Annotated in this window: 71 protein-coding genes and 1 other annotated feature; of the genes, 68 read left to right on the top strand and 3 right to left on the bottom strand. The window is 45.9% G+C overall.

Going from position 1 to position 55078, the window contains the following annotated elements:
* Positions 1-104 precede the first annotated feature (104 nt).
* The 62 genes from radA to rpsI all read left to right on the top strand — a co-directional run bounded on the left by radA (position 105) and on the right by rpsI (position 47080).
* Positions 105-1478 (top strand): DNA repair protein RadA, encoded by a 1374-nt coding sequence (gene radA / locus BAZ21_RS25300; protein WP_068505610.1) that lies wholly within the window; start codon positions 105-107, stop codon positions 1476-1478.
* A gap of 12 nt (positions 1479-1490) precedes the next feature.
* Positions 1491-2567 (top strand): DNA integrity scanning diadenylate cyclase DisA, encoded by a 1077-nt coding sequence (disA, locus tag BAZ21_RS25295; RefSeq protein ID WP_013373290.1) that lies wholly within the window; start codon positions 1491-1493, stop codon positions 2565-2567.
* Between the two features lie 54 nt (positions 2568-2621).
* Positions 2622-3368 (top strand): CDP-diacylglycerol--serine O-phosphatidyltransferase, encoded by a 747-nt coding sequence (gene pssA / locus BAZ21_RS25290; RefSeq protein WP_007432608.1) that lies wholly within the window; start codon positions 2622-2624, stop codon positions 3366-3368.
* 191 nt (positions 3369-3559) lie between these two features.
* The gene (locus tag BAZ21_RS25285; RefSeq protein WP_068505609.1) at positions 3560-4645 is read left to right on the top strand and encodes a PIN/TRAM domain-containing protein; all 1086 of its coding nucleotides are present in this window, start codon (positions 3560-3562) and stop codon (positions 4643-4645) included.
* Positions 4646-4715: 70 nt separating this feature from the next.
* Complete coding sequence (ispD, locus tag BAZ21_RS25280; RefSeq protein ID WP_068505608.1) at positions 4716-5414, top strand: 2-C-methyl-D-erythritol 4-phosphate cytidylyltransferase; 699 nt, start codon at positions 4716-4718, stop codon at positions 5412-5414.
* Entirely contained in the window at positions 5411-5887 is a 477-nt protein-coding gene (gene ispF / locus BAZ21_RS25275; protein ID WP_025715695.1) for a 2-C-methyl-D-erythritol 2,4-cyclodiphosphate synthase, read from the top strand. Before ispD ends, ispF begins: the two co-directional genes overlap by 4 nt.
* Positions 5888-5926: 39 nt before the next feature.
* Entirely contained in the window at positions 5927-7387 is a 1461-nt protein-coding gene (gene gltX, locus BAZ21_RS25270) for a glutamate--tRNA ligase (protein ID WP_068505607.1), read from the top strand.
* Positions 7388-7874: 487 nt separating this feature from the next.
* A complete protein-coding gene (gene cysE, locus BAZ21_RS25265) occupies positions 7875-8546 on the top strand; it encodes a serine O-acetyltransferase (protein ID WP_007432603.1) in 672 nt (223 codons plus the stop codon).
* 33 nt (positions 8547-8579) lie between these two features.
* Complete coding sequence (gene cysS, locus BAZ21_RS25260) at positions 8580-9983, top strand: cysteine--tRNA ligase (protein ID WP_068505606.1); 1404 nt, start codon at positions 8580-8582, stop codon at positions 9981-9983.
* Entirely contained in the window at positions 9980-10438 is a 459-nt protein-coding gene (locus BAZ21_RS25255; protein WP_068505605.1) for a Mini-ribonuclease 3, read from the top strand. Before cysS ends, BAZ21_RS25255 begins: the two co-directional genes overlap by 4 nt.
* A 55-nt stretch (positions 10439-10493) precedes the next feature.
* Complete coding sequence (gene rlmB / locus BAZ21_RS25250; protein WP_068505604.1) at positions 10494-11240, top strand: 23S rRNA (guanosine(2251)-2'-O)-methyltransferase RlmB; 747 nt, start codon at positions 10494-10496, stop codon at positions 11238-11240.
* Between the two features lie 4 nt (positions 11241-11244).
* Positions 11245-11766, top strand: a complete 522-nt coding sequence (locus BAZ21_RS25245) for an NYN domain-containing protein (RefSeq protein WP_007432599.1) — start codon at positions 11245-11247, stop codon at positions 11764-11766.
* A gap of 162 nt (positions 11767-11928) precedes the next feature.
* Entirely contained in the window at positions 11929-12573 is a 645-nt protein-coding gene (gene sigH / locus BAZ21_RS25240; protein ID WP_007432598.1) for an RNA polymerase sporulation sigma factor SigH, read from the top strand.
* Positions 12574-12906: 333 nt separating this feature from the next.
* Positions 12907-13056 (top strand): 50S ribosomal protein L33, encoded by a 150-nt coding sequence (gene rpmG / locus BAZ21_RS28280; RefSeq protein ID WP_081752062.1) that lies wholly within the window; start codon positions 12907-12909, stop codon positions 13054-13056.
* A gap of 20 nt (positions 13057-13076) precedes the next feature.
* Complete coding sequence (secE, locus tag BAZ21_RS25235) at positions 13077-13268, top strand: preprotein translocase subunit SecE (RefSeq protein WP_068505603.1); 192 nt, start codon at positions 13077-13079, stop codon at positions 13266-13268.
* Between the two features lie 22 nt (positions 13269-13290).
* Complete coding sequence (gene nusG, locus BAZ21_RS25230) at positions 13291-13824, top strand: transcription termination/antitermination protein NusG (RefSeq protein WP_007432596.1); 534 nt, start codon at positions 13291-13293, stop codon at positions 13822-13824.
* 73 nt (positions 13825-13897) lie between these two features.
* Complete coding sequence (gene rplK, locus BAZ21_RS25225) at positions 13898-14323, top strand: 50S ribosomal protein L11 (protein WP_007432595.1); 426 nt, start codon at positions 13898-13900, stop codon at positions 14321-14323.
* Positions 14324-14410: 87 nt separating this feature from the next.
* The gene (gene rplA, locus BAZ21_RS25220; RefSeq protein ID WP_007432594.1) at positions 14411-15103 is read left to right on the top strand and encodes a 50S ribosomal protein L1; all 693 of its coding nucleotides are present in this window, start codon (positions 14411-14413) and stop codon (positions 15101-15103) included.
* 68 nt (positions 15104-15171) lie between these two features.
* Positions 15172-15323, top strand: a sequence feature (ribosomal protein L10 leader region).
* 73 nt (positions 15324-15396) lie between these two features.
* Entirely contained in the window at positions 15397-15900 is a 504-nt protein-coding gene (rplJ, locus tag BAZ21_RS25215) for a 50S ribosomal protein L10 (RefSeq protein WP_068505602.1), read from the top strand.
* A gap of 67 nt (positions 15901-15967) precedes the next feature.
* Positions 15968-16333, top strand: coding sequence for a 50S ribosomal protein L7/L12 (gene rplL, locus BAZ21_RS25210; protein ID WP_007432592.1), 366 nt, complete (start codon positions 15968-15970; stop codon positions 16331-16333).
* A 148-nt stretch (positions 16334-16481) separates the two neighbouring features.
* The gene (locus tag BAZ21_RS25205; RefSeq protein ID WP_068505601.1) at positions 16482-17084 is read left to right on the top strand and encodes a class I SAM-dependent methyltransferase; all 603 of its coding nucleotides are present in this window, start codon (positions 16482-16484) and stop codon (positions 17082-17084) included.
* 356 nt (positions 17085-17440) lie between these two features.
* A complete protein-coding gene (rpoB, locus tag BAZ21_RS25200; protein WP_068505600.1) occupies positions 17441-20986 on the top strand; it encodes a DNA-directed RNA polymerase subunit beta in 3546 nt (1181 codons plus the stop codon).
* A gap of 139 nt (positions 20987-21125) precedes the next feature.
* The gene (gene rpoC / locus BAZ21_RS25195; protein WP_068505599.1) at positions 21126-24740 is read left to right on the top strand and encodes a DNA-directed RNA polymerase subunit beta'; all 3615 of its coding nucleotides are present in this window, start codon (positions 21126-21128) and stop codon (positions 24738-24740) included.
* 220 nt (positions 24741-24960) lie between these two features.
* On the top strand, positions 24961-25212 hold the full coding sequence (locus BAZ21_RS25190) for a ribosomal L7Ae/L30e/S12e/Gadd45 family protein (RefSeq protein ID WP_068505598.1): 252 nt from the start codon (positions 24961-24963) through the stop codon (positions 25210-25212).
* Between the two features lie 144 nt (positions 25213-25356).
* Positions 25357-25779, top strand: a complete 423-nt coding sequence (gene rpsL / locus BAZ21_RS25185; protein WP_007432587.1) for a 30S ribosomal protein S12 — start codon at positions 25357-25359, stop codon at positions 25777-25779.
* A gap of 50 nt (positions 25780-25829) precedes the next feature.
* Positions 25830-26300, top strand: a complete 471-nt coding sequence (rpsG, locus tag BAZ21_RS25180; RefSeq protein ID WP_007432586.1) for a 30S ribosomal protein S7 — start codon at positions 25830-25832, stop codon at positions 26298-26300.
* 47 nt (positions 26301-26347) lie between these two features.
* Positions 26348-28426, top strand: coding sequence for an elongation factor G (gene fusA / locus BAZ21_RS25175; RefSeq protein ID WP_068505597.1), 2079 nt, complete (start codon positions 26348-26350; stop codon positions 28424-28426).
* 95 nt (positions 28427-28521) lie between these two features.
* A complete protein-coding gene (tuf, locus tag BAZ21_RS25170; RefSeq protein WP_010348813.1) occupies positions 28522-29712 on the top strand; it encodes an elongation factor Tu in 1191 nt (396 codons plus the stop codon).
* Between the two features lie 339 nt (positions 29713-30051).
* Complete coding sequence (rpsJ, locus tag BAZ21_RS25165) at positions 30052-30360, top strand: 30S ribosomal protein S10 (RefSeq protein WP_006676490.1); 309 nt, start codon at positions 30052-30054, stop codon at positions 30358-30360.
* 32 nt (positions 30361-30392) lie between these two features.
* The gene (gene rplC / locus BAZ21_RS25160) at positions 30393-31016 is read left to right on the top strand and encodes a 50S ribosomal protein L3 (protein WP_068505596.1); all 624 of its coding nucleotides are present in this window, start codon (positions 30393-30395) and stop codon (positions 31014-31016) included.
* Positions 31017-31042: 26 nt separating this feature from the next.
* Positions 31043-31666 (top strand): 50S ribosomal protein L4, encoded by a 624-nt coding sequence (gene rplD / locus BAZ21_RS25155; RefSeq protein ID WP_007432582.1) that lies wholly within the window; start codon positions 31043-31045, stop codon positions 31664-31666.
* Complete coding sequence (gene rplW / locus BAZ21_RS25150) at positions 31666-31956, top strand: 50S ribosomal protein L23 (RefSeq protein ID WP_007432581.1); 291 nt, start codon at positions 31666-31668, stop codon at positions 31954-31956. Before rplD ends, rplW begins: the two co-directional genes overlap by 1 nt.
* A gap of 30 nt (positions 31957-31986) precedes the next feature.
* Entirely contained in the window at positions 31987-32817 is an 831-nt protein-coding gene (gene rplB / locus BAZ21_RS25145; protein WP_010348809.1) for a 50S ribosomal protein L2, read from the top strand.
* A gap of 72 nt (positions 32818-32889) precedes the next feature.
* The gene (rpsS, locus tag BAZ21_RS25140) at positions 32890-33168 is read left to right on the top strand and encodes a 30S ribosomal protein S19 (protein WP_007432579.1); all 279 of its coding nucleotides are present in this window, start codon (positions 32890-32892) and stop codon (positions 33166-33168) included.
* Between the two features lie 35 nt (positions 33169-33203).
* Positions 33204-33536, top strand: a complete 333-nt coding sequence (gene rplV, locus BAZ21_RS25135; protein WP_007432578.1) for a 50S ribosomal protein L22 — start codon at positions 33204-33206, stop codon at positions 33534-33536.
* Between the two features lie 13 nt (positions 33537-33549).
* Positions 33550-34215 (top strand): 30S ribosomal protein S3, encoded by a 666-nt coding sequence (gene rpsC / locus BAZ21_RS25130; RefSeq protein ID WP_007432577.1) that lies wholly within the window; start codon positions 33550-33552, stop codon positions 34213-34215.
* Positions 34216-34217: 2 nt separating this feature from the next.
* On the top strand, positions 34218-34652 hold the full coding sequence (rplP, locus tag BAZ21_RS25125) for a 50S ribosomal protein L16 (protein WP_007432576.1): 435 nt from the start codon (positions 34218-34220) through the stop codon (positions 34650-34652).
* Positions 34642-34839, top strand: coding sequence for a 50S ribosomal protein L29 (gene rpmC, locus BAZ21_RS25120; RefSeq protein WP_007432575.1), 198 nt, complete (start codon positions 34642-34644; stop codon positions 34837-34839). The genes rplP and rpmC overlap by 11 nt, the downstream gene beginning before the upstream one ends.
* A gap of 50 nt (positions 34840-34889) precedes the next feature.
* Positions 34890-35153, top strand: a complete 264-nt coding sequence (gene rpsQ, locus BAZ21_RS25115) for a 30S ribosomal protein S17 (protein WP_068505595.1) — start codon at positions 34890-34892, stop codon at positions 35151-35153.
* A 34-nt stretch (positions 35154-35187) separates the two neighbouring features.
* On the top strand, positions 35188-35556 hold the full coding sequence (gene rplN, locus BAZ21_RS25110; protein ID WP_007432573.1) for a 50S ribosomal protein L14: 369 nt from the start codon (positions 35188-35190) through the stop codon (positions 35554-35556).
* A 36-nt stretch (positions 35557-35592) separates the two neighbouring features.
* Positions 35593-35946 carry a 50S ribosomal protein L24 gene (gene rplX, locus BAZ21_RS25105; protein ID WP_007432572.1) on the top strand — a complete coding sequence of 118 codons (354 nt, stop codon included), beginning with the start codon at positions 35593-35595 and terminating at the stop codon, positions 35944-35946.
* Positions 35947-35977: 31 nt separating this feature from the next.
* The gene (gene rplE, locus BAZ21_RS25100) at positions 35978-36523 is read left to right on the top strand and encodes a 50S ribosomal protein L5 (RefSeq protein ID WP_007432571.1); all 546 of its coding nucleotides are present in this window, start codon (positions 35978-35980) and stop codon (positions 36521-36523) included.
* 75 nt (positions 36524-36598) lie between these two features.
* Positions 36599-36784, top strand: coding sequence for a type Z 30S ribosomal protein S14 (locus BAZ21_RS28275; protein ID WP_013312154.1), 186 nt, complete (start codon positions 36599-36601; stop codon positions 36782-36784).
* A 32-nt stretch (positions 36785-36816) separates the two neighbouring features.
* Entirely contained in the window at positions 36817-37215 is a 399-nt protein-coding gene (rpsH, locus tag BAZ21_RS25095) for a 30S ribosomal protein S8 (protein WP_007432570.1), read from the top strand.
* A gap of 33 nt (positions 37216-37248) precedes the next feature.
* Positions 37249-37791 carry a 50S ribosomal protein L6 gene (gene rplF / locus BAZ21_RS25090; RefSeq protein ID WP_068505594.1) on the top strand — a complete coding sequence of 181 codons (543 nt, stop codon included), beginning with the start codon at positions 37249-37251 and terminating at the stop codon, positions 37789-37791.
* A 115-nt stretch (positions 37792-37906) separates the two neighbouring features.
* Positions 37907-38275 carry a 50S ribosomal protein L18 gene (gene rplR, locus BAZ21_RS25085; protein ID WP_007432568.1) on the top strand — a complete coding sequence of 123 codons (369 nt, stop codon included), beginning with the start codon at positions 37907-37909 and terminating at the stop codon, positions 38273-38275.
* Between the two features lie 27 nt (positions 38276-38302).
* The gene (gene rpsE, locus BAZ21_RS25080) at positions 38303-38800 is read left to right on the top strand and encodes a 30S ribosomal protein S5 (RefSeq protein ID WP_007432567.1); all 498 of its coding nucleotides are present in this window, start codon (positions 38303-38305) and stop codon (positions 38798-38800) included.
* A gap of 12 nt (positions 38801-38812) precedes the next feature.
* On the top strand, positions 38813-38998 hold the full coding sequence (gene rpmD, locus BAZ21_RS25075; protein ID WP_007432566.1) for a 50S ribosomal protein L30: 186 nt from the start codon (positions 38813-38815) through the stop codon (positions 38996-38998).
* 43 nt (positions 38999-39041) lie between these two features.
* The gene (gene rplO, locus BAZ21_RS25070) at positions 39042-39482 is read left to right on the top strand and encodes a 50S ribosomal protein L15 (protein WP_007432565.1); all 441 of its coding nucleotides are present in this window, start codon (positions 39042-39044) and stop codon (positions 39480-39482) included.
* The gene (gene secY / locus BAZ21_RS25065; protein ID WP_068505593.1) at positions 39482-40780 is read left to right on the top strand and encodes a preprotein translocase subunit SecY; all 1299 of its coding nucleotides are present in this window, start codon (positions 39482-39484) and stop codon (positions 40778-40780) included. The genes rplO and secY overlap by 1 nt, the downstream gene beginning before the upstream one ends.
* An 89-nt stretch (positions 40781-40869) precedes the next feature.
* Positions 40870-41514 (top strand): adenylate kinase, encoded by a 645-nt coding sequence (locus BAZ21_RS25060; protein WP_068505592.1) that lies wholly within the window; start codon positions 40870-40872, stop codon positions 41512-41514.
* 5 nt (positions 41515-41519) lie between these two features.
* A complete protein-coding gene (locus tag BAZ21_RS25055; protein WP_068505591.1) occupies positions 41520-42059 on the top strand; it encodes a M24 family metallopeptidase in 540 nt (179 codons plus the stop codon).
* A 9-nt stretch (positions 42060-42068) separates the two neighbouring features.
* The gene (locus BAZ21_RS25050; protein ID WP_068505590.1) at positions 42069-42377 is read left to right on the top strand and encodes a KOW domain-containing RNA-binding protein; all 309 of its coding nucleotides are present in this window, start codon (positions 42069-42071) and stop codon (positions 42375-42377) included.
* Between the two features lie 2 nt (positions 42378-42379).
* Entirely contained in the window at positions 42380-42595 is a 216-nt protein-coding gene (gene infA / locus BAZ21_RS25045; protein ID WP_006212898.1) for a translation initiation factor IF-1, read from the top strand.
* Positions 42596-42713: 118 nt separating this feature from the next.
* Positions 42714-42827, top strand: a complete 114-nt coding sequence (gene rpmJ, locus BAZ21_RS25040; protein ID WP_003322638.1) for a 50S ribosomal protein L36 — start codon at positions 42714-42716, stop codon at positions 42825-42827.
* A 21-nt stretch (positions 42828-42848) separates the two neighbouring features.
* The gene (rpsM, locus tag BAZ21_RS25035) at positions 42849-43217 is read left to right on the top strand and encodes a 30S ribosomal protein S13 (RefSeq protein ID WP_007432560.1); all 369 of its coding nucleotides are present in this window, start codon (positions 42849-42851) and stop codon (positions 43215-43217) included.
* A gap of 19 nt (positions 43218-43236) precedes the next feature.
* Positions 43237-43632 carry a 30S ribosomal protein S11 gene (gene rpsK / locus BAZ21_RS25030; protein ID WP_007432559.1) on the top strand — a complete coding sequence of 132 codons (396 nt, stop codon included), beginning with the start codon at positions 43237-43239 and terminating at the stop codon, positions 43630-43632.
* 135 nt (positions 43633-43767) lie between these two features.
* Positions 43768-44712, top strand: coding sequence for a DNA-directed RNA polymerase subunit alpha (locus BAZ21_RS25025; protein ID WP_007432558.1), 945 nt, complete (start codon positions 43768-43770; stop codon positions 44710-44712).
* A 33-nt stretch (positions 44713-44745) separates the two neighbouring features.
* Positions 44746-45111 (top strand): 50S ribosomal protein L17, encoded by a 366-nt coding sequence (gene rplQ, locus BAZ21_RS25020; protein WP_007432557.1) that lies wholly within the window; start codon positions 44746-44748, stop codon positions 45109-45111.
* 150 nt (positions 45112-45261) lie between these two features.
* Positions 45262-46047: a tRNA pseudouridine(38-40) synthase TruA gene (gene truA / locus BAZ21_RS25015; RefSeq protein ID WP_025715672.1), complete on the top strand. Its 786-nt coding sequence runs from the start codon at positions 45262-45264 to the stop codon at positions 46045-46047.
* Between the two features lie 183 nt (positions 46048-46230).
* Positions 46231-46668 carry a 50S ribosomal protein L13 gene (rplM, locus tag BAZ21_RS25010; RefSeq protein WP_068505589.1) on the top strand — a complete coding sequence of 146 codons (438 nt, stop codon included), beginning with the start codon at positions 46231-46233 and terminating at the stop codon, positions 46666-46668.
* 19 nt (positions 46669-46687) lie between these two features.
* Positions 46688-47080 (top strand): 30S ribosomal protein S9, encoded by a 393-nt coding sequence (gene rpsI / locus BAZ21_RS25005; protein ID WP_007432554.1) that lies wholly within the window; start codon positions 46688-46690, stop codon positions 47078-47080.
* 10 nt (positions 47081-47090) lie between these two features.
* Here rpsI and BAZ21_RS29210 read toward each other — a convergent pair whose 3' ends face one another.
* A complete protein-coding gene (locus tag BAZ21_RS29210; protein ID WP_176718216.1) occupies positions 47091-47240 on the bottom strand; it encodes a hypothetical protein in 150 nt (49 codons plus the stop codon).
* Between the two features lie 760 nt (positions 47241-48000).
* Between BAZ21_RS29210 and BAZ21_RS25000 the strand changes: the two genes are divergently transcribed.
* From BAZ21_RS25000 to BAZ21_RS24985, 4 genes are all read left to right on the top strand, one after another.
* Positions 48001-48693, top strand: a complete 693-nt coding sequence (locus BAZ21_RS25000) for a phosphoadenylyl-sulfate reductase (protein ID WP_068505588.1) — start codon at positions 48001-48003, stop codon at positions 48691-48693.
* 52 nt (positions 48694-48745) lie between these two features.
* Positions 48746-49915 (top strand): sulfate adenylyltransferase, encoded by a 1170-nt coding sequence (gene sat, locus BAZ21_RS24995; protein ID WP_068505587.1) that lies wholly within the window; start codon positions 48746-48748, stop codon positions 49913-49915.
* A gap of 68 nt (positions 49916-49983) precedes the next feature.
* Positions 49984-50760 (top strand): N-acetylmuramoyl-L-alanine amidase CwlD, encoded by a 777-nt coding sequence (gene cwlD, locus BAZ21_RS24990; RefSeq protein ID WP_068505586.1) that lies wholly within the window; start codon positions 49984-49986, stop codon positions 50758-50760.
* A 60-nt stretch (positions 50761-50820) separates the two neighbouring features.
* Positions 50821-51927: an Mrp/NBP35 family ATP-binding protein gene (locus BAZ21_RS24985; RefSeq protein WP_068505585.1), complete on the top strand. Its 1107-nt coding sequence runs from the start codon at positions 50821-50823 to the stop codon at positions 51925-51927.
* Between the two features lie 34 nt (positions 51928-51961).
* Here the strand turns inward: BAZ21_RS24985 and gerD are convergent, their stop codons facing one another.
* Both gerD and pdaB read right to left on the bottom strand, forming a co-directional pair.
* Positions 51962-52726 carry a spore germination lipoprotein GerD gene (gene gerD / locus BAZ21_RS24980; RefSeq protein ID WP_068505584.1) on the bottom strand — a complete coding sequence of 255 codons (765 nt, stop codon included), beginning with the start codon at positions 52724-52726 and terminating at the stop codon, positions 51962-51964.
* Positions 52727-52832: 106 nt separating this feature from the next.
* On the bottom strand, positions 52833-53612 hold the full coding sequence (gene pdaB, locus BAZ21_RS24975; RefSeq protein WP_068505583.1) for a polysaccharide deacetylase family sporulation protein PdaB: 780 nt from the start codon (positions 53610-53612) through the stop codon (positions 52833-52835).
* Positions 53613-53712: 100 nt separating this feature from the next.
* Here pdaB and BAZ21_RS24970 point away from each other — a divergent pair, with 100 nt between their 5' ends.
* Positions 53713-54327, top strand: a complete 615-nt coding sequence (locus BAZ21_RS24970) for a stage II sporulation protein M (RefSeq protein ID WP_068505582.1) — start codon at positions 53713-53715, stop codon at positions 54325-54327.
* Positions 54328-54521: 194 nt separating this feature from the next.
* Positions 54522-54752, top strand: a complete 231-nt coding sequence (locus BAZ21_RS24965; protein WP_068505581.1) for a hypothetical protein — start codon at positions 54522-54524, stop codon at positions 54750-54752.
* Positions 54753-55078: the final 326 nt, after the last annotated feature.

The following is a 55078-nucleotide window of genomic DNA, read 5'->3' as shown; positions in this document are numbered from 1 at the left end:
TCCGCCAAGCTTCAATGGTAAACTTTTATTGTTACAGCTCTTTCCGGGCTGTAAAAGATAAATTTGACATCATTCGTCGTCAATAAGGAGCCAGGGATCAAAGTATGGCTAAAGTGAAAACTAAATTTTCCTGTACCGAATGCGGGTATGAATCACCCAAATGGTACGGAAAATGTCCTGGATGCCAGGCATGGAATTCCATGGTGGAAGAAACGGAAAGCGTTGTAAAAACTCAAGGAATGGGTTCTTCCCTTCTTACTCATAGCACAAAAGATAAGCCGCTCCCCATAATTGAGGTAGAGAGTGGCAAAGAAGCACGAATTTTGACGGGAATTGGCGAATTGAATCGTGTACTCGGCGGAGGCGTAGTGCCGGGGTCCCTTGTTCTGGTAGGCGGTGATCCGGGAATTGGCAAATCTACGCTTATGCTTCAAACATCTAATGAGCTCGCTTTAACCGGTTTAAAGGTGCTGTACGTGTCTGGTGAGGAGTCGGTTCGTCAAACGAAGCTGCGTGCAGACCGTCTGGGCGCTTTGTCTCCCAATTTATACGTATTATGTGAGACAAATTTGGAGACGATTGAAGAAGCAGTGGACAGCTTGAAGCCCGAGTTTTTGGTGATCGACTCTATTCAGACCGTATATTTGCCTGAGGTGACAAGTGCACCGGGGAGTGTTGCCCAGGTGCGGGAGTGTACCTCACGCTTTATGCGAATTGCCAAGGGACTAGGTATTGCTACGGTACTGGTAGGACATGTGACCAAGGAAGGGGCAATTGCAGGCCCACGTCTGTTGGAGCATATGGTCGATTGCGTACTTTATTTTGAAGGAGAACGTCATCATACTTATCGGCTGCTGCGTGCAGTTAAGAACCGTTTCGGTTCTACGAATGAAATTGGTATTTTTGAAATGGCTGAAAGTGGTTTGCGTGAGGTGGCGAATCCTTCGGAGCTTTTCCTTTCCGAACGGCCACTGGGGGTGGCTGGTTCCACTGTCGTAGCCAGTGTGGAAGGAACCCGACCTGTGCTGGTTGAACTGCAGGCACTGATTGCATCCACACATTTCCCTTCTCCACGCCGAATGGGTACAGGAATTGATCATCATCGGATGGGCTTAATTATCGCCGTGCTGGAAAAGCGGATGGGCATGTTTTTGCAAAACCAGGACGCCTATCTCAATGTAGCCGGAGGTGTGAAGCTCGATGAGCCCGCAGTGGATTTGGCTATAGCGGTAAGCATTGCTTCCAGCTTTCGGGATGCCCCTACCAAGCCGTACGATGTAATTTTTGGTGAAGTGGGGCTGACAGGTGAGGTGCGGGCTGTATCCCGAGCAGAGCAGCGAGTGCGGGAAGCGGAAAAGCTGGGTTTCAAACGGGTGATCATGCCGGAGAAAAGCTTGAAGGGCTGGACACATCCGAAAGGGATACAAATTATAGGAGTAGCAACGGTGGCAGATGCACTGGCAGCCGCATTAGATTAGGGGGCAATGAGAATGAAAGAAGCGAGCCAACTGGATAAAATGAACGATTTGCTGCGGCTTGTGGCACCGGGAACTCCCTTTCGCGACGGATTGGAAAACGTTTTACGTGCTAAGACGGGTGCTCTTCTGGTCGTTGGCTATAGCCCGGAAGTAATGGAAGTCGTGGATGGTGGTTTCTCTATTAACTGTGATTTTTCGCCGAACTATTTGTATGAATTGGCTAAAATGGACGGCGCAATCATATTGAGCGAAGATTTAAAACGGATTTTATATGCAAATACGCAATTGATTCCTGACTCTTCTATTTCGTCGATTGAAACAGGAATTCGACACCGGACAGCAGAACGAGTTGCAAAGCAGACAGGCAAGCTAGTTGTGTCCATTTCCCAGCGGCGTAATATTATCACGTTGTATCAGGGAACGCTGCGCTATGCGCTCAAGGAAATCGGGGTCATCTTAACGAAAGCCAATCAGGCGATACAGACGCTGGAAAAATATAGATCCGTGCTGGGGCAAGCCTCAACGAATTTGACAGCATCTGAATTCGAAGAGCTGGTTACCATGCCGGAGGTCGTTAATGTCATCCAACGGATTGAAATGGTACTGCGCATTAAAATGGAAATCAAACGATTTATTAACGAGCTTGGAAATGAAGGCCGACTCATTAGCATGCAGATGGAGGAGCTTGTCAGCAATATAGAGGAAGAAGCTTGGTTGTTGTACAAGGATTATGCTAAAGACGACAGCGACGAGAAAATCCGTGAAATTATACTTGGGCTCAAGCGATCTACGGACGACGAGTTACTGGATGTGAATCATATTGTACGTTTACTTGGTTATCCGTCTTCGGCTGCGACGTCAGAGGAGTATATTGCTGCACGCGGCTATCGGGTGCTGAACAAGATACCGCGTCTGCCGAATGTGATTATTCATAATCTGGTAGAGCGGTTTGGACGTTTTCCGCATGTCATGACAGCCACGATTGAAGAGCTGGATGAAGTGGATGGTATAGGAGAGGTTCGTGCGCGTACCATTAAAGAAGGTCTTAAACGGTTGCAGGAGCAAGTTTTCATTGACAGGCAAATGTAAATGTAATACAGTGAAAGGATTATAATGGAACAATTCATACATCGAGGTGAAGAGATGATTACCAAATCAATTCCGAACATGTTTACCTTGGGTAACTTGTTTCTCGGAATGATCGCCATTTTATTGGCCGTAGACGGAAAATACAGTCTTGCCGCTATTATGGTCATTGTCGCCATGTTGTTGGACGGATTGGACGGAAGAATGGCCCGGGCGCTGAATGCCCAGAGCGAATTCGGTAAAGAACTGGACTCCTTATCAGATATGATATCTTTTGGTGTAGCTCCCGCAGTTATTATGTACATGGTTGCATTTCATGATGCTAATTCGGCTTTAGCTTGGACAGTTACGGCCATTTTTCCGATGTGCGGAGCGTTACGTTTGGCTCGATTTAATGTACGTCCCGGTGTGCCAGGTTATTTTACAGGCTTGCCGATTCCGGCAGCAGGGGGCGTATTAGCCACTTTGTCCTTATTCCATAACGATATTTCATTGTTATACATGTCGATTGCCATGTTGCTGGTCTCTTATTTGATGGTTAGCTCCATGAGATATCCTAATTTCAAAAAGGTCGGCCTGCCGAAAAAAACGATCTGGATTGCTCCTTGGGTCGTGATTGCAGCGGTAGTGCTGGCTGTTAAATTTCCCGATCAGCTATCGAAGCTGATTTTTGTTCCATTGGTACTGTACGCACTATATGGGATGAAACTGAACATCCGTAAGCTTTCACGCAGACGTGGACGTGATCGGGAGCGTTCCAATCAGGAAGAACAGGACGATCAATACCGTCATTCGCAACGCTAGCATCAGGCAAGAAACAAATGAGCATTTATTTCCTTGAATCATCTCAGGGAGATAAATGCTTTTTTGTTGCACAAAAAAATAAAAATACAGGGTTAGTTGGGCGAAAATTGGATCATACTGGTAAGGAAAATAGTGTATATCCAATAAATAGCAGGATGTATGAAAACAAATAAAGGAGGTATAGAGACTCGATGTGGAGAAAGGCTATTTTAACTTTTACAGGATTGTGCGGAGCATGGTTTGGCTATACGTTGTACTATCGGGTAGGAGGTATCGTATCATGGATGCCGCAGTGGTTGAATGATGGTACTTTACCGGGAATGGCCGTTTGGATGATTGCGGGAGCGGTGCTGTTTATGGCTGGTTGCTCATTCGCAGGGGCATCGGTGGCGAATCGGCTACAACAGGGTATTGAAGGCTTGGTACGGATACCTATGAATGAGTTGCTGTCAGGTGTAATTGGACTAGCGGTGGGATTGATACTTTCCTTGGCAGTATACCCGCTCTTATCATGGTTGGGAGCACCCGGTCAACTGATTCAGACAGCCGTTACCATCGTATGCGGATATGTGGGTTTGATGGTCGGTCTGGAAAAGCGGGACGAGCTGTCATCCTTTTGGAGCTCTGGCTTTTTTGGCCGGGGGACAGGCGTAGAAGAACGCAAGCTGGAGGAACATAAAATTTTGGACACCAGCGTCATTATAGATGGGCGTATTGCGGATATTTGCAAGACAGGTTTTATTGAGGGAACGATTGTGATTCCTGAATTTGTGTTGGAGGAGCTTCAGCATATTGCAGATTCATCTGATTTACTTAAGCGTAATCGTGGACGTCGGGGTCTGGATATTTTGAATAAAATCCAAAAAGAGCTGGATGTGAATGTGCTCATTTATGAAGGGGATTTTGAGGAAATTTCAGAGGTCGACAGTAAGCTGGTCAAGCTGGCAAAGGTGCTGGAGGGTAAAGTAGTAACCAATGATTTTAACCTGAATAAGGTATGCGAGCTTCAAGGTGTATCGGTGCTGAATATTAATGATTTGGCGAATGCAGTCAAGCCTGTCGTACTGCCCGGTGAGGAAATTATGGTACAGATCATTAAAGACGGCAAGGAGCATGGACAGGGTGTGGCCTATCTGGATGACGGTACGATGATTGTTGTGGAGGGCGGACGTGACTATATCGGTTCCCTGATGGAGGTGCTGGTCACAAGTGTACTTCAGACCTCTGCGGGCCGTATGATCTTTGCTAAACCGAAATTATTGGAAAAAGCTCAATAAACGCGGTATGATGAAGTAGATGTGTTATCATACGGATCGTACAAGTGCGATCAGGGCAGGAGTTACTTCAATGAACAATCGGGTAGGGGTCGTTATTGTGGCGGCCGGGCGCGGTTCCCGAATGGGGACGCAGGAGAGTAAGCAATTTCTGCTTTTGCGGGACAAGCCCATCTTCATACATACACTTGAAATATTTGCAGCTATGCCCGAAGTGGATGAAATGGTGATGGTGACGGGAGCTAAAGATGTGGAGCGCTGTCGGGAATGGATTCGTCAATACCAGATCGGTAAAGAGGTGCAGGTAGTGGCTGGTGGCAGTGAACGCCAGCACTCGGTGTATCGCGGCCTGCGCCACTTGCATGCGGATTGGGTGATGGTGCATGATGGTGTGCGCCCATTGATCCAGCCTGAGCTTGTACGTTCATGTCTGGAGGCGGCCCAGCGTACCGGTGCTTCTGTAGCGGCAGTACCTGTAAAGGATACAGTCAAGCAAGTGAACGGGGATGGTGTCATTACAGCAACGCCGGATCGCCGAAGTCTGTGGAGTATTCAAACGCCACAGACTTTTCGTCTTTCCGATTTGCTCCGTGCCTATGAGGAAGCCGAGCAAGCGGGATTTTTGGGGACAGACGATTCTACACTGGTGGAGCGGTTGGGCATTCCGGTTACTGTCGTTCAAGGCAGCTACAAGAACATCAAAATTACTACGCCTGAGGATTTGGACATGGCGGCGTTATGGGTAAAGACAGAGGGAGAGGATATCAAGTGATCAGAGTGGGACAAGGATTTGACGTTCACCAGCTGGTGGAAGGAAGGCCATGCATCATCGGAGGCGTGAATATTCCGTATGAAAAAGGTTTGCTGGGTCATTCCGATGCAGACGTGCTGCTACATGCCATTAGCGATGCCATCCTGGGCGCGCTTGGCTTGGGAGACATCGGAAAGCATTTTCCGGATAACGACCCGGAATTTAAGGATGCCGACAGCCTGAAGCTGCTGGAGCATGTCTGGGGCCTGGCTAAAGAGCGGGGGTATCGCTTGGGGAATATCGATTCTACGATTATTGCGCAGAAGCCCAAGATGGCATCGTATATTCCACAAATGAATGAAGTCATCGCCCGCGCGCTGGAAGCAGAGGAGCCATCCCAGGTCAACGTCAAGGCGACTACGACAGAGCAGCTCGGATTTACCGGGCGGGGCGAAGGGATCGCGGCTCAATCGGTTGTTTGTCTTATCAAATAAATGCTATCATCTTGAGTAATTCAATTTGGAGGAGATTATATGAGCACGGAAGTTCGTGTACGCTATGCACCAAGCCCTACAGGACATTTGCATATTGGAAATGCCAGAACGGCATTATTTAACTATTTGTTTGCCCGCAATCAAGGCGGGAAATTTATTATTCGTATCGAAGACACAGATGTGAAGCGCAATATTGAGGGCGGAGAAGAAAGCCAGCTTAAATATTTGAAATGGTTGGGTATGGACTGGGATGAGAGTGTAGACGTGGGAGGCGAGTTTGGACCTTATCGCCAGACCGAACGCTTGGACATATACAAAACATACTGGCAGGATTTGCTGGATCGTGGCTTGGCCTACCGCTGCTACTGCACGGAGGAGGAACTGGAACGCGAGCGTGAAGAGCAGACGGCACGTGGGGAAACACCACGCTATTCTGGAAAGCACCGTGACTTAACAGAAGAACAGTGTCAGGCATTTGAGGCGGAGGGCCGTGTGCCAAGCATTCGTTTTCGCGTACCGGAAGACCGCGAGTATACGTTTGACGATATCGTTAAAGGTCAAATTACGTTCAATTCCAAGGAAAGCGGCGATTTTGTTATCGTCAAAAAAGACGGTATTCCGACATATAACTTCGCTGTAGCGGTTGACGATTATTTGATGAAAATATCGCATGTACTGCGGGGCGAGGATCATGTTTCCAATACACCGCGGCAGTTGATGATTTTTGAAGCTCTCGGCTGGGAGCCTCCACGCTTTGGTCATATGACGCTGATCGTAGGCGAGGACCACAAAAAGCTCAGCAAACGTAACGAGTCCATTATTCAGTTCATGGAGCAGTATGACAAGCTGGGTTATCTGCCGGAAGCTATATTCAACTTTATTGCACTGCTGGGCTGGTCCCCGGAAGGCGAAGAAGAGATCTATGATCGGGAACAATTGATTTCGATTTTCGATCCCAATCGTTTGTCCAAAAGCCCGGCCGTATTTGATACGAACAAGCTTGCTTACCTGAACAATCACTATATTAAAAAGGCTGATCCTGAGCGGATTGCCAGCATGGCGATTCCTCATTTGCAGGCAGCGGGGCTGTTGCCGACTGAATTGTCAGCGGAGCAGCAGGATTGGGCTAAGGCCCTCGTTCGCTTATATCAAGAGCAGATGACTTCTGCGTCCGATATTGTAGCGTTGTCTGAATTGTTTTTCCGTTCACACCTGGAGATGGATGCTGAAGCGGCGGCTGTGCTGGCCGAAGAGCAGGTTCCTGAGGTACTTAGAGCTTTTGCAGGTAAAGTTGAAACGAGCGAGGAATTTACTGCTCCGCAAATGGCCAAGCTGATCAAGGAAGTTCAAAAGGAAACTGGCTTTAAGGGTAAACAGCTGTTCATGCCGATTCGTGTGGCTCTTACAGGTCAAACTCATGGGCGGGATCTGAACGAAACCATCTATTTGCTTGGACGTGACAAGGTGTTGGACCGTCTTAAGGCACAAATTAAAGGCTGATATTTCTTGTCAATTTGTTGTCTTTTCGCTATAATGACTCCATTGATACGGATTGATATTTACGTGTAAAGGCTGCGAACAGGAGAAGTACACTGCATAAGGGCATCTGCCAGAGAGGACGGCCGAGGGGAAACCCCGGGCTGGAAGCCGTCCAGATGACCTGCGGAGGAAATGCACCTGGGAGCCGTGCGCCCGAACTCTAATTAGCGTCAACCGCTGGTTGTGGCAAGGGCGTGCCGAGTCGTTCCCGTTACCGGACGTTAAAGACGGACTTCTCTGCTTTTAGGCAGTAGATATGTCCGAAGCAGAGTGGGACCACGTTCATGCGTCTCTGCAGCTTAGGCTGCGGAGGCGCTTTTTCATTTTTATCAGATTCAGACTCGTCATAGATTGAAAAATGTCGAAGATTGCTGGTGGATGCGAAAATTGGCGAAACGTGAAGTTTTGTGAAGATGCGGCAAGGATATGGAGGGGGTAGGAGGGCGACATGTTCAGACATATCAAATCCGACATTCAGACTGTTTTGGATAATGATCCGGCCGCCCGGAGTAAGCTGGAGGTCATTTTTACGTATTCCGGCGTTCATGCCCTTTGGGCACACCGAATCGCACATTGGTTTTATTTGCGAAAGTGGTGTACTTTAGCCCGTGTTATATCTCAGGTATCGCGGTTTATGACAGGCATTGAAATCCATCCTGGCGCTCGTATCGGAGATCGGCTGTTCATTGACCATGGCATGGGAGTGGTCATCGGCGAAACCTGTGAGATTGGCGACGATGTCGTATTGTATCAGGGGGTCACTCTTGGAGGGACCGGAAAAGAGAAGGGGAAGCGCCATCCCACTATTGGGAATAATGTAGTTATAGGCTCTGGTGCCAAGATATTGGGCTCTTTTACAATTGGGGCGCAGTCCAACATTGGCTCCAACTCGGTTGTACTTAAAGAGGTTCCGCCTAACAGTACGGTAGTGGGGATACCGGGGCGAGTGGTCAGACAGGATGGCAGACGTCCAGACCGACTTAGTCATCAGCTGCCTGATCCGGTCGTCGATTCTATACGGGCTCTTCAATTGGAAATAGAACGATTACGTGCAGAATTGTCTGATTTGAAGGATGAGCAATCTGCTCGGAAACATCAGGTGACCCAAGAGAATAAATGACAAGGATAATTTTCATGAGGGAGGAACATAACGATGCCGCTTCAAATTTATAATACAATGACGAGGAGCCGGGAGCCTTTTGTGCCACTGGAGCCTGGAAAGGTTAAAATGTATGTATGCGGACCTACCGTGTATGATTACATTCATATTGGTAATGCACGACCTGTAATTGTGTTTGACGTGGTACGCAGCTACCTGGAGTATTTGGGCTATGATGTGAACTATGTAGTGAATTTTACAGATGTCGATGATAAGCTGATCCGCAAAGCTCGGGAACTTGATATGGAGGTTCCGGCAGTTGCCGAGAAATTTATTGCAGCCTATCATGAGGATCTGACCGGATTGAATGTTCCTGCTGCCAGTATAAATCCGCGCGTAACAGAGAGCATGGAGCTGATTATTGATTTTATTAAGGAACTGGTAGACAAAGGCTATGCCTATGAGAATGATGGCGATGTGTTCTATCGGACCAAAAAGTTCAAAGATTACGGACAACTGTCCGGTCAAAATCTGGAGGAGCTTCAGTTCGGAATTCGCATCCATGTGGATGAGCGTAAGGAAAATGCCGAGGATTTTGTACTCTGGAAGGCAGCAAAGCCGGGAGAAATTTATTGGTCGAGCCCTTGGGGAGATGGACGACCGGGATGGCATATCGAATGCTCAGCTATGGCTCGCCATTATTTGGGGGATACGCTGGACATCCATGGAGGCGGACAGGATTTGCAATTTCCGCATCATGAATGCGAATGCGCGCAATCCGAAGCGATTACGGGTAAGCCATTGGCCCGCTACTGGATGCATAACGGATATATTCGCATTGATAATGAAAAAATGTCGAAATCGCTCGGTAACGGTATTTTGGTTAAAGATCTGCGTGCTCGTCACAAGCCCGAGGCTTTACGCTATTTTATGCTGTCGACACATTACCGCAATCCGTTGAACTACAACCAAGAGACGATGAGTCAGGCGGAGAACAGTGTCGAACGGATTGCCAATGCAGTCGCCAACGTGAAGCATCGTTTAGCCAATGCGTTGAAAGGTAATGAAGAAGTATCGGCTGAGCTGCAAACGAAGCTTGACGGGATTTTGCAGCAGTTTGGCGAAAAAATGGATGATGATTTCAATACACCTGATGCGATTACTGCGGTATTCGAATGGGTCAGCGAAGCCAACCATCTGTTGCAGCGTGACGTTGTCAATCAGGCGGAATTGCAGGCCGTGCTGCATACATTCCATTCGATGAACACTGTACTTCGCATATATTCGGAACCCAAAGAAGAACTGCTGGATGATGAAATTGAGCAATTAATTGCAGAACGTGTCGAAGCTCGTAAAACCAAAAACTGGGGCAGAGCTGATGAAATTCGCGATCTGCTGGCTGCTAGAGGCATTGTGCTTGAGGATACGGCGCAGGGTATGCGGTGGCGGCGAAAATGAATGATAAGCCACTGAATACGGGGGCTTTGGAGGACGCGGGAAACTGGTTCCCGTATCCTGCGTCCAAACCGGCCCGTCTGATGCCTCCCATTGCGTTAGCTTACATTGGCGATGCCGTGTATGAGGTCGCCGTCCGTCAATATTTGTTGGCACAGCCCAACCTGCGTCCCAATCATCTGCATCGCCGAGCCACAGGGCTAGTCTCCGCGAAGGCGCAGAGCCGTATGCTGGGACTGCTGGAAAAGGTGCTGACGGAGGAAGAGTCCGACATTGTCCGGCAAGGAAGAAATGCCAAGTCAGGAAGCCTGCCCAAAAATGCAGATGTACTTGAGTACCGTCACGCGACTGCGCTGGAGGCACTAATCGGCTTTCTCTATAGCGATGGACGCTTGGACAGATTGAGAGAATTAATCACGTACGGTATTGCACAAATGGAAAATACAGAAAAATCATAATTGGGAACGGATCGGATGGATTTAGCATCTGTCGTTTCCCGGGAGGAAGCTAGATATGGAAGAAGAATGGATTGCCGGTAAGCATTCGGTAACGGAGGCATTACGTTCAGGCAGAACGATAAATAAAATATGGATTGCAGACAATGCTCAAAAGCATTTGACACTACCGATTACAGCTGAGGCCAAAAAAGCAGGGATCATTGTTCAGCAGGTGGACAAGCGTAAGCTGGATCAAATGGTACCGGGGATTCAGCATCAGGGAGTGGTTGCACAGGCTGCGCCTTTTGCCTATGCTGAAGTGGAAGAATTGCTCGCCAATGCCCGTAATAAAGGGGAAGAGCCGTTTTTGATTTTGCTGGATGAAATTGAAGACCCGCATAATCTGGGCTCCATCCTTCGTACAGCAGATTGTACAGGAGCGCATGGCGTTATTGTGCCAAAAAGACGTTCAGCAGCCGTAACTGTAACGGTGTCCAAAACATCGGCAGGTGCTGTTGAGTACGTGCCGGTGGCGCGTGTGAACAATTTGGGACAAACCATTGACCGCCTTAAAGAAGAAGGTGTATGGGTGGTTGGCACGGATGTGGCAGCGACCGACCCTGTTTTTGGGAATGGAGTATTCACGGGGCCGGTGGCCATTGTCATTGGCAACGAAAATAAAGGAATGGGTCGTTTGATTCGTGAAAAATGCGACGTACTCGTCAAGCTGCCGATGGCGGGACAAATCAATTCCCTGAATGCTTCTGTAGCTGCAGGTGTCGTTATGTACGAAGTATTGCGCGGACGACAGGCACGGGACTAACGATATGGCTGACACGCGGGATGTTCTGCTTGTGGACGGTTACAACATGATTGGAGCCTGGCCCGAACTTTCCGCACTGGTACAATCTGGTATGCAGGAAGCGAGGGACAGACTTCTCGAACGACTCGCGGATCATCAGGCGTATTCCGGCAGAAGAGTCATCGTCGTATTTGATGCTTACAGGGTGCCAGGATTGGGTAAAACCTTTGCCCAGAGTAAAGTCCAGATTTATTTTACGAGAGAAAAAGAGACAGCCGACGAGTGCATCGAGCGATTGGTACGGGAGCTAAGCAGCAAAAGGAGAAGCATTTACGTAGCGACAAGTGATCAGGTAGAGCAGCATGTCGCCTTTGGCCAGGGAGCACTCAGGGTATCGGCACGGGAACTGCTCATTGAGATTGAGGAATCTGAAAGGGAAGTACAGAAGCGAATTCAGCAGGATAGCGCCAAATTGTCCCGTAACTCACTGGATGCCAAGCTGAGCCCGGAGCTTCGAAAGCTGTTTGAACGATGGAGAAGAGAATGATCCAGTAATTGGTCGCTTCTCCATTTTGAAACCATTGACAATTTTGTTAGCGCTCTTCTTTTTTAGGCTGTTGTGGTTGACGGTATCAGGTTGCATCGCGTATACTTGTCGTATATTTGAGAGAGTAACGGGTACCTTGCGTTGCAGCCGGAGGGATTGTTAGTGAGTGTGGACCTCAAGGATATCATGTTGTCAAAGTTTGATTACAAAAATGATGAAGACATTGTCGGAGCAGTCCATGAAGGTGATGGGGAGGCGCTGGAGTTCCTGATTAATAAGTACCGGAACTTTGTGCGGGCCAAGGCCAGATCCTACTTCCTGATCGGCGCTGATCGCGAGGATATTATTCAGGAGGGCATGATTGGTCTCTACAAATCCATTCGTGATTTTAAGGGAGACAAGCTTTCTTCGTTCAAGGCCTTTGCCGAGTTATGCATTACACGACAGATTATTACGGCGATCAAGACGGCTACACGACAAAAGCACATTCCTCTGAATTCTTACGTATCTCTGGACAAGCCTATCTATGATGAAGAGTCAGACCGGACGTTGCTCGATGTGATTTGCGGAACACAAGTAAGCGACCCTGAGGAATTAATTATCAATCAGGAAGAGTTTGTAGGGCTTGAGGACAAGATGTCGGAAATTTTGAGCGAGCTGGAACGAAAGGTACTTATGCTGTATCTGGACGGACGTTCGTATCAGGAGATTGCAGAGGATCTTGACCGCCATGTAAAATCGATTGATAATGCACTGCAACGGGTCAAGCGTAAACTTGAAAAGTATCTGGAAGTAAGAGATAGTTGATAGTAGAGGCTGACAAGGAAAGGCTCGAGTCCGAGTCTTTTTTTTATTCGTTAAAGGCAAGATCCGCAGGTTTATATGTGCCCAAAATGATTTATACTAAAAAATATGAATAATAGATGTCGCTTGGATCTTGAAGCGGTTTTTCAGGGAATATTTTCGAAGGATGAACAGATGTTAAAATGCACCACAGTCTGGACTGCGAAATGTATGCAAACATTCGTTGACATGGAAAACCCCGTGTGATAAAGTGTTTTAGGTAGGCCTAAATTCGCGGTTTTTTTTAGGATCAATTATGAGACTTCCGGTGTTGGATGTCTTCGGGAGGTGCACATCATGCGGGTAATTATTACTTTGGCTTGTACAACTTGCAAACAAAGAAATTACACAACGACGAAAAACAAGCGTAATCACCCCGACCGCATGGAGATGAAGAAATTCTGTAAGTTCTGTAACGAACAGACTTCTCATCGGGAAACCAGATAGTTTGTGGAGGTGTAGTCGGCGTGAAAAGCAGTTTCAAGTCTCTGTTTTCCTTTTTCTCTGAAAGCTGGGCTGAACTCAAGAAGGTTCGCTGGCCCAATCGTAAAGAACTGACCAACTATACGCTGATTGTCGTTGGGACAATTGCGTTCGTCACGATTTATTTTTGGGTTCTCGATATCGGCATTTCCGCTGTGATCGAAGCGATTATCTAGGAAGGGTTCCAGGTGGCTTGATATGGAAAAAAGATGGTATGTCGTTCATACCTATTCAGGGTATGAGAACAAAGTCAAAGCCAATTTGGAAAAACGCGTTGAGTCCATGGGCATGGAAGACAAGATATTCCGTGTTCTTGTTCCAATGGAAGAAGAACTGGTAACCAAGGACGGTAAGAAAAAAACCGTTATGCGTAAAGTATATCCTGGTTATGTCTTAGTCGAAATGGTCCAAACCGACGACTCTTGGTATGTTGTTCGCAACACACCAGGTGTTACGGGATTTGTAGGGTCGACAGGCTCGGGTTCCAAACCGACGCCATTGCTTCCAGAAGAAGTTGAACAGATTCTGAAGCATATGGGCATGGTAGAGCCGAAACCGAAGATTGAATTCGATGTTAAGGAATCCGTGCGAATTAAAGTTGGTCCTTTTGCGAATTTTGTGGGCTCCGTGGAAGAAATTTTGGTTGAGAAAAGCAAGCTTAAGGTTCACGTCAACATGTTTGGACGGGAAACCCCGCTTGAGTTGGATTATACTCAAGTGGAGAAAATATAGATTTTTCTTACAGGTTTCTTGTGGGAGGATCAATAGGTCCGTCTACCACTATTGAGTCAAGGAGGTGTCATCCATGGCAAAAAAGGTAATTAAAATGGTAAAACTGCAGATTCCTGCAGGGAAAGCTAATCCAGCGCCTCCAGTAGGTCCAGCTTTGGGTCAAGCAGGTGTCAACATCATGGCATTCTGTAAAGAGTTCAATGCTCGTACTGCTGATCAAGCAGGCCTGATTATCCCGGTTGAAATTTCGGTATTTGAGGATCGTTCTTTTACGTTCATCACCAAAACTCCACCGGCTGCTGTTCTGTTGAAAGTTGCTGCTAAAATCGAAAAAGGTTCCGGTGAACCGAATAAAACGAAAGTTGCAACTGTAAATCGCGCTGCTGTTCGTCAAATTGCAGAGCAAAAAATGCCTGACCTTAACGCAGCTTCCGTAGAATCGGCAATGCGTATGGTTGAAGGTACTGCTCGCAGCATGGGTATCACCATCGTAGATTAATTTTATTAATCTACGTGTGTCGGCAGTTTGACTGTCCGGCAAGTGTGGGAGGAATATCCGCTAATACCACATAAGGAGGAAAACATAATGGCTAAACATGGTAAGAAGTACCTAGAAGCTGCTAAGCTGATTGACAGCGAAGCAACTTATGAGCCTTTGGAAGCCGTTGAACTGGTGAAAAAGGCTGCAACTGCTAAGTTCGACGAAACCGTTGAAGCAGCAGTTCGTCTGGGCGTAGATTCCCGTAAACAAGACCAGGCTGTTCGTGGTGTTGTTGTCCTGCCGCATGGTACAGGTAAAACACAACGCGTTCTGGTATTTGCAAAAGGTGACAAAGTGAAAGAAGCGGAAGCGGCTGGCGCAGATTTTGTTGGCGATCAAGATATGATCAACAAAATCCAACAAGGCTGGTTCGAATTCGACGTCTGCGTTGCGACACCTGATATGATGAGTGAGGTTGGTAAACTGGGTCGTTTGCTCGGTGGTAAAGGTTTGATGCCTAACCCTAAAGCAGGCACAGTTACTTTCGACGTTGCCAAGGCTGTTCAAGAAATTAAAGCCGGTAAAATCGAATACCGTCTCGACAAAGCAGGTCAAATTCACGCACCAATCGGCAAAGCTTCCTTCAGTGCTGAACAACTGAACGAGAACCTTAAAGCCTTGATTGAAGCCTTGAACCGTGCGAAGCCAGCGGCTGCTAAAGGTGTATACCTGAAAAACATCGCTATCTCTTCGACTATGGGACCAAGTGCACGTGTGAACGCATCTGTTTACAGATAATATTTTGATTGACACATTCAATCAAATTTGTTATTCTGTAAAAGTTGTGAGTCCTTGTGACTGACCATTAAAGTTGAATATGCTTACCGTAGACAGTAGGTGCTTTCGGGCTTAATTTCCTACCGAGGTGTTATGATAGAACGTTTCATGTGACGGGCTTGCCCCGTCCATGTGGATTTATCAAGCCTTCGTACTCTACGGAGGCTTTTTTCATGCTCAAGAGAGCGGCTTTGGGAGATTGCCGGATCAGGTGTTTCGAACAAAGCGGATAAATTGATCAGGAGGTGTACAGTTTGGCAAATGCAAAGGTGATTCAAGCAAAACAAGAAGCTGTGGAAGTTGTAGCTGCAAAATTGCGCGAGAGCGTAACGACTGTAGTTGCAGACTATCGCGGTCTGAATGTTGCCCAAGTAACTGAGCTGCGTAAGCAGCTTCGCGAAGCCGGAATCGAATTTCAAGTGCTGAAAAACACGCTGCTTCGTCGCGCAACTGCGGCAGCAGAATTGACTGAACTGGACGCAGTATTGACAGGTCCTACTGCAATCGCGTTCGGCAAAGATGATGCTGTGTCTGCAGCTAAAATCTTGAATGATTTCGCTAAGAAAAACAATGCGCTCGAACTGAAAGGCGGAGTTGTAGAAGGTCGCGTTATCGGTGTTGAGGAAATCAAGGCGCTGGCAGAACTGCCATCCCGCGAAGGTCTCCTTTCTATGCTCCTCAGCGTGCTTCAAGCTCCTATGCGCAACTTCGCGCTTGCAGTTAAAGCTGTTGCGGAAAAAGAAGAGCAAAGCGCATAAGTTAAGGATTAAACCTGCTGTATAGCAGTTAAGAACAAAAAATACGAATTTAAATGGAGGTTCAACCATGAGTAAAGAGCAAATCTTGGAAGCAATTAAAGGTATGTCCGTATTGGAACTGAACGATCTCGTTAAAGCAATCGAAGAAGAATTCGGCGTAACTGCAGCAGCTCCAGTAGCTGTAGTAGGTGGCGCAGCAGGTGGCGCAGCAGAAGCTGAGCAATCCGAGTTCGACGTAATTCTGGCAAGCGCTGGCGCTTCCAAAATCAACGTTATCAAAGCAGTTCGCGAAATTACAGGTCTTGGCCTGAAAGAAGCAAAAGAACTGGTTGACAACGCTCCAAAACCATTGAAAGAAAAAATCGCTAAAGAAGAAGCTGAATCCATTAAAGCAAAATTGGAAGAAGCAGGCGCTTCTGTAGAAGTAAAATAATTGACTCCTATTTAGCAGTCAATGAATTAAAACAAACCCCTTGAGGTGATCTTCAAGGGGTTTGTTGCTGTAAAACGGTAGTGCCAGCATGTCTGAAACATGATGACAAAGGCTATGATGGTACTACAACCGAAAGAGGTGGTCATGAATGGCGGATCATTATTACTCTAAACGGCCAGAGGCGGCGCATGAACGACGGAGTCTGGAGACAGTGCTAAGGGGACGGACATACCGTTTCGCCAGTGATTCAGGTGTTTTTTCAAAACAAGGGATTGATTACGGCAGCCGTGTGCTGATTGAAGCGATGCAGCTTCCCGCACAGGCATCCGTGTTAGATGTCGGATGTGGGTATGGACCGATTGGGTTGACGGCAGCAACGCTTGTGCCAGAGGGCCACGTTACAATGATTGATATTAATGAGCGAGCCGTTCAACTGGCAAAAGAAAATGCGGAACGAAATGGGATTAAAAATGTCACCATTAAGCAGAGTGATTTGTTCGCGGAAGTGAAGCATCAGCATTTTGACGTAATTTTGACGAATCCGCCTATACGTGCAGGGAAAGAAACGGTACATGCCATTTTCGAGCTGGCGTATGAGCATTTAAATGAAGGTGGAGCTTTGTGGGTAGTCATTCAGAAAAAGCAGGGGGCTCCTTCGGCGAGTGCTAAAATAGAGAGTCTTTTCGGTTGTGTGGAGGAAGTTACGAAGGATAAAGGTTATCGAATTTTAAAAGCTGAAAAAAAGTTTTGAAAAAAAGCAATAGGACCATTGACTTGAATCCTCGTATGTGATATCATTATAAAATGTCAGTATTAGGATGCCCTCCATGGCTTTAGTTTGTTGAAATGTCAATAGATTTATGCGTAGAAGGGTATAGTATGTCTCCCTATTACGTATAATATAATCATTTTGGGCAAATCTACAAGTGATGAAGATCTTCCGGCAAGAGGATTCTGCAGATACGTCGCTCTTTTTTCGAATGCATTCGAGTAAGGGCTTTTCTGTATTTGTAAGATTGAATCTTCTGTATGTGTCTTATTATAAGGTCACAAACAGAGGTTCGCAATGTATTTTTAAAGTGAGTAGACATGAGGGGTGAGTTTAAGTTGGCAGGACATCTTGTTCAATATGGTCGACGCACTCGGCGCAGTTATGCACGTATTAATGAGGTACTCGAGGTTCCGAACCTGATTGAAATCCAACAAAAATCCTATGATTGGTTTTTGGAGGAAGGATTACGGGAGATGTTTCGGGATATTTCTCCAATTCAGGATTTCACAGGAAACCTGATTTTGGAATTTATCGATTACTCTCTCGGAGAACCTAAATATACCGTTGACGACGCAAAGGAACGCGACGTAACGTATGCAGCACCGCTTCGGGTAAAAGTCCGGCTTATTAATAAAGAGACCGGGGAAGTGAAAGAGCAGGAAGTATTCATGGGAGACTTCCCGCTGATGACTGAAACGGGTACGTTTATTATTAACGGTGCGGAACGGGTTATTGTCAGCCAGTTGGTTCGCTCTCCCAGCGTCTATTTCAGCACAAAAGTCGACAAGAATGCGAAAACAACATACACCGCAACGGTAATTCCTAACCGGGGGGCTTGGCTCGAGCTGGAGATGGATGCGAAGGATATTATCTATGTCCGGATTGACCGTACTCGTAAAATTCCGGTTACGGTGTTGCTGCGTGCGCTAGGCTTCGGCACTGATGCTGAGATTTTGGATTTGCTCGGCAATGACGAATATATCCGTAACACGCTTGATAAAGACAATACCGACTCTACGGAGAAAGCGCTGATTGAAATTTATGAGCGTCTTCGTCCGGGTGAGCCGCCTACACTGGATAATGCAAAGAGCTTGCTCGTTGCACGCTTCTTTGATCCAAAACGTTATGATCTGGCCAACGTAGGCCGTTACAAAATCAATAAAAAGCTTCACATCAAAAACCGTCTGTTCAATCAACGGCTTGCTGAGACCCTGATTGATACGACAACTGGTGAAATCATCGCTGAAGCAGGACAAATGGTTGACCGCCGTCTGTTGGACGAGATTTTGGCCCAGCTGGAAGAATCGGTCGGACACCGTACGTATCATGTTGCTAGTGGCGTACTGGAAAGCAATGATATTCCGCTTCAAACGATTGACGTATTCTCACCAATTGAAGATGGTAAAGTTGTAAAACTGATTGCTAACGGAAATATTGATAAATCGGTTAAAAATATTACGCCTGCCGATATTATTTCCTCCATCAGCTATTTTATTAACTTGCTTCACGGAATCGGAAGCACAGACGATATTGACCACTTGGGTAACCGTCGTTTGCGTTCTGTAGGTGAGTTGCTCCAGAATCAGTTCCGCATCGGTTTGTCCCGTATGGAACGCGTGGTTCGCGAAAGAATGTCGATCCAGGATGCCAATGTAATTACGCCACAGGCGCTGATTAACATACGTCCGGTAATCGCTTCGATTAAAGAGTTCTTTGGTAGCTCTCAGTTGTCTCAGTTTATGGATCAGACGAACCCGCTTGCTGAATTGACACACAAACGTCGTTTGTCCGCACTCGGACCTGGTGGTTTGACACGTGAGCGCGCGGGCATGGAAGTACGTGACGTCCATCCGAGTCACTACGGCCGTATGTGTCCTATCGAGACGCCGGAGGGACCGAACATTGGTTTGATTAACTCCTTGTCTACCTTCGCGCGCATCAACGAGTACGGATTTATTGAAGCTCCTTATCGTTGGGTAGATCCGAAAACCGGAAAAGTTACAGAGCAGATTGATTACCTGACTGCTGATGAAGAAGATAACTACATCGTAGCCCAGGCAAATGCGGAATTGACTGAGGAAAACACCTTTAAGGACGAAATCGTCATTGTCCGCTATAACAAACAGTCTGATAACATTATTCCAATGGCGAGTAGCCGTGTTGATTACATGGACGTATCACCTAAACAGGTCGTATCGGTCGCAACTGCACTGATTCCGTTCCTGGAGAACGATGACTCTAACCGCGCATTGATGGGTTCCAACATGCAGCGGCAGGCTGTTCCGCTTCTGATTCCAAAGGCTCCTTTGGTTGGAACAGGGATGGAACATAAGTCTGCAAAAGATTCCGGTGTTTGCGTTGTGTCCAAGTACAACGGGGTAATCGAACGTTCTTCGGCTAACGAAATTTGGCTGCGTCGTATTGAAACTGTAGATGGCGCTGAAGTAAAAGGCGACATTGTTAAGTATAAATTACACAAATTTATGCGTTCTAACCAAGGAACATGCATCAATCAGCGTCCGATTGTTAACAGAGGCGATATTGTCAAAGTTGGCGATATTCTTGCAGATGGTCCTTCCACAGAGATGGGCGAACTGGCATTGGGACGTAACGTTGTCGTGGCCTTCATGACTTGGGAAGGTTACAACTACGAGGATGCGATCCTGCTGAGTGAGAAGCTGGTTAAGGAGGATGTATACACCTCGATCCATATCGAGGAATACGAATCCGAGGCCCGCGATACGAAGCTTGGACCTGAAGAAATTACTCGTGATATTCCGAATGTTGGTGAAGAAGCGCTTCGTAATCTGGATGAGCGCGGCATCATTCGCATTGGTGCTGAAATTGCCGCAGGTGACATTCTTGTTGGTAAAGTAACACCTAAGGGTGTGACTGAGCTGACAGCCGAAGAGCGTCTCTTGCATGCAATCTTTGGCGAGAAGGCACGCGAGGTTCGCGATACTTCCTTGAGAGTTCCTCACGGAACAGACGGAATTGTTGTAGACGTTAAAGTGTTTACACGTGAAAATGGCGATGAGCTGCCACCGGGTGTGAACCAACTGGTACGTGTATACATTGCTCAAAAACGTAAAATCTCCGAAGGCGATAAAATGGCTGGACGTCACGGTAACAAGGGTGTCGTTGCCCGTATTTTGCCTGAGGAAGATATGCCGTTCCTGCCGGATGGTACACCGGTACAGGTCGTTCTCAACCCACTGGGCGTACCTTCGCGGATGAACATCGGACAGGTGCTCGAAGTCCATCTGGGTATGGCTGCAATGCGTCTTGGTATTCATGTGGCTACGCCAGTATTCGATGGTGCCAAGGAGTATGACGTGTTCGATACCATGGAAGAAGCAGGCATGCAGCGTAATGGTAAGACTGTATTGTATGACGGCCGTACAGGTGATCGTTTTGAACGTGAAGTTACTGTTGGTGTCATGCACATGATTAAACTTGCGCACATGGTTGACGATAAAATCCATGCCCGCTCTACGGGTCCTTACTCTCTCGTTACGCAACAACCATTGGGTGGTAAAGCTCAATTCGGTGGTCAGCGCTTCGGGGAGATGGAAGTATGGGCGTTGGAAGCCTACGGCGCGGCGTACACGCTTCAGGAAATTTTGACTGTGAAATCCGATGATGTGGTTGGACGTGTTAAAACCTACGAATCCATCGTCAAAGGTGAAAATGTTCCTGAACCGGGTGTTCCTGAATCATTCAAGGTCTTGATCAAAGAGCTGCAAAGCTTGGGTATGGACGTGAAGATTCTGTCCGAAGACGAACAAGAGATCGAAATGAGAGAGCTTGATGATGAAGATGATACAACTGGCGATAAGCTGAGTTTGAATCTGGAAGGCTCTGAGGTTGGCGTAGAGTAGTCTGTTGCCGACTGAATCATATCAGCTTTGTTATATGCCTTGATCCATTCTAGGATGGAATGGGCTTCTTGATACCGCCCGGTTCTGCCGGGCGGTATCAAACCTAAAAACTCAGGATTTGGTTAAGGAGGGTTGCTCCTTGTTGGACGTTAACAATTTCGAATATATGAAAATCGGGCTTGCTTCCCCTGAAAAAATTCGTTCTTGGTCCCGCGGAGAAGTCAAAAAACCGGAGACGATTAACTATCGTACGCTTAAACCGGAAAAAGAAGGACTATTTTGCGAGAAAATTTTTGGACCTACGAAAGATTGGGAATGTCATTGCGGTAAGTACAAACGTGTACGCTATAAAGGTGTTGTCTGTGACCGTTGTGGTGTAGAAGTTACCCGCGCTAAAGTTCGTCGTGAACGCATGGGACACATCGAGCTGGCTGCCCCTGTATCGCACATTTGGTACTTCAAAGGCATTCCAAGCCGTATGGGTCTTGCTCTTGATATGTCTCCAAGATCTCTCGAAGAGATCATTTACTTCGCATCTTATGTTGTAACTGATCCAGGAGATACGCCGCTGGAGAAAAAACAGCTTCTGTCCGAAAAAGAATACCGCAGCTACCGTGAAAAATATGGCTACGGATTCCAGGCAGGTATGGGGGCCGAAGCGGTTAAAAAGCTTCTTCAAGATTTGGACATCGATAAAGAACTGGAGTTCCTGAAAGAAGAGCTGCGTACAGCTCAAGGACAACGTCGTAACCGTGCCATCAAGCGTCTTGAAGTTATTGAGGCGTTCCGTAACTCTGGCAACCAGCCGGATTGGATGATCATGGACGTACTGCCTGTTATTCCTCCTGAGCTTCGTCCAATGGTACAGCTGGATGGTGGACGTTTTGCTACTTCCGACCTGAATGATCTGTATCGCCGTGTTATTAACCGTAATAACCGTCTGAAACGCCTGTTAGATCTGGGTGCGCCAGATATTATCGTGCAAAATGAAAAACGGATGCTGCAGGAAGCTGTTGACGCTCTGATTGATAATGGTCGTCGTGGTCGTCCTGTTACAGGTCCGGGTAATCGTCCTTTGAAATCCCTCAGCCACATGCTGAAAGGTAAACAAGGACGTTTCCGTCAAAACTTGCTCGGAAAACGTGTTGACTACTCCGGTCGTTCCGTTATCGTAGTAGGTCCGTACTTGAAGATGTACCAATGCGGTTTGCCGAAAGAAATGGCGCTGGAACTGTTCAAGCCTTTTGTTATGAAAGAACTTGTGAATAAAGGTCTGGCACACAACATCAAGAGCGCGAAGCGTAAAGTAGAGCGTGTGAGCGCAGAAGTATGGGATGTGCTCGAAGAAGTAATCAAGGAGCATCCGGTTCTTCTAAACCGTGCCCCTACGCTGCATAGACTGGGTATTCAAGCATTTGAACCGATCTTGGTTGAAGGTCGTGCGATTCGTTTGCACCCACTCGTATGTACGGCATACAATGCCGACTTTGACGGTGACCAAATGGCGGTTCACGTTCCGTTGTCTGCGGAAGCTCAAGCAGAAGCTCGTCTGCTCATGCTGGCATCCGGCAACATTTTGAATCCAAAAGACGGCAAGCCGGTTGTTACTCCTTCCCAGGATATGGTCCTTGGTTCGTTCTATTTGACCATGGATAACAAGGAAGAAGAAGGAAGTAACATGATCCTTCGCAACCCGAATGAGGCGATCTCGGCTTACCAGCGCGGTACAGCGGGTCTTCATGCTCGTGTAGCTATTCCGGTTAAAGCTTTGAATAAAACGAGCTTTACAGAGAAGCAACAGGAAGCGATGTTGATTACAACAGTGGGTAAAATTATCTTTAATGAGATCTTCCCGGCAAGCTTCCCGTACATCAATGACGCTACTCGTGCCAACCTGCTTTATGGTACTGCGGAGGAGTTCTTTGTCTACGAGAAGGGTGTAGATCTTACTGAAGCCATCCAAAATGCTCCACAAGCTGGTGGGGTGGGCAAGGATTACCTTGGTAATATCATCGCTCGTTGCTTTGAGATTTACCATACGACAGAAACCGCTGTAATTCTGGATAAGATCAAGCAGCTTGGCTTTACGTATTCTACTCGTGCAGGTGTGACGGTTGCTGTGGCAGACGTAGTTGTGCCTCAAGAGAAACAGGATATTCTTAAAGCGTCTGACGATAAAGCACAAGTCGTAACAAATCAGTACCGTCGTGGTCTGATTACGAACGAGGAACGCTATGACCGGATTATTGATATTTGGTCCAAGGCTAAAGACGATATTACAGACATTTTGATGAAATCCATGGATCGCTATAACTCCATCATGATGATGGTTGACTCCAAAGCGCGTGGTAACAAATCACAGATTACCCAGCTCGGCGGTATGCGTGGACTGATGGCGAATCCATCCGGTCGTATTATCGAGCTCCCAATCAAATCGAATTTCCGTGAAGGTCTGACAGTACTCGAGTACTTCATCTCTACACACGGAGCGCGTAAAGGTTTGGCGGATACAGCCCTGCGTACAGCTGACTCTGGTTACCTGACTCGTCGTCTCGTTGATGTGGCGCAGGATGTTATTGTGCGCGAAGATGACTGCGGAACGGATAAGGGCTTTACAGTAAGCCGTATCCAGGACGGCAAAGAAGTAATTGAGGACCTGTACGATCGTCTGGAAGGTCGTTATTGCTTCGAAACAGTACGTCATCCGGAGACTGGAGAGATCTTGGCAAGACGCAACGAACTGATTGACTCCAACAAAGCTGAAGCGATTGTTAAAGCTGGTGTAGAGAAGATTCAAATTCGTTCCGTACTAAGCTGCCGCGCCAAACATGGCGTCTGCAAAAAGTGCTACGGTCGTAATCTGGCTACTGGTAAACATGTTGAGATTGGTGAAGCGGTTGGTATTATCGCGGCTCAATCCATCGGTGAACCGGGAACACAGCTCACCATGCGTACGTTCCACACAGGCGGCGTAGCAGGAGACGATATTACACAAGGTTTGCCTCGTATCCAGGAGCTTTTCGAAGCGCGTAATCCTAAAGGTCAGGCAACCATCAGTGAAATTGACGGTATAGTTAAAGAAGTACGTGAAGGCAAAGACCGTCGTGAAATCGACATTCAGGGTGAAGCTGAAACGAAAACTTACTCGGTAACTTATGGTTCACGTCTGCGTGTAAGCGAAGGCATGACTGTTGAAGCCGGGGACGAACTGACGGATGGTTCGATCGACCCTAAAGAAATGCTGCGTATTAAAGGTATTCGCGGGGTACAAAACTATATCCTTCAGGAAGTTCAACGTGTATACCGAAATCAGGGCGTAGAAATCAACGATAAGCACGTGGAAGTTATGATTCGTCAAATGCTGCGTAAAATCCGTATCATTGATGCGGGTGACACGACGCTGCTTCCAGGCTCCTTTGTTGATGTACATGAGTATGAAAATGCGAATAAGATAGCGATTCTCAGCGGACAGGAGCCAGCAGTAGCTAAACCGGTTCTGCTCGGTATTACCAAAGCGTCTCTGGAAACTGATTCCTTCCTATCTGCAGCTTCCTTCCAGGAAACTACTCGTGTCCTGACCGATGCTGCCATTAAGGGCAAAGTCGATCAGTTGCTTGGTCTGAAAGAGAATGTAATTATCGGTAAGCTGATTCCTGCGGGAACAGGCATGAACCGTTACCGTAGTGTGAAATTTGCCCAGCCGGAAGAGGAACAATCCTCATCTGAGGAGCTTGAGCCCATTTCCGCTGATTAATAAAAAGTATTAATGGCCCGGAGCATCGTATCCTTGCTGGAGTCTTGCGTAGAGGCTTCAGCAGGTGGTGTTCCGGTATTTTTTCTAAAAATAAACGTGTTAGCTTTGGTCAAGTGAATTATAGTTGATAATTGTCTTGACATTGTTAATAGTCAATGCTAATATAGCAAAGGTGCGTGAGCAGCCTATATGCTATTGGGTCTTTTCGGAGGAATGAGATATGTCTAATGAACAGGGACTACAAGATGCTCATGTCAAAATCGGTACCAAACAAACCATTCGTATGGTAGAATTGGGCTTCGCCTCTGAAGTATATGTGGCAGAAGACGCAGATCAGCGTCTCACTTCCAACATCATTGCTTTGTGCAACAAGCAAGGAGTCAAAGTGACTCTCGTAGACACAATGAAAAATCTCGGAGTTGCATGTGGGATTGAAGTGGGGGCCGCAATGGCTGCTATCGTAAAAAAATAGGGTAAGGAACGTTTTTGTCTAGGGAATTGTATTCTTGGCGGCAAAGACTTTTCATTTGTTCTTTTATGAACCGCCTGGGTCTGTGGGCTTAGAGAAAGGTTTGTAAAGTAACAGCAAAAATTGAGGAAGGGGGTGGCAACCAACATGCCAACTATTAACCAACTGGTTCGTAAAGGACGTCAAGCCAAAATCGAGAAATCGAAATCACCGGCTTTGCAAAAAGGTTTTAATGCCTTGAAACGTGAAGCTACCGACATCAGTGCCCCGCAAAAACGCGGAGTGTGCACTCGTGTAGGTACTATGACTCCGAAAAAACCAAACTCCGCACTTCGTAAATATGCTCGTGTTCGTTTGACGAACCGTGTAGAGGTGACTGCTTACATTCCAGGTATTGGACATAACCTTCAAGAACACAGCGTAGTGCTGATTCGTGGCGGTCGTGTAAAAGACCTTCCGGGTGTGCGTTACCATATCGTTCGCGGTGCTTTGGATACTGCAGGCGTAAACAACCGCATGCAAGCTCGTTCCAAATACGGCGCAAAACGCCCTAAAGCTAAAAAATCCTAATGAATATAAACCGCGTATGCAGGTTTAACATGTAAGAAAGGGGGATATCCATGCCACGCAAAGGTCCAGTTACCAAAAGAGACGTGTTGCCCGATCCGGTATACAACAGCAAGTTGGTTACCCGCTTGATCAACCGCATCATGCTCGACGGAAAACGAGGCGTTGCTCAAAGCATTCTGTACAATGCGTTCAAGCTTATCCAAGAACGTACGGGGAATGACCCGATGGAAGTTTTTGAAGCAGCTATCAAGAATATCATGCCAGTCCTGGAAGTTAAAGCACGCCGTGTCGGCGGTGCCAACTACCAAGTACCAATCGAGGTAAAACCAGAAAGACGTACGTCCCTGGGATTACGTTGGCTCGTAAACTACTCCCGCAACCGCGGCGAGAAGACTATGGAAGAGCGTTTGGCGGCTGAGATTATTGATGCTTCCAACAACACAGGCGCTTCCGTGAAGAAACGTGAAGACACACACAAAATGGCTGAAGCGAACAAAGCGTTTGCTCACTATCGTTGGTAGGATTCAGCCCCAAAAAATAACTTCAATTTTGAAGGGAGACCCATTTCATGGCAAGAGAGTTCTCCTTGAAAAATACACGTAATATCGGGATCATGGCTCATATTGACGCGGGTAAAACCACAACAACAGAGCGGATCTTGTTCTACACAGGCCGTACGCACAAAATCGGTGAAGTTCACGAAGGCGCTGCGACAATGGACTGGATGGAACAAGAACAAGAGCGCGGAATCACGATTACTTCCGCTGCGACGACCGCTGCCTGGAAAGGTCACCGCGTCAATATCATCGACACCCCGGGGCACGTTGACTTCACTGTTGAAGTTGAACGTTCCCTTCGTGTATTGGACGGAGCAGTTGGTGTTTTCAGTGCGAAAGAAGGCGTTGAGCCTCAGTCCGAAACCGTATGGAGACAGGCTGATCGTTACGGCGTTCCACGGATCGCATATGTAAACAAAATGGATATCATTGGTGCCGACTTCTTGAATGTTGTCTCCGACATGCGTGATCGCCTTCAAGCGAACGCAGTTGCGATTCAATTGCCAATCGGTGCAGAAAATGATTTTACTGGTATCATCGATATCGTTGAACAAAAAGCTCATATGTACAAAGATGATCTTGGTCAAGATATCGAAGAAATCGAAATTCCTGCGGAATTCAAAGATCAAGTCGAAGAACTCCGTAATGAATTGATCGAGAAGGTTGCTGAACTGGACGAAGAATTGACAATGAAATACCTGGAAGGCGAAGAAATTTCGGTTGCCGAAATTAAAGCCGCTCTCCGTAAAGGTGTTGTAGAAGTTAAAATCTTCCCAGTTATCTGTGGATCTTCTTACCGTAACAAAGGTGTTCAGCTGATGCTGGATGCTGTTCTCGACTACTTGCCGGCTCCTACTGACGTGCCAAGTATTCAAGGACATTTGGAAGACGGTACGGAAGTTGAGCGTCATTCTTCTGATGAAGAGCCTTTCTCCGCATTGGCCTTCAAAATTATGACGGATCCTTACGTTGGTAAGTTGACATTCTTCCGCGTATATTCCGGTGTGCTTCAATCCGGTTCATACGTATTGAATGCAACAAAAGGCAAACGCGAACGTATCGGACGTATTCTTCAAATGCACGCGAACAGCCGTCAAGAAATCACTGAAGTTTACTCCGGTGATATCGCGGCAGCCGTAGGTTTGAAAGATACAGGTACAGGTGATACACTGTGTGATGAGAAGAATCCAGTTATTCTCGAGTCCATGAATTTCCCTGATCCGGTTATCGAAATCGCGGTTGAGCCTAAAACTAAAGCTGACCAAGATAAGATGTCTGTTGCGCTCGGTAAATTGACCGAAGAAGATCCAACTCTTCGCGCTCATACTAACGAAGAAACTGGTCAGACCATCTTGGCAGGTATGGGTGAGCTTCACCTTGATATCATCATCGACCGTATGCGTCGTGAGTTCAAGGTGGAAACCAATGTGGGTAAACCACAGGTTGCTTACCGTGAAACGTTCCGTGCTCCAGCACGTGTCGAAGGTAAATTCGTTCGTCAATCCGGTGGTCGTGGTCAATATGGTCACGTATGGGTTGAGTTCGAACCGCTCGAGCCAGGTACTGGTAGCCAATTCGAAAGTAAGGTAGTCGGTGGCTCTGTTCCTAGAGAGTACATTGCACCTGCTCTTGCCGGTATTGAGGAACAAATGAAAAACGGCGTTATTGCAGGCTTCCCGCTTGTTGACGTTAAAGCTACAATCGTGGATGGATCATACCATGATGTCGATTCCAACGAAATGGCGTTTAAAATTGCCGGTTCAATGGCGCTGAAAGCAGCGAAAGACAAATGTAAACCAGTATTGCTTGAGCCGATTATGAAAGTTGAAGTAACGGTTCCTGAGGAATACATGGGTGACGTAATGGGTATGTTGAACTCCCGTCGCGGACGGATTGAAGGTATGGACTCCCGCAGTGGAGCTCAGATCATTCGTGCGAAGGTGCCTTTGTCCGAGATGTTTGGGTACTCGACAACACTTCGTTCAGGTACGCAAGGACGCGGCGTGTTCTCCATGGAGCTTTCTCATTATGAAGAAGTTCCGAAGAGCATTGCTGAAGAGATCGTTGCCAAAACTAAAGGCGGCGAGTAATACAATGTATCAGCTGATCGGTATACCTCAAGGTTCGTCCAAGAGGAAGCCGACAGCCTAAAAATAAAACAAGTTATTGAGGAGGAATTGTTCAAATGGCAAAGGCTAAGTTTGAACGTAACAAACCGCACGTTAATATCGGTACTATTGGTCACGTCGATCATGGTAAAACTACTTTGACTGCTGCAATCACAACTGTATTGTCCAAAACTTACGGTGGTGCTGCTGTAGCATTCGATCAAATCGATAAAGCTCCAGAAGAGCGCGAACGCGGTATCACAATCTCCACAGCACACGTGGAATATGAAACACCTAACCGTCACTACGCACACGTTGACTGCCCAGGTCACGCCGACTATGTTAAAAACATGATCACTGGTGCTGCTCAAATGGACGGAGCGATTCTGGTTGTATCCGCAGCTGACGGCCCAATGCCACAAACTCGCGAGCACATCCTGCTGTCCCGCCAAGTAGGCGTTCCTTACATCGTTGTATTCCTGAACAAATGCGACATGGTTGAAGACGAAGAGTTGTTGGAACTGGTTGAAATGGAAGTTCGCGACTTGCTGAGCGAGTATGACTTCCCAGGCGACGACACTCCAATCACTCGTGGTTCCGCTCGTGAAGCACTGCAAAACCCGGAAGGTGACTGGGCTAAGAAAATCGTTGAAATGTTCGAAACAATCGACACTTACATCCCAACTCCAGAACGCGACACTGACAAGCCTTTCCTGATGCCTGTCGAGGACGTATTCTCCATCACTGGTCGTGGTACAGTTGCTACAGGCCGTGTAGAGCGTGGTACTGTTAAAGTTGGCGACGAAATCGAAATCATCGGTATTCAAGAAGAATCCCGTAAATCCGTAGTAACAGGCGTAGAAATGTTCCGTAAATTGCTTGACTCCGCTCAAGCTGGTGACAACATCGGCGCACTGCTTCGCGGTGTAGATCGTGCACAAATCGAGCGTGGCCAAGTATTGGCTAAACCAGGTTCTGTTAACCCACATACAGAATTCTCTGCTCAAATCTACGTTTTGACTAAAGAAGAGGGTGGACGTCACAAACCTTTCTTCACAGGATACCGTCCACAGTTCTACTTCCGTACAACTGACGTTACTGGTATCATCACTTTGCCAGAAGGTTCCGAAATGGTAATGCCTGGCGATAACATCACGGTTACTGTTCAACTGATCAACCCAATCGCGATTGAAGAAGGAACTAAGTTCTCTATTCGTGAAGGCGGTCGTACAGTTGGTGCCGGCGCTGTAGCAACAATTTCTAAATAATAAGGCTGCGAGCCTTGGACATAGCAACATTGTACTGGAACGAGTAACATTGTATTGGAACGAAGCTAAACGAGCCCCTGCCCTGGTGCGGGGGCTTTTCTCTTGAATGAATGGTGAGCTGCGAGCGCAATCGTATCTTTTTGAAAATAAGATGCATTGTTTTTTCGTTTTTGCTTGCAATAGGCAGAACTATTAGATATAATAACTAATGTTGTTTGTGACTGTGCGATGATGTGAGAGGTTACTGACACACCCGGCCCCTTTGCCATGGGAGGGTTGTCTGAAAATTTTCACGGAGTATGTCCGATACCAAATTGGGCGATAGAAGGAGGGACTAAAATGGCAAAGCAAAAAATTCGTATTCGTTTGAAAGCTTACGATCACAGAATTCTTGATCAATCCGCTGAGAAAATTGTTGAAACAGCTAAACGTTCGGGCGCTGGTGTATCCGGACCAATTCCGCTGCCAACTGAGAAACAAGTTATTACTATTCTCCGTGCGGTACACAAGTACAAGGATTCCCGGGAACAATTCGAAATGCGCACACACAAGCGTTTGATCGACATCGTTAACCCGACTCCACAAACTGTGGATGCCTTGATGCGCTTGGACCTGCCGTCCGGTGTAGATATCGAAATTAAATTGTAATATGTGATTAGGAAAAGAAAAGAGGTGTCAACATGAAAGGTATCTTAGGAAAAAAACTCGGAATGACTCAAGTGTTTACCCCTGAAGGTAACGTGCTTGCTGTTACGGTTATCGAAGCGGGCCCTTGTGTTGTTCTGCAAAAGAAAGATCAGGAAAACGATGGATACGAAGCGATTCAGCTCGGTTTCTCTGATAAAAAAGAAAAAAGATCCAATAAACCTGAAGCAGGACATGCGAAAAAAGCAAATACTGCACCTAAGCGCTACGTTCGTGAACTTCGTGGCATCGACCTTGCTGTGTACGAGGTTGGCCAAGAACTGAAGGCTGATGTCTTCACAGAAGGCGAATTCGTTGACGTAACAGGTATTTCTAAAGGTAAAGGTTTTGCTGGCGTTATCAAACGCTGGGGACAAAGCCGCGGACCAATGGCGCACGGCTCGCGTTACCACAGAGGTCCAGGTTCCATGGGCTCCATTCAAGCTAACCGTGTTCCTAAAGGTAAACACCTGCCAGGACACATGGGGAATGAAACGGTAACCATTCAACGTCTTGAAGTTGTTAAAGTCGATACAGAACGTAATGTATTGCTCGTAAAAGGTTCCATTCCAGGACCTAAAAACAGCTTCGTTAAAGTATTAGAAACGGTGAAAAAATAAACGACCGAAGAAAGGAGGAACACGAAATGCCAAAAGTAGCACTTTTAAATATTAGCGGCAGCCAAGTAGGCGAAATTGAATTGAACGATGCAGTATTCGGTATCGAGCCGAACAAACACGTTCTTCATGATGCTGTTGTTATGCAATTGGCTTCCCTGCGTCAAGGTACTCACAAAGTAAAAGGACGTTCTGAAGTACGCGGCGGCGGACGTAAACCTTGGAAACAAAAAGGTACTGGCCGCGCTCGTCAAGGTTCGATCCGTGCACCGCAATGGGTTGGTGGCGGTACTGTATTTGGTCCGACTCCACGCAGCTACGCTTACAAATTGCCTAAAAAAGTTCGTCGTCTGGCGATCAAATCGGCATTGTCTTCTAAAGTGATTGAGAATGAAATCATCGTATTGGACGCTCTTACACTGAACGGACCTAAAACGAAAGAATTCGCAGCCATTTTGAATAACCTTAAAGCTGATCGTAAAGCATTGATCGTAGCTCCTAGCTATGATGATAATGTTGCACTGTCCGCTCGTAATATTCCTGGTGTGAAGTTTGTAGCCGCAGACGGCATTAATGTTCTTGATGTGCTTGGACACGACAAACTGATCATTACGAAGGAAGCAGTTCAGAAGGTAGAGGAGGTGCTCGCGTAATGAAGGATCCTCGTGATATTATCAAACGTCCGGTTATCACCGAACGTACGGCTGGTATGATGAATGACTTGAAATACGTTTTCGAGGTTGACATTCGTTCTAACAAAGTCGAAATTAAAAAAGCAATCGAAGCGATCTTTAACGTGAAAGTAAGTAACGTAAATACGCTTCGCGTTCCTGCAAAACCAAAACGCTACGGACGTCATTCCGGCTATACGAGCGAGTGGAAAAAAGCGTTCGTAACGCTGAGCAAAGACAGTAAGCCGCTTGAGTTTTTTGAAACGGTATAATTGAAACTGTAAAGTAAGGAGGGAAACTCAGTGCCAATTAAAAAGTATAAACCAACGTCCCCGGCCAGACGTGCAATGTCTGTATCTACTTTCGAGGAGATCACAACAAATCAGCCCGAGAAATCGTTGCTGGCACCTCTGAGCAAGCAAGCTGGACGCAATAACCAAGGTAAAATTACAGTTCGTCATCAAGGCGGCGGACACAAACGTAAATACCGTATTATTGACTTCAAACGTAACAAAGATGGAATACCGGGCCGCGTTGCTACGATCGAATATGATCCGAACCGTACGTCCAACATCGCGCTTATCCACTATGTGGATGGTGAAAAACGTTACATCATCGCTCCTAAAGGTTTGAAAGTAGGAGACGAAGTGGTATCCGGTCCGGATTCCGATATCAAAATCGGTAACTCCTTGCCATTGGAAAATATTCCAGTAGGTACGGTTATCCACAATATCGAATTGAAACCGGGTAAAGGTGGCCAACTCGTTCGTGCTGCTGGTACGGAAGCCCAACTTCTTGGTAAAGAAGAAAAGTATGTAACAATTCGTTTGACTTCTGGTGAAGTTCGTCGCATTCTGAAAGTTTGCCGCGCTACAATCGGTTCTGTTGGTAACGAAGATCACGAACTCGTGAAAATCGGTAAAGCTGGCCGTAGTCGTTGGTTGGGACAACGTCCTGAAGTTCGTGGTGTTGTTATGAACCCTAACGATCACCCACACGGTGGTGGTGAAGGTCGCGCTCCAATCGGACGTAAATCTCCAATGTCTCCATGGGGCAAACCAACCCTTGGTTACAAAACGCGTAAAAAAGGTAAAGCATCTGATAAATACATCGTTCGTCGTCGTACTAAGTAATGAAACGTGCGCTTAAGTCGCACGTTAACATTTTAAGGAACGACAACGTTTTAACGAAGGGAGGATTCATAAATGGGTCGCAGTCTCAAAAAAGGACCATTCATTGATGGTTACTTGCTGAAAAAAGTAGAGGTTTTGAACGAGTCGGACAAAAAAGTCGTGATCAAAACTTGGTCCCGTCGCTCTACAATTTTCCCGCAATTTATCGGACATACGTTTGGTGTATACGATGGTCGTAAACATGTGCCAGTATACGTAACGGAAGATATGGTCGGACACAAACTGGGCGAATTTGCTCCAACGCGTACGTACAAAGGCCATACGGATGACGATAAGAAAACAAGAAGATAATCAACACAGCGTAGTGTTTGAGAGGAGGTAACTCAATGGAAGCAAAAGCACATGCTAAATCCGTGCGGATTTCCGCTCGCAAAGTGAAACTTGTTATCGATTTGATTCGTGGCAAGCAAGTTGGTGAGGCGATTGCAATTCTTCGTCACACTCCGAAATCCGCTTCTCCAGTCGTTGAGAAATTGTTGAATTCTGCGATCGCAAATGCAGATCACAACTACTCTATGGACGTAAATAAATTGGTAGTATCCGAGGTTTTCGTAAACCAAGGTCCTACAATGAAACGGTTCCGCCCGCGTGCAATGGGTCGCGCAAGCCGCATCAATAAACGCACCAGTCATATTACTCTGGTGGTATCTGAAAAATAAGGAGGGAAAACGTGTGGGCCAAAAGGTAAATCCCGTCGGACTCCGAATCGGTATTATCCGTGATTGGGAATCCAAATGGTATGCAGGCAAAGATTTCGGTGATCTTTTGCTGGAAGACGTTAAGATTCGTGAGCATCTGAAGAAAAGATTGAAAGACTCCGCTGTATCCCGTGTTGAAATCGAGAGAGCAGCTAACCGCGTCAACGTAACGATTCACACTGCGAAACCAGGTATGGTTATCGGTAAGGGTGGTTCCGAAGTTGAAAACCTGCGTAATGAAATCACTAAAATTGCAGGCGGTAAAAAGGTACACATCAATATCTCTGAAATTAAAAATCCTGAACTGGATGCAATTCTGGTTGCTGAAAGCATTGCACAACAATTGGAACGTCGTGTTTCTTTCCGTCGTGCGTTGAAACAAGCAATTCAAAGAACTATGCGTTCTGGAGCAAAAGGAATTAAAACTCAAGTAGGCGGACGTCTTGGCGGTGCCGAAATCGCTCGTTCCGAAGGGTACAGCGAAGGAACTGTTCCACTGCATACGCTTCGTGCTGACATCGACTACGGTACAGCAGAGGCTCATACTACTTATGGCCGTCTTGGCGTAAAAGTATGGATCTATCGTGGAGAAGTTCTTCCTCCAGCTAAGAAACAAGCTCCTCAGGAAGGAGGCAACTAATCATGTTGGTACCTAAACGCGTAAAACATCGTAAACAACAACGTGGCCACATGAAGGGTCGTGCAAAAGGCGGTACTACACTGAATTTTGGTGAGTACGGTTTGCAAGCTACTGAACCTGCATGGATCACTAACCGTCAAATCGAAGCTGCTCGTATTGCGATGACTCGTTACATCAAACGTGGTGGTAAGGTTTGGATTAAAATTTTCCCTGACAAACCAATTACTCAAAAGCCTCTTGAGGTTCGTATGGGTAGTGGTAAAGGTAACGTAGAAAAATGGGTTGCAGTAGTGAAACCAGGTAAGATCATGTTTGAACTTGCTGGTGTACCGGAAGAGATTGCTCGTGAAGCAATGCGTCTTGCCGCTCACAAACTGCCAATCAAAACTAAGTTTGTGAAACGTGAAGAATTGGGTGGTGAAGCAAATGAAGGCTAGTGAATTCCGCAACCTAACCACTGCTGAAATCGAACAAAAGATCTCTGGTTTTAAAGAAGAACTTTTTAACCTTCGTTTTCAACTCGCTACCGGTCAGCTTGATAACCCGACTCGGATCGGCGCTGTGCGTAAGGAAATTGCTCGTGCTAAAACTGTGATCCGTGAAAGAGAACTTGGGATTAGCTAAGATATTAGACCGGGTGGAAAATCCGCCTGTAATTAGGAAGGAGGCCAACAATGAGCGAACGTAATGCCCGTAAAGTATTAGTCGGTAAAGTAGTTAGCGACAAAATGGATAAAACGATTGTGATTGCTGTAGAAACTTACAAAAAGCATGAACTCTACCATAAACGCATTAAAGTGACTAAAAAATTCAAAGCTCATGATGAAAACAACACCGCACAAATTGGTGATACTGTTAAAATCATGGAAACTCGTCCTTTGTCCAAAGACAAAAACTGGAGACTGGTCGAAATCGTTGAAAAAGCTGTTATAATCTAATGTAGTGTAGTTTTTCCGAAAGGAGGATAAATAAATGATTCAACCATTTACACGTTTGACTGTGGCTGACAATTCCGGCGCGAAGGAACTGATGTGTATCCGTGTGCTCGGTGGTACGGGACGTCGTACAGCTCAAATTGGTGACCTGATCGTTTGTTCCGTAAAACAAGCAACACCAGGCGGCGTTGTCAAAAAGGGTGATGTAGTAAGAGCGGTTGTCGTTCGTACTAAACGTTCTATCCGCCGTAAAGACGGTTCCTACATCGGATTTGATGAGAACGCAGCAGTGGTCGTTAAAGAAGACAAGAGCCCACGCGGTACTCGTATTTTCGGACCAGTTGCTCGCGAACTTCGTGACAAGGACTTTATGAAAATCGTTTCCTTGGCTCCGGAAGTGATCTAAATTCACCTTAAAATGTGCCCGTAGGAGGTGTACGAAATGCCAAAAGTGAAAAAAGTTCTGGAATCCCACAACAACAAGCTGCACGTTAAAAAAGACGATACTGTTCTGGTGATTACAGGTAAAGATAAAGGTAAAAAAGGTCGCGTTATCGCTGCTTACCCTCGTCAAAACCGTGTGCTTGTGGAAGGTGTTAACATGATTAAAAAACACCAGAAGCCTAATCAGCTGAATCCACAAGGCGGCATCATCGAGAAAGAAGCTCCGATTCACGTTTCCAACGTTATGCACATTGATCCGAAGAGCGGAAAAGTAACTCGTATTGGTTACAAAGTATTGGACAACGGAAAAAAAGTGCGTATCGCAAAACGTTCAGGCGAAGTGATCGACTAATTATTTTTTGAAGAAAGGAGGACTATGATTCATGGCAACAACAAGAATGAAAGAACGTTTCTTGAAAGAAATCACTCCTGCTTTGATGCAGAAGTTCAACTATACAACAGTGATGCAAGTGCCTAAAATCGAGAAAGTTGTAATCAACATGGGTGTTGGCGACGCAGTTCAAAACTCCAAAGTGCTTGATTCAGCTCTCAATGACATGCAGCTGATTGCTGGTCAAAAACCAGTTATCACTCGCGCTAAAAAATCTATTGCAGGTTTTAAATTGCGTGAAAACATGCCAATCGGTGTTAAGGTAACACTTCGTGGCGAGCGTATGTATTATTTCTTGGACAAATTGTTCAACATTACGCTTCCTCGCGTACGTGACTTCCATGGTGTGTCAACAAAAGCTTTTGACGGACGTGGTAACTACACGCTTGGTCTGAAAGAACAGTTGATCTTCCCGGAAATCGAGTATGATCAAGTTGATAAAGTTCGTGGTATGGACATCGTTATCGTAACGACTGCCAAAACTGACGAAGAGTCCCGTGAGCTTCTGACTCAGCTGGGCATGCCTTTCGCAAAGTAATGTTGGCATAACGTTTTGGGTGTCTGATTTAAAGGACCCCTGTTCTCCGAAACTATTTAGGAGGTGTCAGGCTAAGTGGCAAAAACTTCAATGAAAGTCAAACAACAACGCACACCAAAGTTTAAAGTTCGTGCTTACACTCGTTGTGAGCGTTGTGGTCGTCCACATTCGGTGCTGCAAAAGTTTAAAATCTGCAGAATTTGCTTCCGTGAATTAGCTTATAAAGGCCAGATTCCTGGCGTGAAAAAAGCAAGCTGGTAAAAAGTCCTGTTTGGGAAGGAGGTTTATACACAATGACTATGTCTGATCCAATTGCAGATATGCTTACTCGTATTCGTAACGCGAACACTGTTCGTCACGAAACGGTAGAAATGCCTGCATCTACAATGAAAAAACAAATCGCCGACATCCTGAAACGTGAAGGATTCATTCGTGATGCGGAATTTGTTGAAGATAGCAAACAAGGGATCATCCGTATTTTCTTGAAATACGGTGCGAACAACGAGCGTGTTATTACAGGCTTGAAAAGAATCAGTAAACCAGGTCTTCGCGTTTACACGAAGAGCAATGAGATTCCACGCGTTCTGGGTGGACTCGGGATCGCAATCATTTCAACATCCAAAGGTATCATGACTGATAAAGAAGCACGTCAGTCCAAAGCCGGCGGAGAAGTGGTTTGCTACGTTTGGTAAGATAACGTTTAAAAGATAGGAGGTGCAACAGATATGTCCCGTATTGGTCGTAAACCAATCACAGTACCAAGTGGTGTTGACGTAACTTTGGACAACACAGTGATCACAGTTAAAGGTCCTAAAGGAACATTGACTCGTGAGCTTCACAAAGACATGTCCGTTACTGTGGAAAACAATGAAATTAATGTAGCTCGTCCTTCGGACAACAAACTTCACCGTTCTTTGCATGGAACAACCCGCAGCGTTGTTAGCAATATGGTAAGTGGTGTAACTGAAGGTTTCTCTAAATCTCTGGAGCTGGTTGGGGTCGGATATCGTGCAAGCAAATCCGGAGATAAAATCGTTCTGAACGTTGGATACTCTCACCCGGTTGAAATCACACCGGAAGCGGGCATCGAATTCGAAGTTCCTTCGAACACTAAAATCATCGTTCGCGGAATTGATAAAGAGCGTGTAGGTGCCTACGCTGCTAAAATTCGTTCCGTTCGTGAACCTGAACCGTACAAAGGTAAAGGGATTAAATACGAAGGCGAGCGCATCATCCGTAAAGAAGGTAAAGCCGGTAAGAAGAAATAAGTTTCTTACCGACTTTGTGCGGTCTTTCTGCAGGAAAGACTTCGTACTTCTTTTTTACCCAGTGCGTCTTAGTATAAAGCTTTAAAAGGCAAACTGAAGGGAGTGAAAACTTGAGATGATTACAAAACAAGATAAAAATAAAGCACGTGTCAGAAGACATCTGCGTGTACGTAAAAAAATCGAAGGTACGGCTGTACGTCCTCGTCTGAACGTGTTCCGCTCTTCCAAGCATATCTACGCACAACTGATTGATGATGTAGCTGGTGTAACATTGGTATCTGCATCCACTATGGATAAAGAACTGAGCAGCGAAATCAAAAACGGTGGTAGTGTTGAAGCAGCTCGTAAGGTTGGCGAACTCGTTGCTAAACGTGCAAAAGAAAAAGGTCATGCTAACATTGTATTTGACCGTGGTGGATACTTGTATCATGGACGAATTCAAGCTTTGGCTGATGCAGCCCGCGAAGCAGGCCTTGAATTCTAAGACATTTCTCAAAAGGAGGTTAACGACTTGCGTGTAGATCCGAATACTTTGGAACTGACTGAAAGAGTAGTAAATATTAATCGTGTAGCTAAAGTTGTCAAAGGCGGACGCCGTTTTAGCTTCAGTGCTCTGGTAGTAGTGGGCGACGGCAACGGCTGGGTAGGCGCTGGAATCGGTAAAGCTGGCGAAGTACCTGATGCAATTCGCAAAGGTATTGAAGATGCTAAGAAAAACCTGATTCACGTTCCACTCGTAGGCACAACAATTCCTCACCTTGTTACAGGTAAGTTCGGTGCTGGCCGGGTTCTGTTGAAACCGGCATCGGAAGGTACTGGGGTTATCGCTGGTGGTCCAGTGCGTGCTGTACTGGAGCTTGCTGGTGTAGGTGATATTTTGACAAAATCTCTGGGTTCTTCGAATTCCATGAATATGGTCAATGCGACTTTGGAAGGTTTGTCCCGCTTGAAACGCGCTGAAGAAGTTGCAAAATTGCGCGGCAAATCCATCGAAGAGCTGCTGGGCTAAGGAGGGAATATCATGGCGAAATTAGAAATTACCCTCGTTCGTTCGTTGATCGGCCGTCCTGGTACTCAAAGAACGACTGTTAAGACGCTCGGCTTGCGTAAAATCAACCATAAAGTAGTTCAACCAGACAATGCAGCAATTCGTGGGATGATTAATAAAGTTAGCCATTTGGTTTCTGTTAAAGAAATCGAAGCTTAAGAAACAAAGTATTTTAACAATAATCAAGGAGGTGCAACGAACGATGAAGTTACATGAGCTTTCCCCAGCTCCAGGTTCCCGTAAAGAACGTAAACGTTTGGGTCGTGGTCCTAGTAGTGGTACGGGTAAAACTTCTGGTCGTGGTCATAAGGGTCAAAACGCTCGTTCCGGCGGTGGTGTACGTCCGGGGTTCGAGGGTGGTCAAAATCCACTGTATCGTCGCTTGCCTAAACGCGGTTTCGTAAATCCTACTCGTAAAGAGTATGCGGTTTTGAATATCGAAGATCTGAACAGTTTTGCAGCAGGTACAGAAGTAAGTCCTGAGTTTTTGCTGAACAATGGCATTGTGAAAGACGCGAAGTCCGGAATTAAAATTCTGGGTAACGGTGAAATCACTGTGAAATTGACAGTTAAAGCGAACAAGTTCTCTCAATCTGCGGTAGAGAAAATTGAAGCTGCCGGCGGTAAAACCGAGGTGATCTAATGTTCAAGACCCTGAAAAATATATGGCGAGTTGAGGATCTTAGAACCCGTATCCTGTTCACCCTGTTTATACTTTTGGTATACCGTATTGGCTCCTTCGTGCCGGTTCCCGGCGTGAACAAGCAAGTCTTTACATCTCAGGATCAGTCAGGAAGCGAGTTATTCGGACTCCTTAATACCTTCTCAGGGGGCGCTTTGTATCAGTTTTCGGTCTTCGCCCTCGGGATTATGCCATATATTACAGCGTCTATCATTGTACAGTTGCTGTCAATGGACGTGATTCCGAAACTTGCGGAATGGGCTAAACAAGGAGAACATGGTAAAAAGAAGTTGGCTCAAATCACACGGTATGGTACGGTAATACTGGGTTTGATTCAAGCTTTCGGAACGTCGATTGGCTTTAACCGACTGTACGGTGCAGCGATGATTCCTGGAGCGACTTTTGCTGATTATTTGGTGATTGCAATTGTGCTTACAGCAGGAACTACGTTCCTTATGTGGCTTGGTGAGCAAATTACTGAAAAAGGGATCGGCAATGGTATCTCCATTGTTATCTTTGCAGGGATTGCAGCAGGTATTCCAAGACATATTCGCACGATTGTAGAATCCCAGTTTATTCAGGCAGATCAGCTGTTCATGAATATTCTGAAAGCAATTATTATTGCCTTGGTAGTTATTCTGATTATTGTTGGTGTTATCTACATCCAGCAAGGTATTCGGAAAATACCGGTACAATATGCGAAACGTGTAGTTGGTAATAAGATGTATGGTGGCCAGAATACGCATATTCCGATGAAGATTAATGCGGCAGGCGTTATTCCGGTGATTTTTGCGGTATCATTGCTGCAATTCCCGACTATTATTGCGAGTTTCTGGGCGGATCATGCGTGGGCTAAGTGGATTACCACTTACTTGTATTATGACAAGCCACTGGGCATGGTTTTGTATGTCGTAATGATTATCGGTTTCACATTCTTCTATACCTTTGTACAGATGAATCCGCAGCAAATGGCCGACAACATGAAGAAAAACGGCGGATATATTCCGGGAATTCGTCCGGGTAAAGCTACGGAAAAATACCTGACACGAGTAATGTCACGGTTGACGATGACAGGGGCTTTGTTCCTTGCAGTCATATCCGTATTGCCGGTATTCTTCGGTTCGCTTTCGGGCTTGCCTCGTTCCGTGCAAATTGGCGGTACTTCACTGCTCATTATTATCGGTGTTGCATTGGATACGATGAAGCAAATCGAAAGCCAACTGATTAAACGCCATTACAAAGGCTTCATCAACAAATAGGCAATAGGTTCCGGCTTAGGATGCTCGCATACTTACCGGCACCTTTTGTGCTGTTTCTTGTGTAGGGGTCGTCTGAGGAGTGACAGGTTGTGAATATTTTGATCATGGGCCCTCCGGGGGCTGGTAAAGGTACACAAGCAGATGTCATTGTGAAGGAATTCGGCATTCCTCATATCTCGACAGGTGATGCATTTCGCTTGGCGATGAAACAGGGAACACCAATTGGCATTAAAGCCAAAGAATATATCGACAAGGGCGAACTTGTTCCAGATGACGTAACAATCGGTATTGTTGAAGAGCGGCTGCAGCAGCCGGATTGCAAGAAAGGATTCTTGCTGGATGGCTTTCCAAGAACTTTAGCTCAGGCTGAAGCCTTGGATCAAATTTTGGGCCGTTTGGACACGAAGCTTGATGATGTTATCAATCTGAAAGTGGATCGTGACAACTTGTTGGCACGAATCACAGGACGGCGGGTTTGCAAAAGTTGTGGAACTAGCTATCATGTTGTCTTTAATCCTCCTAAGGTTGAAGGCATTTGCGATAAAGACGGCGGCGAGCTCTATCAGCGTCCTGACGATAACGAAGATAGCGTAAGAACACGACTAGACGAATATAGTAATAAAACAGCACCACTCCTCACGTTTTATGAGAACCAGAATCTTCTGCGTCATATTGACGGAGAACAGGATATTGATGTGGTTTCCCAAAATATTGTGTCCTTGTTGCGGGGTTAGCTGTAATGATCATTTGCAAGTCGGGAACGGAATTAAGCTTTATGAGGAAAGCTGAGAGGATGGAGACGGAAACGATTCATTGCTTGGCAGGACACATCGAGCCCGGTATTACGACCGGTAAACTTGATCATTTAGCTGATTGGTATATTCGCAGTCAGGGAGCTGTGCCGTCTTTTAAAGGTTATAACGGTTTTCCTGCTAGCATTTGCGCTTCAGTCAACGAACAACTGGTGCACGGATTTCCCGGCAGACGCAAGTTAAACAAAGGCGATATCCTCGCGAAAACTCGCCAGTTTACAATGTCGCATGCCATTCGGCAATATATTGAGAATCCAAACCGTGGTATTCCCGAACAGGGACCGAGGCTGAAAACCGGCATTGAGCTGGCTATTGAATCGTTGATTCAAATAGGTTCTCGCCATATAGGGACGCTGGAAGACAACTGGATGGTCGTTACGGTGGGCTTGGCTCCTTGTGCTCATAACGGGCACACGAAGACAGTCACAACGGACGGCATGGACATTTTCACGAAACTGAGTGCGTAGGTGATTGGAATGATTCAGCAAGGAAACCTGCAAATCGGTCAGCTGGTGAAGATTCTGAAAGGCAGAGGTGCCGGACAGATTGCGGTTGTCGTTTCAATAGCGGACAGCAGGTTTGTATATATTGCGGATGGGGATAAACGAAAGTTTGATCAAGCGAAGAAGAAAAATGTTCTTCATTTGATGCCTCAGCCTAAGATTAGTAGCGAGATTGTAAACAGTTTAAACGAAAGCGGTCGGGTGACGAACGGAAAGCTGCGTCATGCAGTGAAAACTTTCCTGGACTCGTCCGAATACCAAGCTGAAGAGAAAGGAGACTGACTTTGGCCAAGGAAGATGTCATTGAGGTTGAAGGTACGGTAATCGAGCCACTGCCAAACGCTACGTTCAAGGTAGAGCTGGAGAACGGTCACCAAATTCTTGCTCATGTTTCCGGAAAGCTGCGGATGCACTTTATCCGTATTTTGACAGGCGACAAGGTGGTTGTACAGTTATCGCCTTACGATTTAACTAAAGGCCGTATAACGTACCGCAAGTAATTCATGCAGGTTTTTATTAAACGTACGTCATTTAAAAAAACTTGTTTTGCTCGGCAAAACGATGTGAATGTTCACGAAGCGAGTTTTACCAGGGTAAAGCTTGGAGGAGGTAATCAACATGAAGGTAAGACCTTCTGTAAAACCCATTTGCGAGAAATGCAAAGTCATTCGCCGCAAAGGGACTGTAATGGTTATTTGCGAAAATCCGAAACACAAACAAAAACAAGGTTAATAGAAGGGGGTGTAGCGTAAAATGGCTCGTATAGCTGGTGTGGATTTACCACGTGACAAACGCGTTGAGATCGCCTTGACTTACATTTTCGGAATCGGTAAAACGACTTCTCAGAAAATTTTGAAGGAAACAGGCATCAGTGCAAACACGCGTGTTCGTGATTTGACTGAAGATGAAGTGAGCAAATTACGTGAAACGATCGACAAAGAAGTTAAAGTAGAAGGCGATCTGCGTCGTGAAATTTCCTTGAATATTAAACGTCTGACTGAGATTGGCTGCTACCGTGGTGTTCGTCACCGTCGTGGATTGCCTGTTCGCGGACAACGTACTAAAACCAATGCCCGTACTCGTAAAGGTCCTCGTCGGACTGTAGCGAACAAAAAGAAATAAGAAGGGAGGATAACATTCAATGGCTAAACCGAAAAAAGTTGTACGTACAAAACGCCGTGACCGTAAAAATATCGAGAGTGGCGTGGCACACATCCGTTCCACGTTCAACAACACGATCGTTACGATCACAGATCCACACGGTAACGCAATCTCTTGGGCAAGCTCAGGCGGCATGGGATTCCGCGGTTCCCGTAAATCTACTCCATTTGCAGCGCAAATGGCCGCAGAAACTGCTGCTAAAGCTGCAATGGAACACGGCATGAAAACTGTCGAAGTTATGGTTAAAGGACCAGGCGCAGGCCGCGAAGCAGCAATCCGCTCTTTGCAAGCTGCTGGTCTGGAAGTTAACCTGATTAAAGACGTAACTCCGGTACCTCATAACGGATGCCGTCCTCCAAAACGTCGTCGCGTCTAATGAGATTTCTCCTCTGCGTGTAGTATAGATCTGGCATGAATTGCCAAGAATAGATGTTTAGGTATACTGCATGATTGACTATGGTTAAGGTGAATGTTTCATATAGGAGCGACGTTTTGAAGGAGGGATATTGCAGTGATAGAAATCGAAAAGCCGAAAATTGAGACGGTCGACGTCAATGATGATGGCACCTATGGAAAATTCGTAGTAGAACCGCTGGAACGCGGATACGGTACGACGCTGGGGAACTCGCTTCGCCGTATTCTGTTATCCTCGTTACCGGGGGCAGCAGTCACATCGGTTCAGATCGATGGGGTTCTGCACGAGTTTGCAACGGTTCCCGGTGTGAAGGAAGACGTAACGGAGATCATACTGAACTTGAAAGCTTTATCGCTTAAAATCCACTCGGATGAAGAGAAGGTACTCGAAATCGATGCGGAAGGCGAAGGAGTTGTAACGGCAGGAGATATCCGTGCGGATAGTGATGTGGAAATTCTTAATCCGGATCTTCACATTGCTACTCTCGGACCGGGTTCGAGACTTCACATGCGTATTTTTGCCAATCGTGGTCGCGGTTACGTTAAGCAGGATCGGAATAAACGTGATGACCAGCCGATCGGCGTCATTCCCGTCGACTCCATCTACACTCCGATTGCACGCGTGAACTACGGCGTAGAAAATACGCGTGTCGGCCAGGTTACGAATTATGACAAGCTGACACTTGAGGTTTGGACTGACGGAAGTATTCGACCTGAGGAAGCAGTGAGCCTTGGAGCCAAAATTTTGACCGAGCATGTGATGTTGTTCGTGGGTCTCACGGACGAAGCAAAAGATGCGGAAATTATGGTCGAAAAAGAAGAAGATAAGAAAGAAAAAGTTCTTGAAATGACGATCGAAGAGCTGGATCTCTCCGTCCGTTCCTATAACTGCCTTAAGCGCGCTGGTATCAATACGGTACAAGAACTCACGACTAAATCTGAAGAAGATATGATGAAGGTTCGCAACTTGGGCCGCAAATCTTTGGAAGAAGTACAAGAGAAGCTTGAGGAACTTGGTTTAGGACTTCGTACGGAAGAATAGACAGCAACGTTTTTGTGAAGGAGGGGAAATTACATGGCATACCAAAAATTGGGCCGTAACTCCAGTGCCCGTAAAGCTTTGTTTCGTGATTTGGTAACCGATCTGTTCTTGTACGAGCGTATCCAAACTACTGAGGCTAAAGCAAAAGAAGTTCGTTCTATTGCTGAAAAACTGATCACCAAAGCGAAAAAAGGGGATCTGCACGCACGCCGTCAAGTAGCTGCGTTCGTTCGCCGTGAAACTGTTGATGGTGAGCAGGATGCAATCCAAAAACTGTTTAGCGAATTGGCTACACGTTACAATGAGCGTCCAGGTGGATACACTCGTATCTTGAAGCTGGGACCTCGTCGTGGCGACGCTGCTCCAATGGTATATCTGGAATTGGTTGACCGCGCGTAGACAGGCGAAGATGAGGGAAGGGTGGACAGAATCAGTTTGATTCTGAACAACCCTTTTTTTCTCTTGGAGAAGTCCGGAGGGACTTCTCCTTTGCTATGTTCGGTTAATCCTCATAGACCCAGAGATTACCCTGTAAAGGTGTGAAGAAATGTGCGGAACTTGTGCATGAAAGTGAACTACGACGGAACCGAGTATGATGGTTTTCAGACTCAGCCCAGTGGCAATACGATTCAGGATTATCTGGAGAGTGCTATATGTTCATTGACAGGGGAACGTCTTAAAATCACAGGTTCCGGTCGCACAGACGCCGGTGTACATGCATATGGGCAAGTATTTAATTTTCATACCGAGTCGCCTATTCCTATTGAACGTTGGTGCCTTGCCCTAAATGCGTGGTTGCCCCGCGATATTATTGTTACGGATGCGAGAGAGGTGCCGTTGTCTTTCCACGCGCGCCGCATGGCGAAGCGGAAGACTTATCGGTACAGCATTAATGCTAACCGATTTCCAGACATCTTTCACCGTCGTACACAGGCGCATCACCCAACAAAATTAGATGTACAAGCAATGGAGCAGGGACTGGCACATTTAGTGGGGACCTTTGACTATACTTCGTTTGCATCCCGACGTTCCCAGAAGACGAATCATGTTCGTACAATTTACGAAGCCTATATGACGGTAGACCATTCCTTTTCACGTCCGGGCTCGGATGATCAGGGAATTATTCATACTTATATTACAGGTAGCGGATTTTTGCAGCACATGGTTCGGATTATTATGGGAACTTTGCTCGAAGTGGGAGAAGGAAAGAAATCAGCTGATGATATTCCATTTATTTTAGAGGCGAAAAATCGTTCAAAGGCAGGACCTACAGCGGTAGGACATGCTTTAACTCTCTGGAGTGTGGAGTATGAGGAAAACATCAAAAAACATTGATTTTTCCCTTGCGAATTTGCTGGTTATCCTGTAATATGAAAGTTGTGTTTTCTTAATGGCTTTCCCACAGCCCCAATTAAGATGATCACATTAAAGCAACATCTAATCCATCAATAATGTAGCAAGTTAACGAACGAAGATAAATGACGATTTCTGTTAATGAACTTAAGGAGGAAACTTTTCATGCGTACTACGTATATGGCTAAGCCAAATGAAGTTGAGCGTAACTGGCACATCATCGATGCTGAAGGAAAAACGCTCGGTCGTTTGGCAAGCGAAGCAGCTGCGTTGATTCGTGGTAAACACAAGCCACAATTCACACCACATGTGGACACAGGTGATTTCGTTGTTGTAATCAATGCAGAGAAAATCGTATTGACTGGTAAAAAAATGGAGAACAAGAAATACTACCGTCACTCCATGCACCCAGGTGGTTTGAAAGTAACAGTTGCACAAGAGATGGTTAAAAACAAACCTGAACGTATGTTGGAATTGGCTGTTCACGGTATGCTTCCTAAAACTCGTCAAGGCGAAAAAATGAAGCTGAGACTGAAGGCTTACAGAGGCACTGAGCATCCACATGCAGCACAAAAACCTGAAGTTTACGAACTTCGCGGATAATTAAAAGGAGGACAGTTTCATGGCACAAGTACAATACTATGGGACAGGTCGTCGTAAACATTCGGTAGCTCGTGTTCGTCTCGTACCGGGTGAAGGACGCATTGTCATCAACAAGCGTGACATTAATGAATATTTTGGTTTGGAAACACTCAAACTGATTGTTAAACAACCATTGAACCTGACAGAAACAATTGGTAGCTATGACGTACTCGTTATCGCTCATGGCGGTGGTATCTCTGGTCAAGCAGGCGCAATTCGCCACGGTATTTCACGTGCTCTGTTGAAAGCAGATCCGGAATTCCGTCCAGCTTTGAAAAAAGCAGGCTTCCTGACTCGTGACCCACGTATGAAAGAACGTAAAAAATACGGTCTCAAAGCTGCTCGTCGTGCACCACAGTTCTCGAAACGTTAATTATCAACGTTCAAAGGCTCTCAACCAATTGGTTGGGGGTCTTTTTTATGTTAAAAATGCCTATGACCGTATCATTTTTGACCACATTTGATCTTAAATTAAAGCTCAATGTATTTTGAAATTTAGCAGCCGTTTGTTCATTGAGGCTGTTTGCCCCCATGTGTTATTTCCCCTTCCCTTTGATTTGTACGTCACTTTTAAGTAAGGCAAGGATTAAGTATCAAGAACATAGCTTCGCTCATCCATTCCAATTTTATTGCTTATAAATGCCTTATGCTACTTGTAGTGGCTTGCCTGTCGCTCAGCATTCAATTCCTCAGGATTACTTCTCATCGATTTGACCACGATAACTGGGGGAAACTCAGACTGCCTTGTGTTCACTATCACTGAGAGATAGCTTCTAGCCATCAAACATGGGTCCCAGGCATGATGGATTTGTGAATGAAGCCATTAGTCTAATTTTGGTCATGGACCGGCTCGTGGGAAACTGGAGCGTCTGAGCACTGCAAAATCAGCAGACAATTAATATACTCGTAATCACTTTAATTGGAGAGATACAAAAGGAATTCCTTTCATTGGTACAAAGTATGTATTAGAGGTAATGGGGATTTAACTGTTAATAAGGGCGTGTTGTAAACTAACTTTATGAGTTAGGGACAACATGTTCTTTCTTTTTAAGAGGCTATAAGAATATTTTATATAAAGTCAAAGAGCCTGGTCGAATACAAGGGATAGGGTTACAGAATGCTGACAGAACAACGTTCTTGCTGATTTCAGACTGAAAAATGATTATATCAGAGCGCATTACTGTGGATTGACAATGAGTATGAAAGTTTTATACTTTATTTATTCTTATTAGTTTAGTCGGCTTTATAAACATGATACTCATTTATGAATCTTCAGACGGAGGCGCATTAATAATGAACTTATTGGAGAAAGAAGCATTGATTAAGGTCAAGGCAGTGGAGCTGGAAGAAGCGGCGCCCGAGGAGATTATTCAGTATGCTGTTCAGACATTCCCTAATCTCACCTTTGCTTGCAGCTTTGGGGCGGAAGATGTAGTACTTGTAGATATGCTGCAAAAAGTTAGCCCCTCCACCGACATCTTTTATCTGGACACTGACTTTCATTTTCAAGAAACGTACGAAACACGAGATCAGATCAAGGCTAAATATAACTTGGATTTTGTTCGAGTATCTCCCTTAATTACTCCCGAAGAGCAAGTGGCTAAGCATGGAGAGGAGTTGTGGAAATCAGATCCCAACGCTTGCTGTGGCATACGCAAAGTTGAGCCGCTGACACGGATTTTATCTCAATACGATGCATGGATTACCGGCATTCGCCGCGATCAGGCTCCTACCCGTGCGAATGCCAAAAAGGTAGAGTATGACCAGAAATTTGGACTTGTTAAATTCAATCCGCTGGCGAGCTGGACATCAGAAGATGTGTGGAATTATATCCATACTCATAAAGTGTTTTATAATCCACTGCATGACCGGAATTATCCAAGTATTGGATGCGAGCAATGCACACGTCAGGTCCTGCCGGGTGAAGATCCTCGTGCGGGGCGCTGGTCAGGCAATGAGAAAACGGAATGCGGGCTCCATCAATAAAAATGTGCTCATTAGCTGTGAATCATATTTATGAATGGAAAGGGAGTTCGTTATGACTGCAATTCTTCCGCATGGCGGAACACTAGTTGATAGAATCATCACAGGACCGGAGCAAAAAGCCCTTTTGCAGGCTGCACGTGAATTGTTTCCTATTCGGGTAAACTCGTGGACTATTTCTGACCTGGATTTGATTGGGGTGGGGGCGTTCTCCCCATTGACCGGATTTATGAACGAGTCTAATTATCGGTCGGTCGTTAAGGATATGCGTCTTGCCGACGGTACAGTCTGGAGTATTCCCATTACACTTGCAATTACGGAGAGCATTGCCAGTGAACTCAACGTGGGTCAGCAGGTCGCTTTGGTAGGTGAAACAGACGGAACCATCTATGCAGTGCTTGATATTGAAAGTATTTATCAGGTTGATCAAGCCGAGGAAGCCAGACGTGTATTCAAAACGAATGATTCGGCTCATCCTGGCGTAAAAAAACTGCTGGATCGACCAGCCACCTATGTGGGAGGCTCTGTGCAAGTACTGAATCGACCTGAGCCTGCGCAATTTAGCGATTTTTATTACACACCAGCACAGACACGCGATTATTTTGCTGAAAAGGGCTGGAAAACAGTAGTCGGCTTCCAAACGCGTAATCCGGTACACCGTGCGCATGAGTATATCCAGAAAAGTGCGATGGAAATTGTTGATGGACTATTTCTCAATCCGCTCGTGGGTGAAACCAAGTCAGATGATGTTCCAGCAGATGTGCGCATGAAGAGCTACCTGGTGCTGCTGGACCATTATTATCCGGCGGAACGGACTTTTCTGGGTGTGTTTCCTGCTGCCATGCGATATGCTGGCCCGAGAGAGGCCATTTTCCACGCTATTGTGCGGAAAAACTATGGCTGCACTCATTTTATTGTTGGAAGAGATCACGCCGGTGTAGGAGACTATTATGGTACTTATGAAGCGCAGGAAATTTTCAGGAATTTTACTCCTGAGGAGCTGGCAATTACTCCATTATTCTTCGAACACAGCTTTTATTGCACCCGTTGTGGGAATATGGCTTCAAGCAAAACCTGTCCTCATCCCAAAGAGCACCATTTGACGCTCTCGGGCACCAAAGTACGGGAATTGTTACGCTCCGGGGTATGCCCGCCGCCTGAGTTTACACGACCAGAAGTCGCCCAAGTGCTGATAGAGGGCATGAAAGAATTTGTTCACTCCTGAGTTGTACTATTTACACGCCTCGTCCCATATAGATCATTAGTATCTGTATAGGACGGAGGCGTTTTGTTATGCAAAAAAATAATCGTAAACACCAGGTTACACTGTGGATCCGCTATCGGACGCTGCAAAAAATGCTATTGGGCTGTTGTCTTGCCGTTCTGTTTGTTGTGCTGACTTTGTATGAGATACCTGCTTCGAGAGCCTGGACCCATTGGAGTCTTCCGCTCGCGGGTAAAGTCATTGCTATAGATGCAGGACATGGAGGGCCTGATGGAGGGGCAGTTAGCAAAGAGGGTGTCATTGAAAAGGACATTAATCTGGCGATTGCCTTTTATTTGCGGGATTACTTACAACAAGCAGGAGCTGTTGTCGTCATGACACGTGAGGATGACCGTGATCTGGCGCTGCCAGAAACCAAAGGCTATGCCAGAAGAAAAACAGAGGATCTCAAACAACGTGTGCGCATGATTGAGGAGCATAAAGCGGACCTTTTTTTGAGCATTCACATGAACAGCATCCCCTCCAGTCGTTGGAGTGGAGCTCAAACCTTTTATGTTCCCAACCATGAGGATAATGAAAATTTGGCTTCCCTTATTCAGGAGGAGATCAAGCGCAATCTGGAAAATACGGACAGAGTGGCCAAGACCGTGAACACAGTGTATTTGTTAAAGGCCCTCAAAATGCCAACAGCCCTCGTAGAGGTCGGATTTTTATCCCATCCTGAGGAAGCCCGGCGATTGAGTGATGTAACCTATCAGAGACAGGTGGCAGCATCCGTCTATAAAGGAATTTTGCGTTATAGCGCCGGGGAGAAGGTGACATCGTCAGCACCTAAAGCCAGATAGTGGTATACTGTAATTGTTTACAACTACGTAAATTCACTGAAGCAGAGGTGCTGATTATTCATGCAATCTAGAGAGCAGGTTATAGAGCTACTTCAACAGGTACGAGAGCCTCACACGGGCCGTCGTCTGGTTGATCTTCATTTTATTCGGGATGTTGTTGTGAAGGAAGAACGCGTATCCTTGACCGTGGTTAGTTTGAATACGGAGGAAGGGGTGCGGGCAGATTTGGAGCGGGAAATCCGTCAGACGTTGGAAGAGGCGGGGCTGAGACACGTTCATATTCGTATTCGGGAAGCCTCTGAGCATGAAAGATCCGCTATTCAAACAGAAGATGATTCCGAGGCAGCGGCTGACCCGGTTTTGACCAAGGGACATGCTGCTGGAATGGAACAACATGAGCTGCTTGATCCATCATCTGGAGTTCGGTTTATTGCCATTGCGAGCGGAAAAGGTGGTGTAGGGAAATCAACTGTAGCTGTAAATTTGGCGGCTGCTTTGGCTAGGCAAGGCCAACGTGTCGGTTTGATCGATGCCGATATTTATGGGTTTAGTGTACCGGATATGATTGGGGTAGAGGACGTTCCTTCTGTAGAAGAAGGGATTATTCAGCCAGTGGAGAGATTTGGTGTTAAGCTCATGTCTATGGGCTTCTTTGTCAGGGAGAACAATCCCGTCATCTGGAGAGGTCCCATGCTGGGAAGAATGCTCAGACAGTTCTTTAGCGATGTCCAATGGGGCAAGCTGGACTATATGATCCTCGATCTACCACCGGGTACCGGAGATGTAGCGCTTGACGTACATCAAATGATTCCGCAGAGTGAAGAAATCATTGTCACCACCCCTCATGCGACGGCTGCCTTTGTAGCAGCACGAGCAGGGGCCATGGCACTTCAAACGGATCATAAGGTCATTGGCGTGGTGGAGAATATGTCCTATTATGTATCCTCTACCGGTGAGAAGGATTATGTTTTCGGCCGCGGGGGAGGGGCTATGCTGGCCGATACCCTCCATACCAAACTGCTGGCCCAAATTCCATTGGGGATTCCGGATAATCATCCATCAGAAGCTGATTTTTCGCCTTCCGTATATAAATCTGAATCGGCAACGGGTGCTATTTATAACGATATCGCAGCTCAAATTACAGCGTTACATGCTGAATCTGAATAAGAAAAAAAGGCTGGTCGCGTAACCAGCCTTTTTATTATTGGCCTCCTCCTTGATCACCTTGACCATCACTAGTGCCTTCCCCGCCACCTTGCTTGCCACCGCTTGAGCCGCCACCACTTTTTTTCTCAACCTTGGGTTGAAGCTCCTCTTGTACGACGGTTTTGAGTAAATTCATAACCTCAAGTCGGAAAATCGGACTTTGCATTGCATCATGCATGACGGTCATCGCTTGTTTGCGATATTCAGGGGTTTTAGTCAGGTCCATGTACATCTTGGTCAGTTCTGGCGATTTGAGCATGGATTCAATAGATTTTTGATAAGATGGGTCCTTTATAAGCTGCATATGAAGCTGTTTGTTTTGGCTATTGATAGCTTTAGCAAATTCTCCGGCAAAACGCGGATCAGTCATGATTTTTTCGATTTCTTTTTTATACTCGGGTGAAATCAAAGTATCCTTGACTGCGATCTTCATCTGCTCAGCTGATTGCGTAGGCATAAGCATCTTCATTCCCATGCTGCCACCCGAAGCTCCACCAGAACTCCCACCAGAACCTTCATCACCCCCGCTTCCTTCACCACTTTGTCCGGATTGCCCATCCTTGGAGGAACTGCTTTGCCCAGTCAAAGCCTCTTCTATGGCTTTTTTTCCATCATCACTTTTTAAGATATCGACTACCATCGTTTTCGTCTCTTTATAACTGTTCTGGGGAGATGCAGAACTCTGATCCGAGCCACAGCCGCTTAGTGCAACGCCCAGTACGCATATCATGCTGACAAATCGCAAACGAGTCCAATTCATGGCCGTATTCCTCCTTCATCATGAATGTGGATAGTATGCGAATGAGTGAGAAGAAATATGTCGATCGGCTTTTGGTTTTTTGCTGAGAACGATGTAAAATAACTCCTTAAAGGCCCATGGCCTGATCACGAACCTCTTTGCCTTTTACTGTACCCTGTTGTAGAAGTTCAGATACCGTTACGAATTCATATCCTTGTGCACGCAATTTGTCGATAATAACCGGCAGTGCTTCATGAGTTTGTTTACAGGAATCACTGGCGTGAAGAAGAACGATGTCACCAGGATGTGCTTTATTTACAACACGATCGATAATGACCTGAGTACCAGGATTTTTCCAATCCAAGGAGTCAGTATCCCATTGAATGGTTTTATAGCCTAAAGTGCTTGCCACCTGAAGGACTCTTTTGTCAAAGTCCCCGTTAGGCATACGAATTAATTTCGGCGCTTGTCCGGTCAGTTCCGTTAGTGTGGTGTGGGCCGTTGAAATTTGTTTGCGAATGTCCTCGTCGCTTAAGCTGCTATAATTTTCGTGTTTATGTCCATGACTTCCAATCTCAAATCCACTGTCTTTAATCTGATTCACAAGCTCTGGATGTGTTTTGCTCCACGGGGAAGAAAGAAAAAAGGTAGCCTTTGTCACTTTTTTGTCCTCAAGTACCTTTAAAATAGGAGCAGTGCGCTTATCGCCCCAGCTAATGTCAAAGGTGAGAGCGATCAGCTTTTTTTCAGTGGGTACACTATAAACAGCGGTCGGTGCTTCCTCGGAAAAAACGGTAACATTATCAGTTTCTACATAAATGACCCCAATAGCAAAGACGGTCGCAGCTATGACGATAAAAAACCGTTTGATTTTTTTACCGTTCAAAACATAGAAAAAAGAATTCATAGTATAATAATGCCCCTTTCATCCTAGAAGTGCTTGTTTACTTAAAGCTATGCCGGGGGTTGTCAATTATGCCAATGGACTAACAGGAGGGAAACATCGAATGGGATTAAAAGCATTTTTTCATGATCTATACACGACAAGACGGCTAGTTTTAGTTTCTACACTTCTTTTTTGCATAAGTATTGTGATGGGCTGGTTAAGTACAGGCGCTATCCAATCCATGCTAGCTCAACAAATAGAAGGCTTGGGAGGAGTAGCTCAACGTTTGCAGCAGTCTGATCATCCTCAATGGAGCTTTTTTGTGTTTATCTTTTTCAATAATGCCATCAAGTGTGTGCTAGTTATATTTGTAGGGGCTTTATTTGGAATCGTGCCGTTTATATTTTTGATTGTGAATGGGATGGTGTTAGGATTTGTAGTGCATTTGCAGACAGATATGGGAAGAAGTATGTATGAGGTTGTTGTAAAAGGATTACTTCCTCACGGTGTGATTGAATTGCCTGTTCTAATTATCGCTTGCGCCTTTGGGTTGAAGTTTGGAGTTAAAGTAATGTCTACAATAGGCTCAAGCATGGGGCTAAAACGAAAAGCAAACGGCCAAACGTGGGAGGCCTTTATGAAACAGACGCTCACAGTGTCCATATGGTCCGTCATTTTGCTGCTTATCGCAGCCGCAATAGAGAGTGGCATAACTTATCGCTTATTGTCGCATTAAAATATTATGGCCGTTTATTTATATATTTACTGAAAATTGAACATAACAAAGGGGAGAGCTTAAAGAAAAAGCGTGGGAATGAATCTCATGAAGTATGAAACCTTAGCAGTTGAGTTTAAAAACAGGTAAAGATTGGAACAATGTTTGAGCAAATATAAGTACTATATAATATGCTGATAAGGGAGTATGGTCATATGCTGGGAATGCTGTTTAACGAAAAAGAATGCAAGGAACTGGACTACGTTCTTCGTAAGGAACTCGATGAAATGCTGCTTGACATGAGTGATACCCGATTGGATCAGGATATTCGTTATGCAATAGCGCTTCGGTATAAGACAATCTTTCGCATGTATGCCCGTTTTGCACCCGCTAAGGAACTATCCAAATATGCCCGCAGAGGGCGTGTTCCTCAAAGCAAACAATAAAAGATAAATATTATGAGCAAAAAGTATTGACTCTATTCTATATTCATGGTAAATTAATTTTCGTTCCTTTTTGAAGGATTTGCTCGAAAAAAAAGATTTTAAAAAAACTCTTGCAAATTTCAAAAAGAGATGATATATTATAAAAGTCGCCGCTGAGACGCGGTGGTGAAGCAAAGTAAGAACAAAAGCAAGACATGATGCAGGTTTGATCTTTGAAAACTGAACAACGAGTGAGTACGGATTTTGCTTGCAAAATCCACAATGAGATATTTTATCTCGTCAGATTCAACATGAGCTAATCGCTCTTTCTATAACCAACCTCGGTT

This window comes from Paenibacillus kribbensis, assembly GCF_001705305.1.
Lineage (GTDB): Bacteria > Bacillota > Bacilli > Paenibacillales > Paenibacillaceae > Paenibacillus > Paenibacillus kribbensis_B.
The sequence above is the reverse complement of the archived record's forward strand: the minus strand, read 5'-3'. Positions and strand labels throughout refer to the sequence as shown.

Excerpts from the sequence above, each read along its gene's own strand:
- radA (WP_068505610.1), top strand. The coding sequence starts at position 105 with ATGGCTAAAGTGAAAACTAAATTTTCCTGTACCGAATGCGGGTATGAA.
- disA (WP_013373290.1), top strand. The coding sequence starts at position 1,491 with ATGAAAGAAGCGAGCCAACTGGATAAAATGAACGATTTGCTGCGGCTT.
- pssA (WP_007432608.1), top strand. The coding sequence starts at position 2,622 with ATGATTACCAAATCAATTCCGAACATGTTTACCTTGGGTAACTTGTTT.
- BAZ21_RS25285 (WP_068505609.1), top strand. The coding sequence starts at position 3,560 with ATGTGGAGAAAGGCTATTTTAACTTTTACAGGATTGTGCGGAGCATGG.
- ispD (WP_068505608.1), top strand. The coding sequence starts at position 4,716 with ATGAACAATCGGGTAGGGGTCGTTATTGTGGCGGCCGGGCGCGGTTCC.
- gltX (WP_068505607.1), top strand. The coding sequence starts at position 5,927 with ATGAGCACGGAAGTTCGTGTACGCTATGCACCAAGCCCTACAGGACAT.
- cysE (WP_007432603.1), top strand. The coding sequence starts at position 7,875 with ATGTTCAGACATATCAAATCCGACATTCAGACTGTTTTGGATAATGAT.
- cysS (WP_068505606.1), top strand. The coding sequence starts at position 8,580 with ATGCCGCTTCAAATTTATAATACAATGACGAGGAGCCGGGAGCCTTTT.
- BAZ21_RS25255 (WP_068505605.1), top strand. The coding sequence starts at position 9,980 with ATGAATGATAAGCCACTGAATACGGGGGCTTTGGAGGACGCGGGAAAC.
- rlmB (WP_068505604.1), top strand. The coding sequence starts at position 10,494 with ATGGAAGAAGAATGGATTGCCGGTAAGCATTCGGTAACGGAGGCATTA.
- BAZ21_RS25245 (WP_007432599.1), top strand. The coding sequence starts at position 11,245 with ATGGCTGACACGCGGGATGTTCTGCTTGTGGACGGTTACAACATGATT.
- rpmG (WP_081752062.1), top strand. The coding sequence starts at position 12,907 with ATGCGGGTAATTATTACTTTGGCTTGTACAACTTGCAAACAAAGAAAT.
- nusG (WP_007432596.1), top strand. The coding sequence starts at position 13,291 with ATGGAAAAAAGATGGTATGTCGTTCATACCTATTCAGGGTATGAGAAC.
- rplK (WP_007432595.1), top strand. The coding sequence starts at position 13,898 with ATGGCAAAAAAGGTAATTAAAATGGTAAAACTGCAGATTCCTGCAGGG.
- rplA (WP_007432594.1), top strand. The coding sequence starts at position 14,411 with ATGGCTAAACATGGTAAGAAGTACCTAGAAGCTGCTAAGCTGATTGAC.
- rplL (WP_007432592.1), top strand. The coding sequence starts at position 15,968 with ATGAGTAAAGAGCAAATCTTGGAAGCAATTAAAGGTATGTCCGTATTG.
- BAZ21_RS25205 (WP_068505601.1), top strand. The coding sequence starts at position 16,482 with ATGGCGGATCATTATTACTCTAAACGGCCAGAGGCGGCGCATGAACGA.
- BAZ21_RS25190 (WP_068505598.1), top strand. The coding sequence starts at position 24,961 with ATGTCTAATGAACAGGGACTACAAGATGCTCATGTCAAAATCGGTACC.
- rpsL (WP_007432587.1), top strand. The coding sequence starts at position 25,357 with ATGCCAACTATTAACCAACTGGTTCGTAAAGGACGTCAAGCCAAAATC.
- rpsG (WP_007432586.1), top strand. The coding sequence starts at position 25,830 with ATGCCACGCAAAGGTCCAGTTACCAAAAGAGACGTGTTGCCCGATCCG.
- fusA (WP_068505597.1), top strand. The coding sequence starts at position 26,348 with ATGGCAAGAGAGTTCTCCTTGAAAAATACACGTAATATCGGGATCATG.
- tuf (WP_010348813.1), top strand. The coding sequence starts at position 28,522 with ATGGCAAAGGCTAAGTTTGAACGTAACAAACCGCACGTTAATATCGGT.
- rpsJ (WP_006676490.1), top strand. The coding sequence starts at position 30,052 with ATGGCAAAGCAAAAAATTCGTATTCGTTTGAAAGCTTACGATCACAGA.
- rplC (WP_068505596.1), top strand. The coding sequence starts at position 30,393 with ATGAAAGGTATCTTAGGAAAAAAACTCGGAATGACTCAAGTGTTTACC.
- rplD (WP_007432582.1), top strand. The coding sequence starts at position 31,043 with ATGCCAAAAGTAGCACTTTTAAATATTAGCGGCAGCCAAGTAGGCGAA.
- rplW (WP_007432581.1), top strand. The coding sequence starts at position 31,666 with ATGAAGGATCCTCGTGATATTATCAAACGTCCGGTTATCACCGAACGT.
- rpsS (WP_007432579.1), top strand. The coding sequence starts at position 32,890 with ATGGGTCGCAGTCTCAAAAAAGGACCATTCATTGATGGTTACTTGCTG.
- rplV (WP_007432578.1), top strand. The coding sequence starts at position 33,204 with ATGGAAGCAAAAGCACATGCTAAATCCGTGCGGATTTCCGCTCGCAAA.
- rplP (WP_007432576.1), top strand. The coding sequence starts at position 34,218 with ATGTTGGTACCTAAACGCGTAAAACATCGTAAACAACAACGTGGCCAC.
- rpmC (WP_007432575.1), top strand. The coding sequence starts at position 34,642 with ATGAAGGCTAGTGAATTCCGCAACCTAACCACTGCTGAAATCGAACAA.
- rpsQ (WP_068505595.1), top strand. The coding sequence starts at position 34,890 with ATGAGCGAACGTAATGCCCGTAAAGTATTAGTCGGTAAAGTAGTTAGC.
- rplN (WP_007432573.1), top strand. The coding sequence starts at position 35,188 with ATGATTCAACCATTTACACGTTTGACTGTGGCTGACAATTCCGGCGCG.
- rplX (WP_007432572.1), top strand. The coding sequence starts at position 35,593 with ATGCCAAAAGTGAAAAAAGTTCTGGAATCCCACAACAACAAGCTGCAC.
- rplE (WP_007432571.1), top strand. The coding sequence starts at position 35,978 with ATGGCAACAACAAGAATGAAAGAACGTTTCTTGAAAGAAATCACTCCT.
- rpsH (WP_007432570.1), top strand. The coding sequence starts at position 36,817 with ATGACTATGTCTGATCCAATTGCAGATATGCTTACTCGTATTCGTAAC.
- rplF (WP_068505594.1), top strand. The coding sequence starts at position 37,249 with ATGTCCCGTATTGGTCGTAAACCAATCACAGTACCAAGTGGTGTTGAC.
- rplR (WP_007432568.1), top strand. The coding sequence starts at position 37,907 with ATGATTACAAAACAAGATAAAAATAAAGCACGTGTCAGAAGACATCTG.
- rpmD (WP_007432566.1), top strand. The coding sequence starts at position 38,813 with ATGGCGAAATTAGAAATTACCCTCGTTCGTTCGTTGATCGGCCGTCCT.
- rplO (WP_007432565.1), top strand. The coding sequence starts at position 39,042 with ATGAAGTTACATGAGCTTTCCCCAGCTCCAGGTTCCCGTAAAGAACGT.
- secY (WP_068505593.1), top strand. The coding sequence starts at position 39,482 with ATGTTCAAGACCCTGAAAAATATATGGCGAGTTGAGGATCTTAGAACC.
- BAZ21_RS25055 (WP_068505591.1), top strand. The coding sequence starts at position 41,520 with ATGATCATTTGCAAGTCGGGAACGGAATTAAGCTTTATGAGGAAAGCT.
- BAZ21_RS25050 (WP_068505590.1), top strand. The coding sequence starts at position 42,069 with ATGATTCAGCAAGGAAACCTGCAAATCGGTCAGCTGGTGAAGATTCTG.
- rpmJ (WP_003322638.1), top strand. The coding sequence starts at position 42,714 with ATGAAGGTAAGACCTTCTGTAAAACCCATTTGCGAGAAATGCAAAGTC.
- rpsM (WP_007432560.1), top strand. The coding sequence starts at position 42,849 with ATGGCTCGTATAGCTGGTGTGGATTTACCACGTGACAAACGCGTTGAG.
- rpsK (WP_007432559.1), top strand. The coding sequence starts at position 43,237 with ATGGCTAAACCGAAAAAAGTTGTACGTACAAAACGCCGTGACCGTAAA.
- rplQ (WP_007432557.1), top strand. The coding sequence starts at position 44,746 with ATGGCATACCAAAAATTGGGCCGTAACTCCAGTGCCCGTAAAGCTTTG.
- rplM (WP_068505589.1), top strand. The coding sequence starts at position 46,231 with ATGCGTACTACGTATATGGCTAAGCCAAATGAAGTTGAGCGTAACTGG.
- rpsI (WP_007432554.1), top strand. The coding sequence starts at position 46,688 with ATGGCACAAGTACAATACTATGGGACAGGTCGTCGTAAACATTCGGTA.
- BAZ21_RS29210 (WP_176718216.1), bottom strand. The coding sequence starts at position 47,240 with ATGGGGGCAAACAGCCTCAATGAACAAACGGCTGCTAAATTTCAAAAT.
- BAZ21_RS25000 (WP_068505588.1), top strand. The coding sequence starts at position 48,001 with ATGAACTTATTGGAGAAAGAAGCATTGATTAAGGTCAAGGCAGTGGAG.
- sat (WP_068505587.1), top strand. The coding sequence starts at position 48,746 with ATGACTGCAATTCTTCCGCATGGCGGAACACTAGTTGATAGAATCATC.
- cwlD (WP_068505586.1), top strand. The coding sequence starts at position 49,984 with ATGCAAAAAAATAATCGTAAACACCAGGTTACACTGTGGATCCGCTAT.
- BAZ21_RS24985 (WP_068505585.1), top strand. The coding sequence starts at position 50,821 with ATGCAATCTAGAGAGCAGGTTATAGAGCTACTTCAACAGGTACGAGAG.
- gerD (WP_068505584.1), bottom strand. The coding sequence starts at position 52,726 with ATGAATTGGACTCGTTTGCGATTTGTCAGCATGATATGCGTACTGGGC.
- pdaB (WP_068505583.1), bottom strand. The coding sequence starts at position 53,612 with ATGAATTCTTTTTTCTATGTTTTGAACGGTAAAAAAATCAAACGGTTT.
- BAZ21_RS24970 (WP_068505582.1), top strand. The coding sequence starts at position 53,713 with ATGGGATTAAAAGCATTTTTTCATGATCTATACACGACAAGACGGCTA.
- BAZ21_RS24965 (WP_068505581.1), top strand. The coding sequence starts at position 54,522 with ATGCTGGGAATGCTGTTTAACGAAAAAGAATGCAAGGAACTGGACTAC.